The organism is Aeromicrobium sp., assembly GCF_047606445.1.
Classification (GTDB): domain Bacteria; phylum Actinomycetota; class Actinomycetes; order Propionibacteriales; family Nocardioidaceae; genus Aeromicrobium.
Genome location: NZ_JASGEK010000010.1, coordinates 1 through 55,263, shown reverse-complemented (window position 1 = coordinate 55,263; position 55,263 = coordinate 1). Strand labels below are relative to the sequence as shown.

The 55,263-nt window shown below is 69.8% G+C and carries 56 protein-coding genes, 1 tRNA gene and 2 pseudogenes; 40 read left to right on the top strand and 19 right to left on the bottom strand.

All coding sequences use genetic code 11. The annotated features are described in order from the left end of the window. Nucleotides 1–19 precede the first annotated feature (19 nt). A complete protein-coding gene (locus QM621_RS02395; RefSeq protein WP_414988752.1) occupies nucleotides 20–901 on the bottom strand; it encodes an alpha/beta fold hydrolase in 882 nt (293 codons plus the stop codon). Between the two features lie 42 nt (nucleotides 902–943). On the opposite strand from QM621_RS02395, the gene QM621_RS02390 reads away from it, so the two are divergent. From QM621_RS02390 to QM621_RS02350, 9 genes are all read left to right on the top strand, one after another. Then, nucleotides 944–1,699, top strand: coding sequence for an enoyl-CoA hydratase (locus tag QM621_RS02390; RefSeq protein WP_414988751.1), 756 nt, complete (start codon nucleotides 944–946; stop codon nucleotides 1,697–1,699). A 137-nt stretch (nucleotides 1,700–1,836) separates the two neighbouring features. Then, a complete protein-coding gene (locus QM621_RS02385; protein WP_414988750.1) occupies nucleotides 1,837–3,708 on the top strand; it encodes an acyl-CoA dehydrogenase in 1,872 nt (623 codons plus the stop codon). A gap of 200 nt (nucleotides 3,709–3,908) precedes the next feature. Beyond that, complete coding sequence (locus QM621_RS02380) at nucleotides 3,909–4,697, top strand: maleylpyruvate isomerase family mycothiol-dependent enzyme (protein WP_414988749.1); 789 nt, start codon at nucleotides 3,909–3,911, stop codon at nucleotides 4,695–4,697. A 9-nt stretch (nucleotides 4,698–4,706) separates the two neighbouring features. Beyond that, nucleotides 4,707–5,255, top strand: coding sequence for a hypothetical protein (locus tag QM621_RS02375; RefSeq protein WP_414988748.1), 549 nt, complete (start codon nucleotides 4,707–4,709; stop codon nucleotides 5,253–5,255). A 10-nt stretch (nucleotides 5,256–5,265) separates the two neighbouring features. Continuing rightward, nucleotides 5,266–6,207: an oxidoreductase gene (locus tag QM621_RS02370; protein WP_414988747.1), complete on the top strand. Its 942-nt coding sequence runs from the start codon at nucleotides 5,266–5,268 to the stop codon at nucleotides 6,205–6,207. After that, nucleotides 6,204–7,142, top strand: a complete 939-nt coding sequence (locus tag QM621_RS02365) for an EamA family transporter (protein WP_414988746.1) — start codon at nucleotides 6,204–6,206, stop codon at nucleotides 7,140–7,142. The genes QM621_RS02370 and QM621_RS02365 overlap by 4 nt, the downstream gene beginning before the upstream one ends. 4 nt (nucleotides 7,143–7,146) lie before the next feature. Then, entirely contained in the window at nucleotides 7,147–7,545 is a 399-nt protein-coding gene (locus QM621_RS02360) for a phage holin family protein (RefSeq protein WP_414988745.1), read from the top strand. Continuing rightward, nucleotides 7,542–8,024, top strand: coding sequence for a low molecular weight protein-tyrosine-phosphatase (locus tag QM621_RS02355; protein ID WP_414988744.1), 483 nt, complete (start codon nucleotides 7,542–7,544; stop codon nucleotides 8,022–8,024). The genes QM621_RS02360 and QM621_RS02355 overlap by 4 nt, the downstream gene beginning before the upstream one ends. Nucleotides 8,025–8,044: 20 nt before the next feature. Further along, nucleotides 8,045–8,896, top strand: a complete 852-nt coding sequence (locus QM621_RS02350) for a fructosamine kinase family protein (RefSeq protein ID WP_414988743.1) — start codon at nucleotides 8,045–8,047, stop codon at nucleotides 8,894–8,896. Nucleotides 8,897–8,899: 3 nt separating this feature from the next. Here QM621_RS02350 and QM621_RS02345 read toward each other — a convergent pair whose 3' ends face one another. From QM621_RS02345 to QM621_RS02335, 3 genes are all read right to left on the bottom strand, one after another. After that, a complete protein-coding gene (locus QM621_RS02345; RefSeq protein WP_414988742.1) occupies nucleotides 8,900–9,424 on the bottom strand; it encodes a type IV toxin-antitoxin system AbiEi family antitoxin domain-containing protein in 525 nt (174 codons plus the stop codon). 96 nt (nucleotides 9,425–9,520) lie between these two features. Further along, on the bottom strand, nucleotides 9,521–9,781 hold the full coding sequence (locus tag QM621_RS02340) for a hypothetical protein (RefSeq protein ID WP_414988741.1): 261 nt from the start codon (nucleotides 9,779–9,781) through the stop codon (nucleotides 9,521–9,523). Further along, nucleotides 9,778–10,323: a hypothetical protein gene (locus QM621_RS02335; protein ID WP_414988740.1), complete on the bottom strand. Its 546-nt coding sequence runs from the start codon at nucleotides 10,321–10,323 to the stop codon at nucleotides 9,778–9,780. Before QM621_RS02335 ends, QM621_RS02340 begins: the two co-directional genes overlap by 4 nt. Nucleotides 10,324–10,473: 150 nt before the next feature. Here QM621_RS02335 and QM621_RS02330 point away from each other — a divergent pair, with 150 nt between their 5' ends. From QM621_RS02330 to QM621_RS02320, 3 genes are read left to right on the top strand one after another with little or no spacing between them, the layout of a single operon-like run. Then, on the top strand, nucleotides 10,474–11,163 hold the full coding sequence (locus QM621_RS02330; protein WP_414988739.1) for a response regulator transcription factor: 690 nt from the start codon (nucleotides 10,474–10,476) through the stop codon (nucleotides 11,161–11,163). After that, a complete protein-coding gene (locus QM621_RS02325) occupies nucleotides 11,163–12,626 on the top strand; it encodes a sensor histidine kinase (protein WP_414988738.1) in 1,464 nt (487 codons plus the stop codon). The genes QM621_RS02330 and QM621_RS02325 overlap by 1 nt, the downstream gene beginning before the upstream one ends. Nucleotides 12,627–12,630: 4 nt before the next feature. Beyond that, entirely contained in the window at nucleotides 12,631–14,001 is a 1,371-nt protein-coding gene (locus tag QM621_RS02320; protein WP_414988737.1) for a S1C family serine protease, read from the top strand. Between the two features lie 137 nt (nucleotides 14,002–14,138). Here QM621_RS02320 and QM621_RS02315 read toward each other — a convergent pair whose 3' ends face one another. The 3 genes from QM621_RS02315 to QM621_RS02305 all read right to left on the bottom strand — a co-directional run bounded on the left by QM621_RS02315 (nucleotide 14,139) and on the right by QM621_RS02305 (nucleotide 19,740). Then, nucleotides 14,139–14,507 carry an integrase core domain-containing protein gene (locus tag QM621_RS02315; RefSeq protein ID WP_414988736.1) on the bottom strand — a complete coding sequence of 123 codons (369 nt, stop codon included), beginning with the start codon at nucleotides 14,505–14,507 and terminating at the stop codon, nucleotides 14,139–14,141. A gap of 20 nt (nucleotides 14,508–14,527) precedes the next feature. Further along, nucleotides 14,528–17,755, bottom strand: a complete 3,228-nt coding sequence (locus QM621_RS02310; RefSeq protein WP_414988735.1) for an SNF2-related protein — start codon at nucleotides 17,753–17,755, stop codon at nucleotides 14,528–14,530. 80 nt (nucleotides 17,756–17,835) lie between these two features. Beyond that, nucleotides 17,836–19,740: an ATP-binding cassette domain-containing protein gene (locus QM621_RS02305; RefSeq protein WP_414988734.1), complete on the bottom strand. Its 1,905-nt coding sequence runs from the start codon at nucleotides 19,738–19,740 to the stop codon at nucleotides 17,836–17,838. A gap of 122 nt (nucleotides 19,741–19,862) precedes the next feature. Between QM621_RS02305 and QM621_RS02300 the strand changes: the two genes are divergently transcribed. Then, on the top strand, nucleotides 19,863–20,369 hold the full coding sequence (locus QM621_RS02300; RefSeq protein WP_414988733.1) for a GNAT family N-acetyltransferase: 507 nt from the start codon (nucleotides 19,863–19,865) through the stop codon (nucleotides 20,367–20,369). Between the two features lie 12 nt (nucleotides 20,370–20,381). Here QM621_RS02300 and arfB read toward each other — a convergent pair whose 3' ends face one another. Beyond that, a complete protein-coding gene (gene arfB / locus QM621_RS02295; protein ID WP_414988732.1) occupies nucleotides 20,382–20,786 on the bottom strand; it encodes an alternative ribosome rescue aminoacyl-tRNA hydrolase ArfB in 405 nt (134 codons plus the stop codon). Between the two features lie 40 nt (nucleotides 20,787–20,826). Between arfB and QM621_RS02290 the strand changes: the two genes are divergently transcribed. Next, on the top strand, nucleotides 20,827–21,582 hold the full coding sequence (locus tag QM621_RS02290; protein ID WP_414988731.1) for a hypothetical protein: 756 nt from the start codon (nucleotides 20,827–20,829) through the stop codon (nucleotides 21,580–21,582). A gap of 103 nt (nucleotides 21,583–21,685) precedes the next feature. Next, nucleotides 21,686–21,931 (top strand): addiction module protein, encoded by a 246-nt coding sequence (locus QM621_RS02285; protein ID WP_414988730.1) that lies wholly within the window; start codon nucleotides 21,686–21,688, stop codon nucleotides 21,929–21,931. 216 nt (nucleotides 21,932–22,147) lie between these two features. Here QM621_RS02285 and QM621_RS02280 read toward each other — a convergent pair whose 3' ends face one another. Next, nucleotides 22,148–22,720 (bottom strand): hypothetical protein, encoded by a 573-nt coding sequence (locus QM621_RS02280; RefSeq protein WP_414988729.1) that lies wholly within the window; start codon nucleotides 22,718–22,720, stop codon nucleotides 22,148–22,150. Between the two features lie 41 nt (nucleotides 22,721–22,761). Between QM621_RS02280 and QM621_RS02275 the strand changes: the two genes are divergently transcribed. Then, the gene (locus QM621_RS02275) at nucleotides 22,762–23,280 is read left to right on the top strand and encodes an O-acetyl-ADP-ribose deacetylase (RefSeq protein WP_414988728.1); all 519 of its coding nucleotides are present in this window, start codon (nucleotides 22,762–22,764) and stop codon (nucleotides 23,278–23,280) included. Nucleotides 23,281–23,283: 3 nt separating this feature from the next. Here the strand turns inward: QM621_RS02275 and QM621_RS02270 are convergent, their stop codons facing one another. Beyond that, on the bottom strand, nucleotides 23,284–23,511 hold the full coding sequence (locus tag QM621_RS02270) for a hypothetical protein (RefSeq protein ID WP_414988727.1): 228 nt from the start codon (nucleotides 23,509–23,511) through the stop codon (nucleotides 23,284–23,286). Between the two features lie 203 nt (nucleotides 23,512–23,714). On the opposite strand from QM621_RS02270, the gene QM621_RS02265 reads away from it, so the two are divergent. Both QM621_RS02265 and QM621_RS02260 read left to right on the top strand, forming a co-directional pair. Beyond that, nucleotides 23,715–23,942: a hypothetical protein gene (locus tag QM621_RS02265; RefSeq protein WP_414988726.1), complete on the top strand. Its 228-nt coding sequence runs from the start codon at nucleotides 23,715–23,717 to the stop codon at nucleotides 23,940–23,942. Continuing rightward, nucleotides 23,939–24,361 (top strand): type II toxin-antitoxin system VapC family toxin, encoded by a 423-nt coding sequence (locus tag QM621_RS02260; RefSeq protein WP_414988725.1) that lies wholly within the window; start codon nucleotides 23,939–23,941, stop codon nucleotides 24,359–24,361. Before QM621_RS02265 ends, QM621_RS02260 begins: the two co-directional genes overlap by 4 nt. A gap of 50 nt (nucleotides 24,362–24,411) precedes the next feature. Here the strand turns inward: QM621_RS02260 and QM621_RS02255 are convergent, their stop codons facing one another. Together QM621_RS02255 and QM621_RS02250 are read right to left on the bottom strand one after the other, a co-directional pair. Next, a complete protein-coding gene (locus QM621_RS02255) occupies nucleotides 24,412–24,999 on the bottom strand; it encodes a hypothetical protein (RefSeq protein ID WP_414988724.1) in 588 nt (195 codons plus the stop codon). Continuing rightward, nucleotides 25,000–25,638, bottom strand: coding sequence for a lamin tail domain-containing protein (locus QM621_RS02250; protein WP_414988875.1), 639 nt, complete (start codon nucleotides 25,636–25,638; stop codon nucleotides 25,000–25,002). Here QM621_RS02250 and QM621_RS02245 point away from each other — a divergent pair. Further along, a complete protein-coding gene (locus QM621_RS02245; protein ID WP_414988880.1) occupies nucleotides 25,520–25,774 on the top strand; it encodes a hypothetical protein in 255 nt (84 codons plus the stop codon). The two genes, QM621_RS02250 and QM621_RS02245, sit on opposite strands and share 119 nt — an antisense overlap. A gap of 9 nt (nucleotides 25,775–25,783) precedes the next feature. On the opposite strand, the pseudogene QM621_RS02240 reads toward QM621_RS02245, so the two are convergent. Then, a pseudogene (locus tag QM621_RS02240) lies at nucleotides 25,784–25,972 on the bottom strand (lamin tail domain-containing protein); the annotation flags it as partial. A gap of 84 nt (nucleotides 25,973–26,056) precedes the next feature. After that, a complete protein-coding gene (locus QM621_RS02235) occupies nucleotides 26,057–26,512 on the bottom strand; it encodes a hypothetical protein (protein WP_414988723.1) in 456 nt (151 codons plus the stop codon). 89 nt (nucleotides 26,513–26,601) lie between these two features. Here QM621_RS02235 and QM621_RS02230 point away from each other — a divergent pair, with 89 nt between their 5' ends. The 3 genes from QM621_RS02230 (at nucleotide 26,602) to QM621_RS02220 (ending at nucleotide 30,564) form a co-directional block, all read left to right on the top strand. After that, nucleotides 26,602–28,206, top strand: coding sequence for a Re/Si-specific NAD(P)(+) transhydrogenase subunit alpha (locus QM621_RS02230; protein ID WP_414988722.1), 1,605 nt, complete (start codon nucleotides 26,602–26,604; stop codon nucleotides 28,204–28,206). Between the two features lie 4 nt (nucleotides 28,207–28,210). Beyond that, nucleotides 28,211–29,599, top strand: coding sequence for a Re/Si-specific NAD(P)(+) transhydrogenase subunit beta (gene pntB, locus QM621_RS02225; protein ID WP_414988721.1), 1,389 nt, complete (start codon nucleotides 28,211–28,213; stop codon nucleotides 29,597–29,599). 92 nt (nucleotides 29,600–29,691) lie between these two features. Next, nucleotides 29,692–30,564, top strand: coding sequence for a DUF817 domain-containing protein (locus QM621_RS02220; protein WP_414988720.1), 873 nt, complete (start codon nucleotides 29,692–29,694; stop codon nucleotides 30,562–30,564). On the opposite strand, the gene upp is transcribed toward QM621_RS02220, so the two are convergent. Both upp and QM621_RS02210 read right to left on the bottom strand, forming a co-directional pair. After that, on the bottom strand, nucleotides 30,546–31,187 hold the full coding sequence (upp, locus tag QM621_RS02215) for a uracil phosphoribosyltransferase (RefSeq protein ID WP_414988719.1): 642 nt from the start codon (nucleotides 31,185–31,187) through the stop codon (nucleotides 30,546–30,548). The genes QM621_RS02220 and upp overlap by 19 nt on opposite strands. A 68-nt stretch (nucleotides 31,188–31,255) precedes the next feature. Further along, on the bottom strand, nucleotides 31,256–31,651 hold the full coding sequence (locus QM621_RS02210) for a hypothetical protein (protein ID WP_414988718.1): 396 nt from the start codon (nucleotides 31,649–31,651) through the stop codon (nucleotides 31,256–31,258). Between the two features lie 142 nt (nucleotides 31,652–31,793). Here QM621_RS02210 and QM621_RS02205 point away from each other — a divergent pair, with 142 nt between their 5' ends. The 5 genes from QM621_RS02205 to QM621_RS02185 all read left to right on the top strand — a co-directional run bounded on the left by QM621_RS02205 (nucleotide 31,794) and on the right by QM621_RS02185 (nucleotide 34,808). Continuing rightward, the gene (locus tag QM621_RS02205; protein ID WP_414988874.1) at nucleotides 31,794–32,237 is read left to right on the top strand and encodes a nucleoside deaminase; all 444 of its coding nucleotides are present in this window, start codon (nucleotides 31,794–31,796) and stop codon (nucleotides 32,235–32,237) included. A 33-nt stretch (nucleotides 32,238–32,270) separates the two neighbouring features. Continuing rightward, entirely contained in the window at nucleotides 32,271–33,353 is a 1,083-nt protein-coding gene (locus tag QM621_RS02200; RefSeq protein WP_414988873.1) for an LLM class flavin-dependent oxidoreductase, read from the top strand. A 162-nt stretch (nucleotides 33,354–33,515) separates the two neighbouring features. Further along, a complete protein-coding gene (locus tag QM621_RS02195) occupies nucleotides 33,516–34,118 on the top strand; it encodes a CE1759 family FMN reductase (RefSeq protein WP_414988717.1) in 603 nt (200 codons plus the stop codon). Between the two features lie 49 nt (nucleotides 34,119–34,167). After that, nucleotides 34,168–34,437, top strand: a complete 270-nt coding sequence (locus QM621_RS02190) for a type II toxin-antitoxin system Phd/YefM family antitoxin (RefSeq protein WP_414988716.1) — start codon at nucleotides 34,168–34,170, stop codon at nucleotides 34,435–34,437. Then, nucleotides 34,437–34,808: a type II toxin-antitoxin system VapC family toxin gene (locus tag QM621_RS02185; RefSeq protein ID WP_414988715.1), complete on the top strand. Its 372-nt coding sequence runs from the start codon at nucleotides 34,437–34,439 to the stop codon at nucleotides 34,806–34,808. The genes QM621_RS02190 and QM621_RS02185 overlap by 1 nt, the downstream gene beginning before the upstream one ends. 9 nt (nucleotides 34,809–34,817) lie before the next feature. On the opposite strand, the gene QM621_RS02180 is transcribed toward QM621_RS02185, so the two are convergent. Beyond that, entirely contained in the window at nucleotides 34,818–35,261 is a 444-nt protein-coding gene (locus QM621_RS02180; RefSeq protein WP_414988714.1) for a pyrimidine dimer DNA glycosylase/endonuclease V, read from the bottom strand. Nucleotides 35,262–35,317: 56 nt separating this feature from the next. Between QM621_RS02180 and QM621_RS02175 the strand changes: the two genes are divergently transcribed. The 5 genes from QM621_RS02175 to QM621_RS02155 all read left to right on the top strand — a co-directional run bounded on the left by QM621_RS02175 (nucleotide 35,318) and on the right by QM621_RS02155 (nucleotide 40,934). After that, a complete protein-coding gene (locus tag QM621_RS02175; RefSeq protein WP_414988713.1) occupies nucleotides 35,318–35,659 on the top strand; it encodes a PadR family transcriptional regulator in 342 nt (113 codons plus the stop codon). Next, complete coding sequence (locus QM621_RS02170; RefSeq protein ID WP_414988712.1) at nucleotides 35,656–36,642, top strand: permease prefix domain 1-containing protein; 987 nt, start codon at nucleotides 35,656–35,658, stop codon at nucleotides 36,640–36,642. The genes QM621_RS02175 and QM621_RS02170 overlap by 4 nt, the downstream gene beginning before the upstream one ends. Before the next feature lie 10 nt (nucleotides 36,643–36,652). Further along, nucleotides 36,653–36,739, top strand: a tRNA-Ser gene (locus tag QM621_RS02165). A 533-nt stretch (nucleotides 36,740–37,272) separates the two neighbouring features. Then, complete coding sequence (locus QM621_RS02160; protein ID WP_414988711.1) at nucleotides 37,273–39,360, top strand: HelD family protein; 2,088 nt, start codon at nucleotides 37,273–37,275, stop codon at nucleotides 39,358–39,360. After that, a complete protein-coding gene (locus tag QM621_RS02155) occupies nucleotides 39,357–40,934 on the top strand; it encodes a metallophosphoesterase family protein (RefSeq protein ID WP_414988710.1) in 1,578 nt (525 codons plus the stop codon). Before QM621_RS02160 ends, QM621_RS02155 begins: the two co-directional genes overlap by 4 nt. A gap of 3 nt (nucleotides 40,935–40,937) precedes the next feature. Here QM621_RS02155 and QM621_RS02150 read toward each other — a convergent pair whose 3' ends face one another. Beyond that, on the bottom strand, nucleotides 40,938–41,600 hold the full coding sequence (locus QM621_RS02150; protein ID WP_414988709.1) for a YoaK family protein: 663 nt from the start codon (nucleotides 41,598–41,600) through the stop codon (nucleotides 40,938–40,940). Nucleotides 41,601–41,721: 121 nt separating this feature from the next. Between QM621_RS02150 and QM621_RS02145 the strand changes: the two genes are divergently transcribed. Further along, nucleotides 41,722–42,780 carry an acetamidase/formamidase family protein gene (locus QM621_RS02145; RefSeq protein ID WP_414988708.1) on the top strand — a complete coding sequence of 353 codons (1,059 nt, stop codon included), beginning with the start codon at nucleotides 41,722–41,724 and terminating at the stop codon, nucleotides 42,778–42,780. Next, nucleotides 42,777–43,916: an amidase family protein gene (locus tag QM621_RS02140; RefSeq protein ID WP_414988707.1), complete on the top strand. Its 1,140-nt coding sequence runs from the start codon at nucleotides 42,777–42,779 to the stop codon at nucleotides 43,914–43,916. The genes QM621_RS02145 and QM621_RS02140 overlap by 4 nt, the downstream gene beginning before the upstream one ends. A gap of 11 nt (nucleotides 43,917–43,927) precedes the next feature. On the opposite strand, the gene QM621_RS02135 is transcribed toward QM621_RS02140, so the two are convergent. Then, a complete protein-coding gene (locus tag QM621_RS02135) occupies nucleotides 43,928–44,761 on the bottom strand; it encodes an SDR family oxidoreductase (protein WP_414988706.1) in 834 nt (277 codons plus the stop codon). Between the two features lie 59 nt (nucleotides 44,762–44,820). Here QM621_RS02135 and QM621_RS02130 point away from each other — a divergent pair, with 59 nt between their 5' ends. The 6 genes and pseudogenes from QM621_RS02130 to QM621_RS02105 form a co-directional block, all read left to right on the top strand. Further along, nucleotides 44,821–45,528: a nitroreductase gene (locus tag QM621_RS02130; RefSeq protein ID WP_414988705.1), complete on the top strand. Its 708-nt coding sequence runs from the start codon at nucleotides 44,821–44,823 to the stop codon at nucleotides 45,526–45,528. Between the two features lie 80 nt (nucleotides 45,529–45,608). Further along, nucleotides 45,609–46,084, top strand: a pseudogene (locus QM621_RS02125) (IS5/IS1182 family transposase); the annotation flags it as partial. 295 nt (nucleotides 46,085–46,379) lie between these two features. Further along, entirely contained in the window at nucleotides 46,380–51,575 is a 5,196-nt protein-coding gene (locus tag QM621_RS02120; protein ID WP_414988704.1) for a carboxypeptidase regulatory-like domain-containing protein, read from the top strand. A gap of 232 nt (nucleotides 51,576–51,807) precedes the next feature. Beyond that, nucleotides 51,808–52,779, top strand: coding sequence for an ABC transporter substrate-binding protein (locus QM621_RS02115; RefSeq protein WP_414988703.1), 972 nt, complete (start codon nucleotides 51,808–51,810; stop codon nucleotides 52,777–52,779). 106 nt (nucleotides 52,780–52,885) lie between these two features. Further along, nucleotides 52,886–54,391, top strand: a complete 1,506-nt coding sequence (gene guaB / locus QM621_RS02110; protein WP_414988702.1) for an IMP dehydrogenase — start codon at nucleotides 52,886–52,888, stop codon at nucleotides 54,389–54,391. 653 nt (nucleotides 54,392–55,044) lie between these two features. Continuing rightward, nucleotides 55,045–55,263 (top strand): transposase family protein (locus QM621_RS02105; RefSeq protein ID WP_414988701.1); only part of this gene is annotated, 219 nt, incomplete at its 3' end.

Genomic DNA, 55,263 nt, shown 5'->3' with positions numbered 1-55,263 from the left:
GCGACATCGAAGGGACGGCTCAGGGGAGGGCTGCGACGAAGCGCTCGACGTGGGCGGCCAGGACCTCGGGCTGCTCCTCGGGGACCCAGTGGCCGGCGTCGTCGATCACGTGCATCGACATGCTCGGGCGGACGAGGCCCCGCGCGACGAGCTTCGGCGCGAGCACGAGGTCGCGGCGGCCCGGCAGGAACAGGATCGGGACGTGGTCGTAGGGCGCCTGATAGCGGCGCTTCTGCATGTCGACGAACTCGCGCGTCAGGAAGGTGGCGTACGTCGACCGTCCGGCGGCGGCGCGCTCCGGGTCGCGGAAACGCTCCAGGTACGGCTCGACCGCCTCGTCGGACCGCTCCTTGCCGTCGCGCGAGCCCGCCGCGAACAGCTTGCGCAACACGATCTGTCCGAGCCCGCGCTGCAGGAAGCCGCCCCACGGCCCGCCGACGAGCGGTTGGTAGAGGAAGCGCCAGAGGTCGGGGACCTTGATCGGCGCCCACGGCGCGATGATCGCCGTCGCCACGACCCCGCGCGTCAGCTCGGGATGACGACCCGCGACGAGCAGCGACAGCCACGCGCCCCAGTCGTGACCGACGAGCACCGGACGGTCGAGGCCGAGCTTCCCGATCACCGACGCCAGCTCGTCGGCGATGACCCGCTTGTCGTAGGCGTCGCCGCCGGGCTTCGGGACGTCGCTCCATCCGGCGCCCCTGCTGTCGAGCGCGACCACGTGGTGGTTCTCGGCCAGCAGCGGGATGATCTGATGCCAGCACCACCAGTGCTGCGGCCATCCGTGGATCAGCACCAGCGGCGGCCCCGGGTTCCCGACGCCCGCCTCCGCGACGTGGATGCGCACCCCGTCGACCTCGACGAACCGGTGCTCGACGCCCTCCAGCGCAGGAATGTCCATGGCCTGACGCTAACCGATCCGCGGCCTCCCTAGGCTGAGCGCATGGCTCTGGTGGAACTGGACAAGTCCGACGACGGCGTCCGCGTCGTCACGCTCAACGCGCCGGACCGGCTCAACGCGCTCGACCGTCCGCTGCTCGACGAGTTGCGGACGTCCGTGGCCGAGGTGAAGGCCGACCCCGACGCCCGCGCGCTCCTGGTGACCGGCGCGGGCCGGGCGTTCTGCTCCGGCGCCGACCTCGACAGCCTGTTCGGCGACCGCACCCGGCCCACCGGCGTGCTGCGTCAGGTCCTGCTCGACGTGTACGCGTCCTTCCTCGGCATCCGCGACCTGACGATCCCGACGATCGCCGCCGTGCACGGCCCCGCCGTCGGCGCGGGCCTGAACATCGCGCTCGCCTGCGACGTCATCGTCGCCGGGCCGAAGGCGTCCTTCGGCGCGACCTTCACCGCCATCGGCCTGCACCCCGGCGGCGGCTGCACGCACCTGCTCAGCCAGCGGATCGGCGCGGGCAACACCGCCGCCGCGCTCTACGCCGGCACGCCGGTCGACGCAGCGAACGCGCTGCGCATGGGCCTCGCGCAGGAGGTGGTCGACGATCCGCAGGAGCGTGCGCGCGAACTGGCCGCCCTCTACGCCTCGCGGAATCCGGCGCTGATGGCCGACGTGAAGGAGACGATCCGCGTCGCCTCGACCACCGACCTCGCCACGACGCTCGACGTGGAGTCGTGGGCGCAGGCGTCGTCGCTGGCCAGCGAGGAGTTCAGCGCCTTCGCGGCGAAGTTCAGCCGACGGTAGTCCCACCCTCCTCCGCTCGCGGAGGGCCGCGCGCACACGCAAGTTACTGACCGGTAGTACGATAGCCGCGGCCGGGATCGCCTCTGGACCCGGACCCGCTTTCCCCAGACCCCGACGATCAAAGGGATGGAACGGCTATGAGCCACTACAAGAGCAACCTGCGCGATGTCGAGTTCAACCTGTTCGAACTCCTCGGCCGCGACGAGGTCTACGGCCAGGGCATCTTCGCCGACTTCGACGTCGACGCCGCCAAGGACATCCTCGGCGAGGTCGACCGCATGGCGCGCGAGGAGATCGCCGCGTCCTTCGAGGCCTCCGACCGCGACCCGGCCGTCTACGACCCCGAGACCAAGAGCGTCACGCTGCCCGAGGAGTTCAAGAAGAGCTGGAAGGCCTGGCAGGACTCCGAGTTCTGGCGCCTCCAGGTGCCCGAGCCCATCGGCGGCACCCCCGGCCCCAGCTCGCTGATCTGGGCCACCGGCGAGTTCGTCCTCGGCGCCAACCCGCCCATCTGGATGTACGCCGCCACGCACTCCTTCGCCCGGGTCGTCTTCGAGAACGGCAACGAGCGGGACCAGAAGATCGCCCAGCACGTCGTCGACCGCAACTGGGGCGCGACCATGGTCCTGACCGAGCCCGACGCGGGCTCTGACGTCGGCGCCGGCCGCACCAAGGCCTTCCCGAACGAGGACGGCACCTGGAACATCGAGGGCGTCAAGCGCTTCATCACCTCGGCCGACCAGGACGTCACCGAGAACATCCTGCACCTCGTGCTCGCGCGTCCGCAGGGCGTCGAGGGCGTCGGCGGCCCGGGCACCAAGGGCCTGAGCCTGTTCCTCGTCCCGAAGTGGCACTTCGACCTGGAGACCGGCGAGTCGACCGGCGAGCGCAACGGCGCCTACGTCACGAACGTCGAGAAGAAGATGGGCATCAAGGTCTCGGCCACCTGCGAGGTCACCTTCGGCGACCCGCAGCTCGGCGGCCCGGCCCGCGGCTGGCTGCTCGGCGAGGTCCACGACGGCATCAACCAGATGTTCCGCGTCATCGAGAACGCCCGCATGATGGTCGGCGCGAAGGCCATCTCGACGCTGTCGACCGGCTACCTCAACGCGCTGGAGTTCGCCAAGGAGCGCGTCCAGGGCGCCGACCTGACGCAGGCCGCCGACAAGGCCGCGCCGCGCGTCACGATCACCCACCACCCGGACGTGCGCCGCGCGTTGCTGACCCTCAAGTCCTACGCCGAGGGCCTGCGCACGCTGACCTTCTACACCGCGTCCTGGCAGGACGCGGTCATGGTCAAGGAGGCGGCCGGCGAGGACGCCTCGCTGGAGGAGGCCGTCAACGACTTCCTGCTGCCGCTGGTCAAGGGCTACGGCTCCGAGCGCGCGTGGACGCTGCTGGGCACCGAGGCGCTGCAGACCTTCGGCGGCTCGGGCTTCCTGCAGGACTACCCGCTGGAGCAGTACGTCCGCGACGCCAAGATCGACACCCTCTACGAGGGCACCACGGCGATCCAGGGCCAGGACCTGTTCTTCCGCAAGATCGTCAAGGACAAGGGCCGGGCGATCGGCCACGTGTCCAACGAGATCAAGGCGTTCATCGAGAACGCCGAGGGCGGCGACGCCCTGGCCGCCGAGCGCGAGCTGCTGGCGCAGGGCCTGGCCGACGTCGAGGCGATCCTCGGCGCGGTGTTCACCGACCTCATGGCCTCGAACCCGGCCGACGAGAACGGCGACATCCAGAACATCTACAAGGTGGGCTTGAACACGACCCGTCTCGTCTACGTGCTCGGCGACATCGTCGTGGCCTGGCTGCTGCTGCGCGGCGCCGCGGTCGCGACCGCCAAGCTCGAGGCCGGCGCGGAGGGCGCGGACCAGGCGTTCTACGCGGGCAAGGTCGCCGCGGCGTCCTTCTTCGCGCGCAACGTCCTGCCGAAGCTCGCCGGCGAGCGCGCCATCGCCGAGAACATCGACGACTCGATCATGGCCCTCGACGAGGCCGCGTTCTGAGTTAGTCCCGCTCGAAGCCCCCGGTCTCACTGAGGCCGGGGGCTTCGTCGTTCCTCCACCCCCGGAGGCGGTGAGTTGTCCACCTTTGCCCGCCGATCGGTGTCTGATCCACGTTATGAGGCCGTTTGCGGTGGATCATTCACCAGGCCCCTGGGTTATGTGGATGAGTCACCGCCCCTGGGGAGTGGGACAGTGGGCACATGGACGTGCAGCAGACGTATGTGGCCGGGTGGAAGCAGGCGGTCGACGCGGTCGTGGAACTGGCCCGGGAGTTGACGCCCGAACAGCTCGCCGCGCCGACGGACTGCCCGGGGTGGAGCGCGCACGACGTCATCGCGCATCTGGCCCACCTGGAGGAAGTCACGAACGGGGAGCCGGAGGAGGGCGTCGCGGGGGCGGTGCTCGTCTCGGACTACACCGAGGCGGGAGTGGCCGCGCGCCGCGACGTGCCGACGACGGAGCTGATCGACTCCCTCGAGCGTGAGACCGCCAGGCGGCACGCCTTCCTCGTCGACGCCGACCTCGACCTGAGCCAGCCCGCGCCAGTCACGCCCGGCGGCGTCGCCTGGACGTGGGACACGCTGTTGCGCAACCGCGTCATCGACGCGTGGTGCCACGAGCAGGACGTCCGCCGCGCGGTCGGCCATCCGGGCGGACTCGACTCCGTCGGCGCGCACGTCGTCACCCACACCTTCGCGGCCGGGCTCGGTTTCGTGCTCGGCAAACGAGCGCAGGCGACGCCCGGGACGACCGTCCGTTGGAACGTCACCGGACCCGTCACGCTCGATGTCGCGCTGACGGTCGGCGACGACGGCCGCGCCCGTCCCGCCGACCCCGATGTCGAGCCGACCGCCACCCTCACGATGACCACCGAGGAGTTCACCGTCCTCGGCGCGGGCCGCCGCTCCCCCGAGCAGCTCGACGTCACGGTCGAGGGCGACGCCAACCTGGCGCGCCGCGTCCTGTCCGCCATGGCGCTGACGCCGTAGGCTGGACCGGTGCGTCTGACCAATCCGCTCTGGTACCTCGCGGCCGCCCTCATCGCCCTGGGCGGATCGATGGTCGGCACCGCGATCGCGGCCGGCTCCTGGGACGGCGTGCGCGAGGCGACCGTCGAGCCCGCGACCGAGCCCATCGACGCGAAGGGCCACGCGCTCGCGGTCTACACCGACCAGCCGCAGCCCGACCGCGAGATCGTCTGCACCGCGACGTCGGCCGAGCCGCCCGCCGAGGGCGAGGAGCCGCCGCAGGGCAAGGAGATCCGCGAGGCCGCCCTCGACCTGATCGTCGACCAGCAGGGCGTCGACTGGCATCTGCTCGCCGTCGAGCCGAAGGGCGAGGACAACGTGGTCGTGGCCTGCGCGCCGAAGGACGGCGGCGCCGACACCGCCCTCTACGGCTACGCGGTGGTCGACGGCTTCGACCGGGCCGACCGGGGCGCGCTCATCGGCACCATTTCCCTCGGCGTCGCCCTCGCCTTCGGCGGCCTCGTGTTCTGGCAGCGCCGCCAGGCCAAGCGGGCGTCCGCCGAGGACACCGACGACTAGGATCGCGCGCATGAGCCAGTGGACCACCGACGCGATCGGCGACCAGAGCGGACGACGCTTCCTCATCACCGGGGCGACCGGCGGCCTCGGGACGGAGACGGCCCGTGAACTCCTGCGCCACGGCGCGTCGCTCGTGCTGACCGCTCGGAACGCCGACAAGGCGAAGGCCACCGAGGCCACGCTCCGGAAGGAGGCGCCCGACGCCGACATCGAGGTCGTCGCCCTCGACCTCGCCGACCTCGCGCAGGTCGAACGCGCCGCCGACGAGGTGCGCGAGCGCTGGGACCGGATCGACGTGCTCGTCAACAACGCGGGCATCATGATCCCGCCGTTCCGGCGGACCGCCGACAGCTTCGAGCTCCAGATCGGCACCAACCACCTCGGCCACTTCGCCTGGACCGCCCGCCTGTGGCCGCTGCTCGCCGCGTCACAGGCCCGGGTCGTCACCATCGCCTCGCTCGCGCACACCGCCGCGCGCCGGGTCGACCTGCGCAGCCTCACACCCGAGGGAGCACCCCGTCGCTACCAGCGCTGGCCGGTCTACGCGGAGTCCAAGCTCGCCAACCTCCAGTTCGCCCAGGAATTGCACCGCCGGACCCAGGCAGCGGGCTCCGGCGTCGTGAGCGTGGCCGCGCATCCCGGCTTCGCCTCGACCGAGCTCACCAGGACCGGCTGGAGCCTCGGCGGGCTCGGACCGGTCGGCTTCGTCATGCACCAGGGGACCCGGGTGATCGCCCAGTCGGCGCGCGACGGCGCCCTCCCGCAGCTCCAGGCCGCCACCGACCCGGCGCTGACCGGCGGCGAATACCTCGGCCCACAGGGGTTCCGCGGCCTGCGCGGTCGCCCCGGGAAGGCGGGCATGACCCGCGCCGCCCGCGACCCCGAGCAGGCCGCCGCACTGTGGGAGGCCTCCGAGAAGGCCGTCGGCGTCGCCTTCGACGTGACCGCGTGACGACGGCCCGTCACCCCTGGGTCGGCTACACCCTCGTCGTCGGCGCGGCCGCGCTGTTCTCGCTCAACGCGGGCGTCTCGCGTATTCCGATGCGCTCGGGCACCGACGTGGAGTCCTTCACCTCGGTCCGCATCACCGGCGCGTTCGTCATGTTCGCGCTGATCGCGCTGCTGACCGAACGGACCGCCTTCCGCCTCCCCCGGGGACGCCACCTCGCCCTCGTGCTGGGGCTGGGACTGTTCGGCGTGGCCGGGCTGCAAGGCTTCTACAACCTCGCCATCGACCGGCTGCCGTTGAGCGTCGCGCTGCTCGTGGAGTACCTGGGCCCCGTCTGGGTCGTGCTGTGGGTGCGCTTCGGCCGCCGGACGCCCGTGCACGCGAGCATGTGGCCGGCGCTCGGCCTCGCCCTGATCGGGCTGGCGCTCGTCGGACGCGTGTGGGACGGTCTCACGGTCGACGGGATCGGCCTGCTCGGCGCGCTGGCCGCCGGACTCTGCTTCGCCGTCTACTTCCTGCTCGGCGAGCACGACGCCGCACCGATGACGCCGCTGTCGGTGATCCTCTGGGCCTTCGTGGTGGCCGCGGTGACCACGAACCTCCTCTGGCCCGTCTGGCAGGCCGACCAGCTCGGCGTCGACGCCTCGATGCTGGGCCGCCTCGACCATCTGACCGTGCCCGCCTGGGCCGCGACAGCCTTCGTCGTCGCGCTCGGCACGACCGTCCCGTTCTCCCTGCTGCTGCTCGCGCTGCGCCACCTCCCGGCGACCGTGGTGAGCGTCGTGGCGATGTTGGAACCGGCAGGCGCGGTGCTGGTCGGCTGGCTGTGGTTCGCCGAGGCGCTCGACCTCGTGCAAGTCTCCGGGGTGCTGCTGGTGCTGGTCGGCGTGGTCCTCGCGCAAACCTCCCGCACTCCCGCACCGGCTGTGACAAGCTGAGACCATGGAACGTCTCCTCACCACGTGGATCGTCAGCTCCCTCGCCCTCATCGTCGCAGCAGTGCTGCTCGGCTCCCACATGGACATCGGCGAGGCCAGCGAGACCATGACCAACCGAGTCCTCGCCGTTTTCATCGTCGGCGCGATCTTCACCGTGATCAGCCTGTTCGTCGCGCCAGTGGTCAAGCTGCTGTCGCTGCCGTTCATCATCGTGACGCTCGGCCTGGCGCTGCTGGTCATCAACGCGTTGATGCTGCTGCTGGTGGAGAAGATCACCGAGACCGTCGGCGTGCACTTCATCCTCGACGGCTTCTGGTGGGCCGTGCTCGCCTCGATCGTCATCTCGATCTCGCAGTCGGTCGTGCGGGCCTTCCTCCCGGAGGCGCGGGAGCCGCAGCCGTGACCCAGCGGATCACCTTCGTCTGCCTCGGCAACATCTGCCGTTCGCCGATGGCGCACGTGGTCATGGAGGCCAAGCTGGCCGAGGCGGGCCGGGGCGATGTCGTCGTGACGTCGTCGGGCACCGGCGGCTGGCACACCGGCGAGCCGATGGACCACCGCGCGGCCGCCACGCTCTCGGCGGCCGGCTACGACCCGAGTGGTCATGTGGCGCGGCGGTTCTCAGTCGACGAGTACGCCGAGAACGACCTCATCCTCGTGATGGACGAGCAGAGCCAGGCCGACGTGCTGGAGCAGTCCCCGACGGTCGCCGAACAGGCCAAGGTGCGCCTGTTCCGTGAGTTCGACCCGGAGGCGACCGAGGGCGACCGCGAGGTTCCCGACCCCTGGTTCGGCCAGAACGACGGATTCGCCACCGTGCTGGCGATGGTCGAGCGGACCTGCGACGTGCTGGTGGACCAGCTCGCAGGCAGCGCCCGGTAACGTCGCCTGTCATGGCACGGATGACCGGGACCGCTCAGCGCGGTGAGCAACTCCTCGGCGTCGCGGTGATCTCGACGACTCCGGTGGCCGGGGGCGACGTCTGCACGTCGACGCGCATGCGGCTGTCCGACGGACGTTCGGCGGTCATCAAAACCCGGCCGAAGGCCCCTGAGGGGTTCTTCCAGGCGGAGGCCCGCGGACTCGCCTGGCTGCGTGAGGCGGGTGGCACGTCAGTGCCGCAGATATTGGCGGTGGCGGAGGACTGTCTCATCGTGGAGTGGATCGAGCCGGCGCGGCCGACCGTCGAGGCGGCCGAGGCGTTCGGCCGGGCGCTGGCCGCGACCCACGCGGCGGGCGCGGAGAGTTTCGGCGGGCCGAGCGACGGTTTCATCGGTCTGGCCCCACTGCCGAACCGACCGCTGCCGACGTGGCCGGAGTTCTACGCGTCGCGCCGCGTCATGCCGTACGTCCGGGTGGCGGTGCAGCGTGGCGTGCTGTCGCCCGCCGACGCCCACGACGTCGAACGGGCGGTCAAGCGCCTGCCCTCGCTGGCCGGCGACGCCGAGCCGCCCGCACGAATCCACGGCGATCTGTGGTCGGGCAATGTCGTGTGGGGTCAGGAGGACACCGCCTGGCTGATCGACCCCGCCGCGCACGGCGGCCATCGCGAGACCGACCTGGCGATGCTGGCGCTCTTCGGCATCCCTCATCTGCAGCGTGTCCTCGACGCCTACCACGAGGCCGCGCCCCTGGCCGACGGCTGGGAGGAGCGCGTCGCCCTGCACCAACTCCACCCGCTGCTCGTCCACGCCGTGCTCTTCGGCGGCGGCTACGGCCTCCGCGCCGCCAAGGCCGCCCGGAGCCTGCTGTAGGCGCTAGAACTCGCGGCGCTCGTCGAGGGTCGTCAGGAGCTCGGCGTGCTCGACGTCGGTCAGGTGGCCGAGGATCTGGCCACGGCTGATCGCCTGCCTCAGCCGGTAGGTGGAGGTGTCGGCGTCCAGGCATTGCAGGATCGCGGTCCGCAGCCGGACGACGGGGATCTCCTTGTGGCGGGTCCGCTGGCCGTCGGGCAGCCACTCGCGGTGCAGGACGTAGTCGTCGCCGCCGGAGCGTCGGACCCGGCGGCCCGGGTCGATGGTGAGGTGGATGTGATGCGGGCTGGTGCTGGTGACGCCGTACACGTCGAGCGCCGCCTCATGGCTGATCGCGGCCTCCGGCAGCCGCGCCCAGAGCGCCGCGCGCATGTAGCGGTCGTACTCGCTGGACGGGAACTTCGGGAAGCGGTAGACGCCGTGGGCGTGTCGTTCCAGCGTCCCACGATGGACGAGCATCTGCACCGCCTGCTTGCTGATGTTCAGACCCGCCGCCTGCCCGGCCGTGACGAATCCGTGCTGCGTCATCGCGACATTCCACAAAACGTCCCGCGCTAAGCGTCTCCCCATGTCAAAACACTAACGACTTCGCAGGGTCGTGCGCCTGCGACACTCGGGGCGGTCTCACACGTCGAGGACCTCGTCGAGGGTGTCGGCCGTGGCGGCGGCGCGCAGCCAGGCGTCGAGCTGGGCGAGGTCGGCGGTCGCGGCGATCCGCTGACGGGCCGCGTCAGGCACGTCGACACCCCGCACGGACAGGATCATCAACAGATCCTCGGCCTTGCCCTGGACGAGCCCCTCCTCGACGCCCTTGCGGATGCCCTTCTCATGAGCGATCCGGTTGTCCTCGCTCAACCAACGATGCTCCGCCAGCGCACTACTCATGTACCTGCTCCATTCGTCACTGGTCGTCCCGGACATGACGGCCTTGACAAGATCATGGTAGGCCGCGGCGTCGTCCTCGCCCAGCCTCGCGCGCAACTCCCCCATCGCCGCCGTTCCGCCTCCTGCGGATCGACCTCCAGCGGCAGGTCGTCCGGCGTCACGACGAACGGCCGCAGCACCAGGCTGATCCCGTCCGTCGCGGCCATCTCCCGATACCGCTGTCCAACCCGCGGATCCGGGCAGTAGACCACCAAGGCCGCCGGAGCCTTCGTCTCGTTCTCGATGTGCGACAGGTACAGCCGCCACGTCTCCCGCTTGCCCGGGTCGAAGGCCCGCTGCACCTCGAACACCACCGCCAGCTCCGGTTCGCCGCCCGCGGCCGCGCACACGAACGCCGCGTCCGCGTGGAACGTCCGCGGCCGGACCACCCGCGCCGCCTCCGAGAACGGCGTCGCCGACACGCCCTCGGACAGACTCACCCCGAACCGGGACGACAACAGATCCGTCACCAGTTCCGGGGCGAGCCGGACCAACTCGATCACGGCTCCATGCACTGCGGACGGCATACGTCCGACTCAAACGCAGAACGCCGAAACTGTCACCCGGCTCATCCACAGGCTCCTGGAACAACCCTGATCTGATGCCACCGCTATCTCAGGACCGTCTCAGTCCCAGGGGGCACACTGTGGCGCATGCGCATTCTCGTGGTCGACGACGACCGAGCCGTGCGGGACTCCATCCGGCGGTCGCTGGAATTCAACGGATACAGCGTCGAGGTCGCCACCGACGGCGCCGACGCCCTGGCCCGTGTCCCTCAAGTGCAACCCGACGCGATCGTCATGGACGTGATGATGCCCAAGCTCGACGGCTTGGAGACCACCCGCGCGCTGCGCGGCGCCGGCAACGACGTGCCGATCCTCGTGCTCACCGCCCGCGACGCCGTCGGCGACCGGGTCGACGGGCTCGATGCCGGCGCCGACGACTACCTCACCAAGCCCTTCGCCCTGGAGGAGCTGCTGGCCCGTCTGCGCGCGCTGCTGCGCCGCGTCAGCAAGACCAATGAGCCCGAAGACGAGGAGCCGCTGGTCTTCGCCGACCTCTCGCTCGACCCCGTCACCCGCGAGGTGCGTCGCGGGTCCCGCTCGATCTCGCTGACCCGCACCGAGTTCACGCTGCTGGAGTTGTTCCTGCGCCGCCCCAAGCGCGTCCTGGAGCGGGCCTTCATCCTGCAGGAGGTGTGGGGCTTCGACTTCCCCACCACCGCCAACTCCCTCGAGGTCTACGTCGGTTACGTCCGGCGCAAGCTCGAAGCCGACGGCGAGGACCGGCTGCTCCACACGGTGCGCGGCGTCGGCTACGTGCTGCGCGAGACCCCGCCGTAATGCGGACGCTCGAGACAGTGCGGGGCTTCGTGCTCCGCACCCGTGACGCGATCCATCTGCGCGTCCACCGCTGGGCGCTGCGCGTCACCCTCGCCGCCCGCGTGGCCACCCTGACCACCCTCGCCGTCGCGCTCGTGCTGGGGTGCGTCGGCGTCGCCGTCTATCTCATCGTGCGCGCCACCCTCGTCGCCAACCTCGACGAGTCCATCCGCGCCCGTGCCGAACAGGCCGTCGCCGCCGGCTACACCCCTGGCACCCTCGACCAGCAGGAGGCCGAGCTGCTCGACGTGGCCGGCATCGAGATCGTCCGCGTCAACGGCGCCCAGCTCTACGCCAACACCGCCGGCAACACCAAGGTCCGACTCACCGACGACGAGCGCGCGGTGTCGCTGGGCCGCGAGCCCAGCTCCAGTCGCACCACCATCGTCGACAAGACCGCCTACCGCGTCGTCGCCGTGCCCGCCGGCTCCAAGTCGGCACTCGTCATCGTGCAACGCATGGACAACGTGCAGAGCAGCCTCGACCGGCTCGGTGTCATCCTCGCCACCACGACCCTCGCGGGCATGGCGATCGCGGGCGCGGCCGGATGGGTGGTGGCGACCAACGGGCTGCGCCCGGTGCGCCGTCTCACCCATGCGGCCGAGGACGTCGCCCGCACGCAGCAGCTCACGCCGATCAAGGTCAGCGGCCGCGACGAGCTGGCCCGCCTCACCATCGCCTTCAACCAGATGCTCGTGGCGCTGGATGCCTCGCAGACTCAACAGCGGCAGCTCGTCGCCGACGCGGGGCACGAGTTGCGCACCCCGCTGACCAGCTTGCGGACCAATATCGAACTGCTCAGCCAGGCGCGGGCCAGCGGACGCCCGCTCACCGACGAACAGTCCGCTGAAGTGCTCGGCGACATCCAGGCGCAGGTCGCGGAGTTGACCACGCTCATCGGCGACCTCGTGGAGTTGGCCCGTGACGAGCCGATGCACCACGACCCGGAGTCGATCGACCTGTCGGAGATCATCGAGCACTCGCTCGACCGGGTGCGTCTGCGCGACCCGTCGCTCACCTTCGACGTCGACCTGTCGCCCTGGCAGGTCGTCGGCGAACCACGGTTGTTGGAGCGCGCGGTGACCAATCTGCTCGACAACGCCGTCAAGTGGAGCCCCGAGGGCGGCACCGTCCACGTGAGCCTGCACGATGGCGTGGTCACCGTGCGCGACCATGGGCCTGGCATCGCCGCGGACGACCTGCCGCGTGTCTTCGACCGCTTCTACCGGTCGCAGGAGGCGCGCACTCTGCCGGGCTCCGGGCTCGGCCTGTCGATCGTGCAGCGCGCTGCCGAACGGCACGGGGGTAACGTCACGGTGGAGTCCGAGCCGGGCCACGGAGCCACCTTCCGGATGGCGATGCCCGCCTCATCGACTCCGCCTAGTTCCAGCACAGAGTTCTCACAGCGAAGCGGAAGATCCTGAACGCATGACTGAACCGTCCGACACGCCCCCCGACGAGTCCTCGTCCGCCGACGTCCCGCCGCCCCCGGGGCCGTTCAGTTACGGCTCTCGCGACGATGCGTCCGAGGAGCACACCGAGCCGACTGCGGTCCTGACGACCTCGCCCGTTGTGCCGCCGCCGGATCTGACCACGGCGCCGCCGACTCCCACCCCGGCGCCACCGGTCGACGCGGCTCCCCCGCACGGCCACGGCGGCGCCCACGCGACACCGCCGGGCCACACCGCCAAGCCGAAGCGTCGCACGGGCCGCAAGGTCGCCGCCGCCGCGCTGGTCATCGCGCTCGCCGGCGGGGCCGGCTACGGCGGCTCCTGGCTCCAGGGGCAAGGCGGTGACGACGAGCCGACGAAGGAGAGCGACACCACCTCCGCGCTCGACGAGCCGCAGTCGACCGAGAAGGCTCCCGTCGGCGAGGTCGAGACGGTCGCCGCCGAGCTGATGCCGTCGGTGGTGCAGATCAACGTCCGCAACGGCGAGGAGGGCGGCTCCGGCTCCGGTGTGATCCTCAGCGAGGACGGCGAGATCCTCACCAACAACCACGTCATCGAGGCCGCCGCCGAGGAGGGCTCCATCACGGTGGCCTTCAGCGACGGCACGAACACCTCCGCCGAGATCCTCGGCCGCGACCCGGTCAGCGACCTCGCGGTCATCAAGGCCGCCGACGTCTCCGGACTCAAGCCCGCCACCTTCGGCACCTCGGCCGATCTCACGGTCGGGCAGACCGTGGTGGCGATCGGCTCGCCGTTCGGCTTGGAGAGCACGGTGACGCAGGGCATCGTCAGCGCGCTCAACCGGCCCGTCGAGTCGGCCGACGCCGACGGCGACAACGCGACCGTGTTCCCGGCCGTGCAGACCGACGCGGCGATCAACCCCGGCAACTCCGGCGGCCCCCTGGTCGACCTGGCCGGCAATGTCATCGGCATCAACTCCGCGATCCGCACCGGCTCCGACGCCTCCGGGTCGATCGGCCTCGGCTTCGCCATCCCCATCGACCTGGCGCGACGCGTCGCCCAGCAACTGCGCGACGGCGACACGGTCGAGCACGCCCGCATCGGCGTGACGGTGGCCCCGGCGACCGAGGAGGACGAGCTGACCGGGATCGGCGCGGAGGTCACCGAGGTGACGCCCGACAGCCCCGGCGACAAGGCGGGCCTGAAGAAGGGCGACATCATCACCTCGCTCGGCGGTGTGCCCATCGGCAGCTCCAGCGCGCTCGTCGCCGCCGTCCGCGGCCACCAGCCTGACGACGAGGTCGAGGTGACCTACCTCCGCGACGGCGAATCCGAGACCGCCACCGTCACCCTCGAGTCCGACAACGGCGAGCTGTCCCAGGAGTGAGTCCGTGGGAGGCGGTCGCCCGACCGCCTCCCACGCTTCGCTCGGCTCATCGCCCGCATGGGTCGATGTCATGTTCACGGACCCAGACAGCCGATGGGAACGGGCTGTGTCAAGTTTCGTGACAGTCTGTTTGTGGGTCAGGCCGCAGTTGCGGGCTGAGGGTTCTGGTGGGCGACGTGGACTGCTGCGGGGGTGCGGTGGCCCAGGGTTGGGTGGCGGCGCCTGCGGTTGTGGAAGACCTCGACGTAGTCCACGACCGCGAACCTCGCTCGGGCTCCGGTGGTGAACGTGTTGCGGTAGTACATCTCGTTCCTCAGCATCGAGCACCACGACTCGGCGACCGCGTCGTCGTGACACGATCCGGTCCGCCCGACCGACAACACGACCCCGGGCCGTGCGGAGACCTGGGCGTATTCGGCGGAGGCGTACCGCGATCCGCGGTCGGAGCGGAAGACCGCTTGCGGAGTCCCGTTCGAGGCGAGGGTGTCGATGTGGCCGTGGGTCATCGGGCCTCTGATCTGGCCGGTCAGCCCAGCAATCCGTGGATGTCGTCGGCGGACAGGGCGCCGGAGAAGGCGCCGCCGTCCTCCATGACGCTGGCGAACAGGGCTTGTTTCCTGTTCTGCAGCTCCACGACCTTCTCCTCGATCGTTCCTTGGGAGACGTAGCGGTAGACGAGCACGGGGTTCTGCTGGCCGATGCGGTGGGCGCGGTCGACGGCTTGCGCCTCGGCGGCCGGGTTCCACCAGGGGTCGAGCACGAAACAGACGTCGGCCTCGGTGAGGTTCAGGCCGACGCCGCCGGCTTTCAGGCTGATCAGGAACACCGGCGCGTCGCCGTCCTTGAAACGGGCGATGGCCTGGTCGCGTTTGCGGGTGCGGCCGTCGAGATAGGCGTAGTCGATGCCGGCGGCGTCGAGGCGGTCGCGGGCGCGTCCGAGGAACCGGGTGAACTGGCTGAACACCAAGGCGCGGCGGCCCTCGCCGACCACCTCCTGGAGATGGTCGAGGAGCTGGTCGAGCTTCGCCGAGCCGATGCCGTCGTGCGCCTCGTCGACGAGGCCGGGGTCGAGGCTCAACTGTCGTAGCAGTGTCAGTGACTTCAGGATCTCGAAGCGGTTCTTCTGGAGGTCGTCGGTCAGGCCCAGCACGCGCTGCCGGGTGCGCTGCAACTGCGTCTGATAGACCTTGGCGTGTTTCGCGCTCAACTCGACGTCAACGATCTGCACGGTCTTCGGCGGGAGCTCGGTGAGCACGTCGGCCTTCGTGCGGCGTCGCATCAGGGGGGCCATGCGTCGGCGCAGGGTCGTCAGCAGTTCCGGCGCCTGACCGCTCTCGATGGGGAGCCGGTAGACCTCGGAGAACGTGTCGGGGTCGGGGTACAGGCCCGGCGCGGTGATCGACAGCAGCGACCACAGGTCCATGAGCGAGTTCTCCAGCGGCGTGCCGGTGATCGCCAGCTTCGTCGACGCGGGCAGACGACGGACGCAGGTGTACGTCTTGCCACGCCGGTTCTTCACGTACTGCGCCTCGTCGACGACCAGGACCTCCCAGCCGAGCGCCTCGTACGCCTCGTATTCCAGGCGGAACAAGGCGTACGAGGTGACCACGAGGGAGGCGTCGCCGACCTCGTCGGCGAGGTCGGTCTTGCGGCGGGCCTTCGTCTCGCGAATCGTGCGGACGCCGAGCGTCGGGGTGAAACGGCGGGCCTCACGCGCCCAGTTCTCGACGACGCTGGTGGGAGCGACGACCAGGAACCGGGCGTCTGGCTGGGTTTCGTGGACGCGGGCGAACAGCGCCAGCGTCTGGACGGTCTTGCCCAGGCCCATGTCGTCGGCCAGGATGCCGCCGAGCCGGTGCTCGTGCAGGAACGCCAGCCAGTCGAGGCCGTCGCGTTGGTAGTCGCGCAAGGTCGCGTCGAGCGAGGCCGGCGGTTCGATCCGCTCAGGCGCCCGGAGCCGCCGCATCGCGTCGACGCTTGCCGCCCACCGCTCGGACTGTTGCTCGACGACGCCGAGGCCAGCCAACTCCTCCCACCAGTCCGATTGGAACCGGTTCACGCGCACGGTCGCCGAGCCGGGATCGGCCAGGCCGCGCGCCTCCTCCACGAGTTCGCGCAGCCGGGCGAACTCGGGTCGGTCCAGATGGATCCAGGTGCCGCTGGGCAACAGCAGCACCTCCTGGTCGAGCGACAACGCCGTGAACAGTTCGGCGAACTCGACCTTCTCGCCGTCGATGCTGACCTCGACGTTCAGGTCGAACCAGTCGTTGTCGGCGGCGGAGTCCTCGACCGACAGGGAGACGAGCGGATCGTCGGTTGCCTCCCGCAGGTCGGCGGCCTCGCCGGTGATCTCGACCTCGACCTCGCCGCGGTCCTCCAGCCAGGGGACGACCTCGGTCAGCAGCCTCACCACGGCGGGACCGCTGAGCGTCGAGGAGCGAGGCGCCCCGAGCCGGTCGACCAGCTGCGGCATGAGGTCGACGGGGAGACGGACGCTGGCGAGAAGGGAACGCTCGGCCGCCTGATCGCGACCGTGTCCGGCCTCGAAGCGCAGCGGATGAACGCGCTCGCGGTCGCCGCGTCGGTAGACGAACGACCAGTCGACGCTCGCTTCGGTCGTGCTCGATCGGATGACCGTCAGACGAAGCCGAGGGGGCTCAGCGTGGGTGACCGCCACCGAGCCGTCGTCAGAACCCACGGACGCGATCCGGGCCAACTGCGGGACGTAGCCGTCGAGGAACTCGTCGGCGTCCTCGGCGGGAACGCTGAGCGGCGCGCTGGCGAGCAGGGGCGCGAGGGCCGGGTCGAGGGGGCGGTCGAGCCGCATCAGTCGCAAGGGTCGGCCTGGTTCGGCGAGGAACACCCCGTGGGCGGGAGAGCCGATCACCCCCGACGGGAGGTCGGTCAGCGTCAACGGCTCGCCGTCGAGCGTGAGCGCGGTGGTGGCGGTGACCGCGTCGTCGTCGCCGCTGGCCAGGTCGATGGCCACCGCGACCGGAGCCTCGACGAGTTCGACGCCCTGGCTGGGAGTTGCGGCGGTCAGCGCGACCCCGGCGTCGAGGGCGTTCTGGAGGTGGACCCACAGTTCAGGGCCGAAGCTGTTGAGACGCACCGCCGCGCTCGCCGCGTGCCGGAAGTCCTCGCCGGAGGCGTGCGCGAGGGCCACCACCGCAGCGCGGTGGACCGGATCGATCTCGTCGACGGTGCGCGAGTAGCCCGAGGCGAGGTCGCGCCACGCGGCGCCGGTCTTGATCCAGCGGCCCTGCTTGCCCCGGCGCAGCGGACGCAGGGCGAGGTAGTCGGGTTGCTGATAGTGGTGTGCGCCGGTTTGCACGGCGAACTCCAGCGCGAGGGGCGACCGTTCGGCCTCGATCTGTTCGGCGCGCCGGGCCAGGTGGGCGAGTCGCAGGCGCCAGTCGGCGCCGCTGGTCTGCTTCGCCTCGCGCTGCACGGTGAAGAGCAGCGCGGCGGCGTGCTTGCAGTCCATCCGCACGGGACAGCTGCAGACCCCGCTGAGCCGGACGGACTGCCGGTCGGGCCGCACGTGCAGCTCGGTGATGTAGGTTTTGTGCCCGCTGCCTTTGACCACCGCCCGGACCGCTGCGGCGCCCGCCGACAACACCACCACGCGACCCTGCCGCGCGTAGGTGCGTCCGCGCAGGATGGTGTCGGGCCAGAACGTCGTCGTCACGTCCTCGTCGTCGACCTGCGCGATGAGGCCCGCGAGGGTGGGGTTCAACTCCTGAGGCGGCACACGCGCACCCTACGTCGTGGCGGTGACGGAATCTGCTCCACGCGTGGCGCGGCCCATAAGATGAGGAGCCCAGCCCCGTGTCAGCGTTCGGTGCGGCGCAGTGCCCACAGGCCCAGCCAGCAGGCCAGTGCGCCGAACAGGCCCAGGAGGGCGAGGTCGAGGCTCCACGTCGTCGCGGTGGGCGAGTAGAACCGGTCCGGTGTCGCGAGGCCGGCGTCGAGGTCGACGCTCGCGGCCGCTGCCGCGTGCGCCCACCGGGCCGGGGACAGCCACGCCACCTGCTCCAACGGGGCCCGCCCGTCGACGCGCACCAGCGTGCTCGACAGCACCACCTGCGACATCACCAGCGCGACCAAGGCCGGCGCGGTCTGCTCGGTGCTGCGCACCAAGGCCGACACCGCCAGCCCGAAGACGGCCGTCACCGCCGCCAGCAGCCCGATCGGCAGCGCCACCTCCAGCCACCCGCGACTGAACACCCCGGTGTGGGCGTCGAGTCCGAGGAGCGCCAACCAGGTCAGGAGCACGCCTTGGGCGAAACACGCTGTCGCGAACACCACGACTTTGCTGGCCAGATACGCCCCCGTCGACAGCCCGACGGCTCGTTCGCGCCGGAACACCGATCGTTCCTGGACGAGTTCGCGCACTGTCATCGCCGTGCCCGTCAAGGTCGCCGCGATCACCAGAATCGCGAGTCGTTGCCCCGCCTCCCGTGGGTCGGTCAACCCGGCGTCGCCTGGGACCACACGGGTGAGCGCCGCCAGCGTCAGCGGCATGAGCAGCAGCATGCCCAGATGGAGTCGGTCGGCGAACAACACCGCCAGATTGCGCTGCACGAGCGTGGGGAACTGCCCCCACGCCGAGCGGGTGCGTCCGGCGACCCGGCGACGGCGTGCGACGGGTGCCTTCGCGGCGGCCAGGCTCGGCAACGCCTCCGGTTCGCTCTCCAAGAGGTCGAACAACTCCGGATGGTCGGCGCAGTCGAAGTGGTCCAACAGGCCCTCGGGCGGCCCGGCGTGCACCACGCGGCCCCCACGTGCCATCACGATCACGGTGTCGCACAGGTCGAGTCCGAGCATCGAGTGCGTCGCGACGACCACGATGCCCGGCTGCCCGGTGGCGTCCCCGACGGCCTGTTCGCGGAGCTGTCGCATCACGAGTCGCTCACGTCCCGGGTCGAGGCCCGAGGTCGGCTCGTCGAGGAACAACAGCGGCGGGGCCGTCAGTAGCTCTGTCGCGATGGACACCCGCTTGCGCTGCCCGCCGGACAGGCTCGCGATCCGCCGGCGTGCCTGGCCGTCCAGACCGACCTGGGCCAGCACTTCGGCCACCCGACGCGCGCGGCGCGTCCCGGTCGGCAGCCGCAGCCGGGCCGAGAACGTCAACGACCGCCGCACGTCCAGCTGCGGATGCTGGATCTCCTCCTGAGGCACGTAACCGATCAGCGACCGCAGCTCCTCGCGGTCCTCGCCGACGTCGTGACCACGCCACCAGACGGCTCCCGCGTGCATGGGCGTCAAGCCCGACAGCGCCCGCAGCAACGTCGACTTGCCGGCCCCCGACGGCCCGATCACCGCGGTCAGGGTGCCGGGAGCCAGGGCGACGTCGACGTCCGACAACAACGCCGCGCCGTCGGGGCTGCGCACCGACAGGCCGCGGGCGACGAGCGCGGGTTCGGACGTCGGGGCGGGACGACGGTCGTCGCGGGGCGGGTCCACGGGCGGCGCGTCGATGGTGAACGAGGGTCCGGCAGGACCGCCGACGTGCGCGGTGACGGACGTCCCGTGGGGGACGAGCAGACGTCGCACCTGCTCGCCGGCGACGTGCAGCCCGCCGTCCAGGCCCTCGTCGCGTGCCAGCCACCCGGTCGCGACGCGTTGGAAACTCAGCCGACCCAGCGCGGCCTGCGGGCCGTCCAGCTCGTAGGCCCGCCCGGCCGCCCGCACCCGCAGGCGCGGCGGTCCGGGGTCATGGGGAGCGGCGGGCACGACACGACGCTAGTTCCTCAGGTCTGCGACGGCGCCGTAGACACGCGGTCGTCCCTCGCTCCGTTGGGGTTCTGGGCGATAGTGGATGGAGCTTGATCTCGGCCATCGTGAAAGGAAGCATCGTGCCGAACCGTCCTGCCGGGCTCGTCTCCCTCGTCGCCGTCGATGAGGCGATCTTGGAGCAACTCGTGCATGTCGCCATCACCGACGCGGCGCCCGACGAGGTCACGCCGCCGCTCGGCGACGGCTGGACCCAGGACCGCGTCGCGTGGTTGCGGGCCTACCACCGGGATCGCCGATCCGGGCTCGCCGAGAGCGACGAGGAGACCGCCGCGATCGAGATGGAGGGACGAGTCGTCGGGGCGACGCGACTCCATCGGTTGACGAGCCCTACCGACGATATGGAGTGCGGCATCTGGCTCGCCCGCTCCGCGCGAGGCAGCGGCGTCGGCGCTGCCGCCTTCCGGCTCCTCCGCGCCCGCGCTGTCGCGGTGGGCGCGAAGCGACTGGTCGTCCGCACCACCGCCGGGAACTTCCCAGCGCTCGCGATCCTGCGGTACGAGGGTGCTCTCGTTCGCATGGGAGACGACGGCGCCGTGTACGCCGAACTTCTGTTGGACGCACCGTAGCTTTCCGCTCGCTCACTCCGGTGGGCGGCGGAGGGCCTTGGTGGTCGAGCGGCGCTTCTTGGCGTCGAGGCGACGGCGGGCGGAGGCGCGCGACGGCGTGGTCGGGCGGCGGTGTTTGGGCGGGACGACCGCCTTCGCCACGAGTTCTTCCAGGCGCACGCGGGCGGCCTCGCGGTTGCGGTGCTGCGAGCGGTACTGCGACGACACCACCGTCACGACGCCGTCGACCAGACGCGACTTCAACTGCTGCGCCGCGCGGTCGCGCTGAGCCTCCGACAGCGCGGTCGTCTCGGCCAGTGACCACATCAACTCCACTCGGGTGTCGCTGGTGTTGACGTGCTGACCACCCGGACCCGAGCTGCGGCTGAAACGCCATCGCAGCTCCGACTCCGGGATCGACACCCGTCCGCGACTCATTCGGTCGATACTAGGCGACTCGATCGGTTTGAATAAAGGAATGGACTCAGCCGACGCGTGGTGGAACGCCGGACGCCGGAGTGTCAGCCCGGCCGTGGGCGCGATGATCTTCATGGCGCTCATCGTCGTGACGGCGTTCGTCGACTGGCCTCTCGACGAACCGCGACACAGGGCGTATGCGGCCTTCTTCTATGGGATCTGCGCGTCGTTCCTGTGGAACGCGACGGCGACGGCGGTGGTCCGGATCGAGCCGCGGCCGATCGTCGCGGAGGCCTCGCCGCCCGCCGCGCTCGTCGTGCCGTTCTTGTCGTCCTTCCCGTTCTTCGTGGCCGCGGTCTGCGGATGGCTGTGGGCGGCGGTGGCGCTGTGGGCGAGGATCGCGGAAGGCGATGTGAGCTGGCCACAGATGGTGTTCGTGGCGCTTCTCGCGCTCGGGCTCGTCCTGGTGGGATGGCTGGCGTGGCGCCGACCGGGCTGGCGTCAGCGGTGGCGGATCTCGGCCGACGGCCTCGACCACGGGCCGCGCCATCGTTCCCAGTTCATCGCCTGGACCGACATGGTCGGCGTGGTGGGCGAGGAGCGGCGGCACCACGCCCGCTGGCCGATGCCGGACACGCGGGTGCTGTGGATTGTGATGACCACCTCGGACGGGAAGGTCGTCCAGTTCGACACCTCGCCGATGAAGGCCGACCCAGCGCGCGTGCTCGACCTCCCGACCCGCCTCCACGCCGACCCGGCTCTGCGCGCCCGCATCGCGTGGGTTCAGACGGTGGAGGAGCTGTTGGGCGCCCAGTGAATTGAACAGGGCTAGGGGTGGGTCCGGAGTGAGAGGTGAGGCAGATGGGATGTGCTTTGCCTCGGAGCGTTGAAATGTCGTCGCCGCGGCGTAGGGTGTCGACATGACGTTGAGCGCATCAGAGTTCTACGAGGCAGGGATGTCGCTGCCACCGACGGTGCGTAAAGACGTGGCTCTCCGGCTGCTGCGGACTGTCGATTCCGAGGACTTGCAGGTCGACGGAACTGAGGCGTGGCTTCGGGGTGAAGCCGCCGCCGCGTACGACGCGCTGAAGGCCGATCCGTCGCGAGGTGTGCCCGCTGACGAGGTCCGTGCTCACTTCGAGGAGAAGTGGGCCGCTCGTTCATGACACGCCGGGTGGTCTAAACGCCAGAAGCGCAGCGACAACTCGACGATCTTGACGACTGGATCAGGCGACATTCGGCCGGGTATGAGAACGACCACGCATCGGGGCCGGACGGTGATCGCCTACGAGGTGGACGATGAGGCGATCAATGTGATCGGCGTCTTTCACGGTGGCCAGGACTGGGAGACGGCCTTGCGTGAGGAGGACGAGGACTGAGACTCAGGCGTCGTCGCCTGCGGCGAAGGTGCCGGTGATGGCCTGGCTGACCTCGTCGTAGGCGTCGACGGGGAGGCCGAGGGCGCGGCGGACGCGGGCGCGGCCGTGGAGGAGCGGCACCTCTGAGAATTCGAGCTCTTCGGGGTCGAGGTCGCGCAGCGGCATGGTGAACCAGCGGTGCGCCTTGCGGAACTCCCCCGCCTCTTCCAAGGCGCCGCCGATATCGGCGTAGTCCGCCAGGTCGAGTTCGTCGGCGCGGGCCGAGGCCAGAAGTTCCTTCAGCAAAGCGTCGGCCTGATCGGTGTGGCCGATCCTCAACTCGACGTCGAGCAGCCCCACCCGTGGATCGAGCTCGCAGTCGCCGCCGTCGGCGATCAGCTCGACGTAGACCGAGCGGGCCTCGTCGTACCGCTTCGACATCGTCAGATGGTCGGCGAGGTATTCGAGGAAGACACTGCGCCCGACCTCGCCCGGCTCCAAGGCGTCTGCGTGCTGACGATAGGCGTCGAGCCGCTCCTGGCCGTCGAGCGTCGCGTCGATCTCCTCGGCCTGGTCGCAGGCGAGTTCGTAGTCCATGGGACCAGTGTGGGTCATAACGCTGCTGCCACACTGACAGCATGCGGATCACAGCCGAGCACGGTGACATCACAACAGTCGAGGCGGACGCGATCGTCAACGCGGCGAACTCGGTGCTCCTCGGCGGGGGAGGCGTCGACGGGGCGGTCCACCGGGCCGCAGGACCTCGGTTGTTGGAGGCGTGCCGAGGGTTGCGGAGGAGCACCCACCGCGCCGGACTCATGGCGGGCGACGCGGTCGCCACGCCCGGCTTCGACCTGCCCGCCGACTGGGTGATCCACACAGTCGGTCCGAATCTTCACCGAGGTCAGGACGACCCGGCCCTCCTCGCCTCGTGCTTCCGCAGGTCACTGGACGTCGCCGCCGACCTCGGCTGCCGGTCGGTCGCCTTCCCCGCGATCAGCGCGGGCTCCTACGGGTGGCCTACGGCCGAGGTGGCGCGGATCGCCGCGCGGACCTGCCGCGAGCACGACGCCGACCCCGTCGAGCGCATCCGGTTCGTCTTGTTCAGCGAGCCGTTGAGGCAGACGTTCCAGGACGCGATCGACGAGGGCCGGTGAGATTCACTCCCCGTCGTCGGCGGAGTCGTCGCGGCCGGTGAGGATCTCCTTGGCCTTCTCGACCGAGCCGGTGGCGATGTCGGTCGCGCCCTTGATGATGCCGCCGACGCCGCCGGAGACGTCGCCCTTGAGCACGTCGGCCGCGCCCTCGACGATCTCGCCGGACTTGCCGATGGCGTTCTGCGCGATGTCCTTGACCGAATCGACGGCGTCCTTCGGGTTGATAGCCATGTCAGTGCCCTTTCCTGAGCGGTAGCCCCTCCCGCGACGAACACTAGAGCATATGTGGCATGAGTCACAGTCTCGGCGCCGGAGCCTGGGCTGATGCCGTGACCGTGAGGAGTTTCGCCGCCGTGTCGACCGGCTGAGCTTCGCGCTCGCCCGCCCTCGTCACAGCGCGTGCTTTACGCGCGCAGGTCGCCTAGGCTCGATCCATGAGCACCGAACGAAGCGAGTTGCACGAGCTCATCGACGCCCTTCCGGACGACCAAGTCGCGTCGGTCCTGGCCGACGTCCGCCTGCGCCTGGTCCGCCCGTCGAAGCGCGAGCGTTCCTGGCCCCCGGAGTTCTTCGGGATCGGGGAATCTCAGGACGGACGCACTGACAACGCGCGTCGAGTCGATGAGATCCTCGCCGAGGGGTTCGGCGCTTCAAGATCATGATCCTGTGCGATTCGGGTCCGATTTTCGCCGCTGCCGATCGCAAGAGCGCCGATCACCGCCGATGTGTCGATCTGTTCACAGGGTTGCGTTTGGCGCGTAGGACCTTGTTGTTGCCGCCGACGGTGGTGGCGGAAGTGGGCTACTTGCTGGAGAGCAGGATCGGCGTTTTCGCGGAGGTCGCTTTCTTGCGGGCGGTGTCAGCTCGGGATTTCCAGTTGGTTGATCTGGTGAGCGAGGACTTCGACCGCATCGCGGACCTGGTGGAGCAGTACGCGGATCTGCCGCTCGGAACGACCGACGCGTCGGTGATCGCGTTGGCCGAGCGGTTGGATATCACCGGAGTGGCGACGCTGGATCGGCGTCACTTCTCCGTTGTCCGACCCCGCCATGTCGACGCGTTGAAGCTGGTGCCGGAGTAGAACGGCGGGCCGCTTCCCCAGGAGGAGGCGGCCCACCGTCGTCGGTGTGGTCAGGTGTCGCGGCGGCCCCAGGCGGTGACGGCTGCGCCGAGGGCGCTGCCGCCGAGTGCCAGGGCGACGACCCACCAGCGGGTCGAGGCGCCGGCGCCGGGCAGTGTTCCGCTCTCGGCGGTGGCCGACGACGAGGCGTTCGCGGTCTGAACGATGCCGTCGAGGTCGGTCGGACTCGTGGCCAGGCGGTACGTGCCGCGCAGCGCGACGTCGTCGGCCGCCGCGTCGTCGGCCCACACGATCTGCTCGACGCCGACCACGACGATCCCGCCGAAGTGCGGGCCGATGGCGGCCGGGTCGTAGGGCGTGCCGTCTGCCTGGGCGAAGCCCGCCGTCACCGCGTCGGCGTCGCTGATCCACTCGACCGCCTCCAGGCCGCCGTTGGCGCCGACCGGACCGACGATGTCGGCGAGATTCCACTCGGTCAGAGCCGTGCCGCCCACGACCGGGTCGAGCAGAAGCACCGACGGACGGCTCACGCCGCTGTTGTCGTTGTCGCGCTCGCTGGCGACCAACAGGCGGCCGTCGCCCATCACCGAGACGCCCTCGGCGTCGACCGCGCCCGTGCCGTCGGGGAAGCGCACCACTCAGGACTCGGCGACCGTGAAGCCGTCGACCACATCGCCGGTCAGGCGGCTGATCTCGCCGCTGCCGTTGTTGGCCGCGTACAGCGCGCCGTCCGATCCGAAATCGAGACCGGAGGCGTCCTCGCCGCCGACGCCCGCCGCGGCGGCGTCGACGATCGGGTCGCCCAGCCACGGCCAGGCCTGCGTCTCGACGGACACCGGCGGCTCGCAGGCGTTGATCTGCTCAGGGGTCGACTCGCTCGTGTGCGCGAAGTCGCCGGTCATGTCCGGGCAGCGGCCCCAGGTGACGGGCGCGTGGCCGCTCCACGAGGTCTCGGAGACCAGCGTCCCGGAGGCGTCGAACAGGCGGGCGGAGTCGTCGCCGCCGAGGCCGAAGCCGTCAGGGGTCGTGTCGGTGTAGATCGACAGGTAGCCGCCGGACTCGACGACCGAGCCGGACGGGAAGACGACCGGGGTGTGCGTGTCGTCGCTGTCGAGGACGTACCAGCCGGAGACGTCGACGTCGTTCGCCGGATCGGTGTTGGCCACCTCGATCCAGTCGCCGACCGGGTCGCTGTTCGACTCGACCTCGTTGACGACGACGGTCGGGGCGGGGGGAGGCGTCGTCGGGGCGTTGGCAGCGCCGCGTGACGGCGTGATGACTTCGAAGGCGCCCGTCCCGTCGGGGACCCGGCCGTGCGAGGAGATGCGGCTCGCCTGGGAGTGGCTGTCGATCAGCGTCGTCCCGTCGGCAGCAAGATCCGCGCGCTGTCGGCGGGATGGCGAGGGTCCGTGAGTCGTTGTCGTCCTTGACGATCCAGCCGGACACGTCGACAGGGGCCGAACCGGTGTTGGTCAACTCGATCCAGTCCGGCGACCCGGTCGACATGACTTCGTTGATCTTGATGTCGGTGTCCGCGGCCTGGGCGGGCGCGGCGGCCAACAGTCCGACCGACAGCAGCGCCGAGGCGACGAGTATGCGGGCAGTGCGCACGAGAACTCCTGAGAGGGATGGGCAGTGCTCGCAGCCCAGCCCCTTCAGACGGACGCCCGGTGAACGCGGGCGCACGCGCCGGTGTCAGGAGGTCGAAGGGTCGCGCTCGGTCCGGCGGAACAACCCCCACAGGCCGAGGGCGAGCGCGGGGGCGAGGAGGGCGAACTTCGCCAGCGCCCAGGCGCGGCCTGCGGCGAAGGAGGCGTCGGCGCCGTCGTCAAGGCCGGTGAGCAGGTGACGGTTCTCCATCGCATCGCAGCCCGCCGCCGCGACCGCGAGCACGACCAGCAGCGCCGCCGCCCAGCGTCGGGGCAGCCGGGTGGCCAGCAGGCACAGCGTCACGAGATAGCCGGGGATGAAGGCCAGCCAGTCCGACCACAGCGCGGCGCGGAAGTCGCCCGTGCGCTCGCCGACCACCTCGGCGGCGGTCGCGGCGTCGCCCGCCAGCTCGAAGGCGACGATCGGCAGCGTCGGATGGCCGACGAGGGCGTAGACGAGGCCGCCGACGAGCAGCGGTAGGCAACAGAGCCAACGGGACATGGGTCGATCATCCTCTTTTCAGGCATGGCGCACCAGGGCATGACGAAGCCCGTACACGAGAAACATGACGAGCCGGTAGCGTTCGTCCAATGAACGACGAGATCGACGTGCAGACCGCCGCGCCTGCGGCCGTCATCGGCGTCGCCCGTGAGACGTCCGCAGGCGAGACCCGAGTCGCCGCCACGCCGTCCACGGTCGCACAGCTCCTCACACTCGGCTACGCGGTCCGAGTGGAGTCCGGCGCCGGCGACGCCTCCAGCTTCTCCGACGAGGCCTATGCCGAGGCCGGAGCCGAGATAGCCGACCGGGCCACGACGCTCGGCAGCGACATCGTGCTCAAGGTCAACGCGCCGAGCACCGAGGAGATCGCGCTGCTGGCCGACGGCGCCACGCTCATCAGCCTCATCTCCCCGGCGCTCAACCCCGAGCTGCTCGGCGAGCTGTCGCAGCGCGAGCTGACCGTGCTCGCCATGGACGCCGTCCCGCGCATCTCCCGCGCGCAGTCCATGGACGTGCTCAGCTCCATGGCCAACATCGCCGGCTACCGCGCCGTCGTCGAGGCCGCCCACGAGTTCGGCCGCTTCTTCACCGGCCAGGTCACCGCCGCCGGCAAGGTGCCGCCGGCCAAGGTGCTCGTCGCGGGCGCCGGCGTGGCCGGTCTGGCCGCCATCGGCGCGGCGTCCAGCCTCGGCGCCATCGTGCGCGCCACCGACCCGCGCCCCGAGGTCGCCGACCAGGTGCAGTCCATCGGCGGCGAGTACCTGAAGGTCGACGTCGAGGTGGAGCAGTCCACCGACGGCTACGCCAAGGCCACCAGCGAGGACTACGACCGCCGCGCCGCGGAGATCTACTCCGAGCAGGCCGCCGAGGTCGACATCGTCATCACCACCGCGCTCATCCCGGGCCGGGCCGCGCCGCGCCTGCTCACCGAGGCCGACGTCGCCTCGATGAAGCCCGGCAGCGTCATCGTCGACATGGCCGCGGCCCACGGCGGCAACGTCGCGGGCTCGGTCGCCGGCGAGCGGGTCGTCACCGACAACGGCGTCGTCATCCTCGGCTACACCGATCTCGCGGGCCGCCTGCCCACCCAGGCCTCGCAGCTGTACGGCCAGAACCTCGTCAACCTGCTCAAGCTGCTCACGCCCGAGAAGGACGGCCGGCTGACGCTCGACTTCGAGGACGTCGTCCAGCGCGGCGTGACCGTCGTGCGCGACGGCGCGACCACCTGGCCGCCGCCGAAGGTGAAGGTGTCGGCCGCTCCCGCCGCCGCGCCGGAGACGAAGGCGCCGGTCGTCGCCGAGGAGAAGCCCCCGGCCCCCGCGTGGCGCAAGTTCGCGTGGATCGGCGCGGGCATCCTCGCGCTGTTCGCCGTCAACGCCTACGCGCCGGGCCAACTGCCGGGGCACTTCTTCGTGCTCGTGCTGTCGATCGTCATCGGCTACTACGTCATCGGCAACGTCGCCCACGCGCTGCACACGCCGCTGATGAGCGTCACCAACGCGATCTCCGGCATCATCGTGGCCGGCGCGGTGATCCAGATCGGCGTCGACCCGAAGGTCGACGACGCCGTCGTGATCCAAGCGCTCTCGTTCGTGGCGATCCTGCTCGCGAGCATCAACATCTTCGGCGGTTTCGCCGTCACACGTCGCATGCTCGGCATGTTCTCCAAAGACAGCACAGGCTCGAAGGGCTGATGACATGACTGCTGAATCTGCTGTCTACGCGGCGTACATCGTCGCCGCGCTCCTGTTCATCCTCAGCCTCGCCGGGCTGAGCAAGCACGAGTCCGCCAAGGCAGGCATCGCCTACGGCATCTCCGGCATGGCCATCGCGCTGGCGGCGATCACCTTCCAGGTGGTCGAGAAGGCCGAGGCGCGGGCGATCGTCCTGCTGGCGCTGGCGGTCGTCATCGGCGCGGCCATCGGCTTCTGGCGGGCCAAGGTCGTCGAGATGACCGGCATGCCCGAGCTGATCGCGCTGCTGCACTCCTTCGTCGGCCTCGCGGCGGTGCTGGTCGGCTGGAACGGCTACCTCGAACACGGCCACTTCGCGACGCAGTCGCTGGAGGACATCCACAACGCCGAGGTGTTCGTCGGCGTGTTCATCGGCGCGGTGACCTTCACCGGCTCCATCGTGGCCAACCTCAAGCTGAGCGCCAAGATGAAGTCCGCGCCGCTCATGCTGCCGGGCAAGAACTACATCAACGTCGGCGCGCTGGTCGCCTTCGTCGCGCTGACGGCCTGGTTCGTCGTCGACCCGCAGCTGTGGCTGCTGGCCGCGGTGACGGTCCTGGCGCTGGCGCTCGGCTGGCACCTCGTCGCCTCCATCGGCGGCGGCGACATGCCGGTGGTCGTGTCGATGCTCAACAGCTACTCCGGCTGGGCTGCGGCTGCGGCGGGCTTCCTGCTGGACAACGACCTGCTCATCGTCACCGGCGCGCTGGTCGGCTCCTCGGGTGCCTACCTGAGCTACATCATGTGCCAGGCGATGAACCGCTCGTTCCTCTCGGTGATCGCGGGCGGCTTCGGCGCGGAGGCCCCGACGTCGGACGACAAGGACTACGGCGAGCACCGCGAGGTCAACGCCGAGGGGGTCGCGGAGCTGTTGAAGAACGCGTCCAGCGTCGTCATCACGCCCGGCTACGGCATGGCGGTGGCGCAGGCGCAGTACCCGGTCGCCGACCTCACCAAGAAGCTGCGCGACCGCGGCGTCGAGGTGCGCTTCGGCATCCATCCGGTGGCCGGCCGGCTGCCGGGGCACATGAACGTGCTGCTGGCCGAGGCGAAGGTCCCGTACGACATCGTGCTGGAGATGGACGAGATCAACGACGACTTCCCCGACACGTCGGTCGTCCTCGTGATCGGCGCCAACGACACCGTCAACCCGGCCGCGTCGGAGGATCCGGGCAGCCCCATCGCGGGCATGCCGGTGCTGCACGTCTGGGAGGCCGAGAACGTCATCGTGTTCAAGCGCTCGATGGCCGCCGGCTACGCGGGCGTCCAGAACCCGCTGTTCTTCCGCGAGAACACGCAGATGCTCTTCGGTGACGCCAAGGACCGCGTGGAGGACATCCTCCGCGCCCTCTGAGGGTCGCCCGAAGGCCAGATTTGCTCCCTTATCCACCGAATCCCGGCAGGGATTCGGTGGATAAGGGAGCAAATCTCGTGAGAGAGGGAGTCATGGGGCGGTACACGTCATTAGAGCGGCGGCTCGACGGGTGGGCGCGCGGGCTGCTGGACCGCGCGCCGTCGACGGGCTGGCGGTCGTGGCTCGTCGAGTTCCTGGTCTTCGGCGTCAAGCAGGCGTGGGCGTGCGTCTTCGGCGGGGTGATGCTGGCGCTCATCGTCGTCACGGCGTGGGTCTACCCCGACGACGCCGCGCTGCACCGCAACGACGCGCTGGTGGTCGGCGCGGTGGTCATCCAGATCCTCATGGTCGCCTTCCGGCTGGAGAGCGGCCGGGAGCTCTGGGTCATCGTCCTGTTCCACGTCGTCGGCACCGTGATGGAGCTGTTCAAGACGTCAGCCGGCTCGTGGGGCTACGAGGCCGGCGGGGCGCTGCACCTCGGCGCGGTCCCGCTGTACAGCGGCTTCATGTACGCGGCGGTCGGGTCGTACATGGTGCGCATGCACCGGCTCTTCGACCTGCGGTTCGACCGCTACCCGCCGGTGTGGGCGACCTGCCTGGTGGCGGTGGGCGTCTACGTGAACTTCTACACGCACCACTACATCGTCGACCTGCGCTATGTGCTGTTCGGCGTCATCGCGCTGCTGTGGCTCCGCACGGTCATGCACTTCCGGGTGCACCGCTTCGTGCTGCGCATGCCGCTGCTGCTGGCGTTCTTCCTGGTGGCGTTCTTCATCTGGATCGCCGAGAACATCGCGACGGCCGGAGGCGCCTGGGTCTACCCCGACCAGGTCGACGGCTGGTCGATGGTGTCGCCGATGAAACTCGGGGCGTGGTTCCTGTTGATGATCGTCTCGGTGGTGCTGGTGAATCTCGTCTACCCGCCCGAGGAGCCGGAGGAACCGGCTCAGTCGGCGGTGCCGTAGAGGCGGTCGCCGGCGTCGCCGAGGCCGGGGACGATGTAGCCGTTCTCGTTGAGCCGCTCGTCGCAGCCGGCCACGACGAGGGAGACGGGGACGCCGAGCTTCTCGGCCTCACCGGTGACGTGCTCGATGCCCTCGGGGGCGGCGAGCAGGCAGACCGCCGTGATCCGCTCGGCCCCCCGCCCGGCGAGGTAGTGCATGGCCGCCGCGAGCGAGCCGCCGGTCGCCAGCATCGGGTCGAGGGCGAAGCAGTGACGCCCCGACAGATCCTCGGGCAAGCGCTCGGCGTAGGTGTCGGCCTCCAGTGTCTCCTCGTTGCGGACCATGCCGAGGAAGCCGACCTCGGCGGTCGGCAGCAGCCGCTGCATGCCCTCCAGCATGCCGAGCCCGGCGCGCAGGATCGGCACGACGAGTGGTCGCGGTCCGGCGAGCCGCACGCCGGTCGTGTCGGTCACGGGGGTGCGGACCGGCACGGACTCCACCACGACGTCGCGCGTCGCCTCGTAGGCCAGCAGTGTCACCAGCTCGTCGGCGAGGCGGCGGAAGGTGGGGGAGTCGGTGCGCTCGTCGCGCAGCACGGTCAGCTTGTGGGCGATGAGCGGATGATCGGCGATGTGCACCTGCATGGCCTGAGCGTAGTGCCCACGTGAGTCAGGGGCGCCGCGAGCGACGCCCCTGACTCAACGGTGAAGGATCACGGCTTCTTCAGCTGGTAGCCCTTGTCGATGGTGAAGGAGTAGGACGTGCCGTTCCAGCTTCCGCCGTACTTCTTCTGGTGCTCGCCGGAGTTCCCGCTGATGTGGCAGATGACGCGCCAGTTGAAGAAGGTGTCGCCGCTCTGCTTCTTGTTGATCGTGCCCGTCGAGATGGCCGCGGTCTTGGTCTGGTTCTTCGGGAAGGTGACCTTCTGGTTGCCGCGCTCGGGCGTCCAGATGGAGAGCTGCTTGATGGTGTCGCCGGGGGCGGAACACTTGGCGGTGACCTTCAGCGAGAGCGGCCCCGCGCTGATCCGGGCCTGGGCGGGCGTGGCGAGCGAGAGCAGCAGCAGCGCGAGGAGGGCGACGACGCCGCCGTGGATGAGACGCTTCATGGTTGTGTCCTGTTCTGGCTTCGCAGCCGGTTCGGGGGGTGGAAGAGCAACGCTAAGTCCGTGGACAGGCGGTGCATAGGGGTAGAGACACCCGTGGTTCCGGTCCGCATGGCACGCTCGACCCATGACCGAGGACGAGGCGATGACGCTGGCGCTGGCCGAGGCGCGGGCGGCGCTGGCGACGGGCGACGTGCCGGTCGGCGCGGTCGTGCTCGACCCGGACGGCGCGGCGATCGGCCGGGGTCGCAACACCCGTGAGCGCGACGCCGACCCGACAGGCCACGCCGAGGTGGTCGCGCTGCGCGAGGCCGCCGCCGCGCGGGGCGAGTGGCGGCTGGAGGGCTGCACGCTGGTGGTGACGTTGGAGCCGTGCACGATGTGCGCCGGGGCGCTCGTCGGCGCGCGGATCGGGCGGCTCGTGTTCGGCGCGTGGGACGAGAAGGCGGGCGCGGTCGGCTCGCTGTGGGACGTGGTGCGCGACCGCCGGCTCAACCACCGTCCCGAGGTCGTCGCAGGGGTGCGGGCCGAGGAGTCGTCGCGGCTGCTGCGGGAGTTCTTCGCCTCCCAGAGAACTGTTGAAGATTAAACTTGTTTCTGTCAGACTAAAGCTATGGCCTCTATGCAGTTCGGCATCTTCACCGTCGGCGACGTCACCCGCGACCCCGTCAACGACCGCGTGCCCACCGAGCACGAGCGGATCAAGAACACCGTCGAGATCGCCCGCAAGGCCGAGGACATCGGCCTCGACGTCTTCGCGACCGGCGAGCACCACAACCCGCCGTTCGTCCCGTCGAGCCCGACCACCACGCTCGCCCATATCGGCGCGCTGACCGAGCGGCTGATCCTGTCGACCTCGACCACGCTCATCACCACCAACGACCCGGTGAAGATCGCCGAGGACTACGCGACCTTGCAGCATCTCACGGGCGGCCGCATGGACCTCATGCTCGGCCGCGGCAACACCCCGCCGGTCTACCCGTGGTTCGGCTACGACGGCTCGAAGGCGGTCGAGCTGACCATCGAGCACTACCAACTGCTGCGCCGTCTCTGGGACGAGGACGTGGTGAGCTGGGAGGGGAAGTTCCGCACGCCGCTGCAGGGCTTCACCGCGACCCCGCGCCCGCTCGACGGCGTCGCGCCCTTCGTCTGGCACGGCTCGATCCGCACGCCCGAGGTCGCCGAGCTCGCCGCCTACTACGGCGACGGCTACTTCGCCAACAACATCTTCTGGCCGAAAGAGCACTACATCCGGCTCATCGACTTCTACCGCCAGCGCTACGCCCACTACGGCCACGGCGAGCCGCACCAGGCGATCGTCGGGCTGGGCGGCCAGTTCTTCATGAGGAAGAACAGCCAGGACGCCGTCAACGAGTTCCGCCCCTACTTCGACGTCGCCCCGGTCTACGGCCACGGCCCCTCGCTGGAGGACTTCATGGCGCAGACGCCGCTGACGGTCGGCAGCCCGCAGCAGTTCCTGGAGAAGACGCTCGCCTTCGCCGACTACTTCGGGGACTACCAGCGCCAGCTGTTCCTCGTCGACCACGCGGGCTTGCCGCAGAAGATCGTGCTGGAGCAGCTCGACCTGCTCGGCGAGGTCCTGCCGACGCTGCGCGCCGAGTTCGACGCCCGTCGTCCGGCCGACGTGCCCGACGCTCCGACGCACGCCGCGCGTGTGGCGGCGAAGGAGGCGGTGTCGGCATGACGCGAGCGCAGCGAGCGGCCATTCAGGATCAGGTCATGCCGGCGCCGCCTACGGTTGTTTTCTTTGAGGCGGTGTCGGCATGACGCGAGCGCAGCGAGCGGCCATTCAGGATCAGGTCATGCCGGCGCCGCCTACGGTTGTTTTCTTTGAGGCGGTGTCGGCATGACGCGGGTGGTGATCGTGTCGTCGGGCATGAGCGAGGCGTCCAGCAGCACCCTGCTCGCCGGACAGTTCGCCGACGCGCTCGGACGGCTCGGCGAGGGCGTCTCGGTGGAGACGGTCGAACTCAGGCCGCTCGCGCACGACGTCGTCGACGCCTCGATCACCGGCTTCGCCTCGCCGCGCCTGCAGCACGTCCACGACCTGCTCGCCGCCGCCGGCGTGGTCGTGGTGACGCCGATCTACAAGGCGTCCTATCCGGGCCTGTTCAAGGCGTTCGTCGACGCGCTCGACCAAGACGTGCTGATCGGTAAGACGGTCCTGCTCGCCGCGACCGGCGGCACCGCACGCCACTCGCTCGCCATCGACTTCGCCCTGCGTCCGCTGTTCGCCTACCTGCAGGCGGTGGTCGTGCCGACCGGCGTCTTCGCCTCCCCGCACGACTGGGGCAGCGCCGGCTCGTCGGCTTTGGCCGGTCGCGTGGACCGCGCCGTCGGCGAGCTGCTGAGCCTGCTGTCGGGCTCCGGCTCCGGCCGCACCCCCGACGACGAGATCGACCTCTTCAGCGACACCATGCTGTCCGTCTCCGACCCAGGGCGCGAGTAAGTGTCATGGATTTCTGGTCATTCTTGACCAGAAGTCGTAGCCTGGGCGTATGAGTGAAGCGGTGGTCTACAGCGTCTATGAGGCGAAGACGCAGTTGTCGCGCCTTCTGGTGGAAGCCGAGCAAGGGCGACCTGTCACTATCGCTCGCCATGGGAAGCCCGTCGCTCGGCTGGTCCCCTATATCGAAGAACGCCCTCGCCGAGTGCCAGGGATCTGGAAGGGGAAGGTCGAGATCGGCGACGATTTCGACGAACTCGATGAGCAGGAGTGGGCGGACTGGTCCGAGGGTGACGTCTTCCCATCGGGGGCTCCCGCGTGATGCGAGTCCTTCTCGACACGCATGTGCTGCTGTGGTGGCTCTCTGACGATCAGGCCTTGAGCCGTCAGCACCGTGACGTGATCGAGAGCCTTGACCATGAGGTCGTCGTCTCGGCAGTGTCGGTGGCCGAAGTGGCGATCAAAGCCTCCTTGGGCAAGCTCAAGGCTCCGCGAGATGTGGTCGGTGCGATTCGTGAGAGCGGCCTCGATCTGATCGACTTCACGCCGGAGCACGCGGAGTTGTTGCGCGATCTTCCGTTCCATCACCGTGATCCGTTCGACCGGATGCTGGTCGCGCAAGCGATGTTCGAGCGGTGCGCGTTCGCGACGGCCGACGAGAAGATACTCCACTATGACGTGACTGTCGTCTGAGCCGGATTCTCACACCTGCGCCCGCTCCCACGGCTCGACCGGACCTTCGATGACGCGGAAGCTGGGGTGGGGGTCGGGGCGGGGGACGTCGGACCAGCGCGCGAGGACGTCGGTGCTGCGAGCTGTCAGCTTGCCGCGCAGCCAGCGCCACTCCAGGTCGAGCTGGCCGGTCGTGACCGGGGTGGATGTCACCGGATCGGCGTCGGCGGGGCGGTCGACGCGGGCGCGGTCGTAGCGATAGTCGCGCGCGTCCGCCTCGTCGGCGATGCGATGGAGATAGGCCGCGACCGCGCCGAGCGGGTCGTCGTGCGCGCGGAGGCGGTCGAGCTGCGGGTGGTTCTGATAGCCGCGCGTGCGTCCGGCGAGCACAGCTTGGGCCAGCAGCGTCTCGCGCCAGCACGCCGTGAGGCCCTGGCGGTCGAGATAGCGGGGGTGCAGGCTCCAGATCCGCATGCGCCCATCATCCCTCACTCTTGCATTGCTGTGTGACACACAGTAATGTTCGTCGCATGACAACCGACGACGTACTGCGGGGGCACTTGCAGGAGCTCCGCCGAGGCACCGCCGTCATGGCGAGCCTCGCGGCGCTGCGCGAGCCCGGCCACGGGTACGCCCTGCTGCAGACGCTCGGCGACGCGGGCATCTCCGTCGACGCCAACACCCTCTACCCGCTCCTGCGACGTCTGGAGGACCAAGGCCTGCTCACCTCCGAGTGGGACACCAGCGCCTCCCGGCCGCGCAAGATCTACCGCACCAGCGACGTCGGCGAGAGCGTGCTCGCCGCGATGCGCGACGACCTCTCCGCACTCGAAGCCTCGCTGACCCGACTCGCCGAAGGGACTCCTTCATGACCGCCACCCGCGATCTGACCGACCGCTATGTCCACGCCGTCACCCGGAACGTCCCCACGGCGCGCCGCGACGACCTCGCCCGGGAGTTGACCGGCTCCATCGAGGACATGATCGCCGCGCGGACCGACGCGGGCGAGGAGCCCGGCGACGCCGAGCGCGCCGTGCTCACCGAGCTCGGACATCCGGGCGCGCTCGCCGCCCAATACGCCGACGCCCCGCTGCACCTCATCGGCCCGAGGTATTTCCTGACCTACCGCTGGGTGCTCACTGTCGCGCTCACCTGGGCGCCGGGCGTCGTCGGCGTCATCACCGCGGTCAGCGTGCTGGCCGACTCCGACAACGGTTGGTCGGCGCTCGGCCAGGGGATCGGCACGGCCTTCGAGGTCGCGGTGCACGTCTTCTGTTGGACGACTCTCGCCTTCGCGATCCTCGAACGCACGACCGCCGGGGAGTCGCTGCCCGAGTGGTCGGTCGACTCGCTGCCGGAAGTGCCAACGCGCCACGGCCAGCAGGTCGGCTTGGCCGACGCGGTTTCCGGGGTCGTGGTCACGCTGGTCGTCGCGGGCTACCTCGTGCTGCAGCGCTTCCACTCCTGGGTTCCGGGCGACGGCGGTGACAACGTTCCCGTGTTCGACCCCGGCCTATGGTCGTTCTGGCTGCCGTTCCTGATCGTGGTGCTGCTGTCCTCGGCGGCGCTGGAGGTGTGGAAGTACGTGGCGGGGCTCTACACCTGGCCCATCGTGGGCGGCGTGGCCGTGACGTCGGTGGCTTTCGCCGTCCCCACAGTCTGGCTGGCCGCGACCGACCGGCTGCTGAGCCGCGCGTTCGTCGAGGTGTTGGACTTCAGCGCCAGCGCGCTCGACACCGTCAACACGGTCGTCGTCGTCGCGGTGCTGGCCGTCGAGATCGGCACGGTGATCGACGCGGTCGTGAAGGCCCGTCGGGCGTCGGCCCCCGATCAGCCGGAGGGCGGGGTCCGGTAAGGTTCTCTGCGGTGGCGTGTCCGAGCGGCCGAAGGTGCATCACTCGAAATGATGTGTGGGGTCAAACCCACCGTGGGTTCAAATCCCACCGCCACCGCAGTAGAGGGACCCCCGTTTCACCCCGGAATACCAGGGAGAAGCGGGGGTCTTTCGCCGTCCAGCGGTCGCTTTCGGACACGGAATGGACACGTGCGCGGGAGAAGATCGTGGCCGGGATAGGGGAGGAAGCCAGGTCCCGAACACCGGCCCGCCGGGAGTCGCATCCAGATCAGTGCTTCCTTAGGGCTGACCAAGGACGAGGCCATCGCGGCGATCCTGGCGCTCTGAACGGGGGTTAGTCGAGAAGGAGAGAGTTCTTTGTTCTCGCGGTGAGGGCTGCAGAGCGTCGGATTCGACTGGCCTCGGGGCCGACTGCCGCATCCCTTTCCCGTCGTTTGACTGGAAGGATGGATGATCGACGGGGCCGGCATAGACTTATGTGTTCCTCACGAGAACAGCTGAGAACACCGACTGCGTGAGCTATTCGGTCCCCGCACTCGATCAAGGGACTGAACCGATGCTCACGCAACTCCCTTCGAGGCTCCTCGTTCCTCGTCGCGCCTCAGGGGCGACGTCAATGAAAGGAGTCCGGTGGACGACGAGCAGCGGGAGATCGCCTCCGAGCAGTCCTATGTCGACACGGTCTACCAGCGACTCGACGCCTCGGCCGAGGTCGCGCGGGGGCTGGTCAAAGAGGGCATGGCGCGCAGCCAGGTCGGGCACGAGGGAGCCCTGGTCGAACGCGACGCGATGGTCTTCCAGGCCACCAGACGGCTGTCCGCGCTCAACGCCGCCCACGACGGGCTCGTCTTCGGACGCCTCGACCTGACCGGCGGCGAGGCCCGGTACATCGGCCGCATCGGCGTGCGCGACGAGGACCGCGAGATCCTGCTCGTCGACTGGCGCGCCCCCGCCGCCGCCGTCTTCTACCAAGCCACCGCCGCCGATCCGGCAGGCGTCGTGCGACGTCGGGTGCTGCGCTGCTCCGGCAGCACCGTCGTCGGCGTCGAGGACGACCTGCTCGACGCCGAGAACGCCCCCGACGACCTGACCGTCGTCGGCGACGGCGCCTTGTTGGCCAGCATGTCGCGCGCCCGCGACGCCCACATGCACTCCGTCGTCGCCACCATCCAGGCCGAGCAGGACGAGGCGATCCGCGCGCCCAGCCGCGGCGCGACCATCATCGGCGGCGGTCCCGGCACCGGCAAGACTGTCGTCGCCCTGCACCGCGCCGCCTACCTGCTCTACACCGACCGCCGCCGTTTCGAGTCCGGCGGCGTTCTCGTCATCGGACCGTCCGGTGTGTTCATGAACTACATCGAGCGGGTCCTGCCCAGCCTCGGCGAGACCAGCGTGACGCTCCGCTCGCTCGGCCAGGTCGTCGACGGGGTGACCGCGACCCGTCACGACGAACCGGTCGCCGCGGCCGCGAAGGGATCGGCCCGCATGGTCCGGGTGCTGCGCCGCCTCGCCGTGGAGCCCGACCCGTCCGCGCCGACGGAGTTCCGCTACTTCTACCGCGACGATGTGCTGCGCCTCGATGCTCAGCGGCTCGCCGGACTGCGCCGCCACCTGCTGCACCACGCCACGTACAACCAGGCCGTCCCTCGGGTCGCGGCGCAGCTCGCCGAGGCGCTGTGGCGGCAGGTGTCCGGCGCGCGCGCCAAAGAGGACGGCCGCAAGGGCTTCTTCGAGCACATCGAGGACGACCCCCGCTTCGTCGAGTTCGTCCACGCGTGGTGGCCCGAACGCGACGCCGTCGCCCTGTGGCGCGACCTGCCCGCCCGGATCGCCGACGCCGCCCAGGGCGCCTTCCGCCGCGCCGAGCTCGACGCCTTGCGCGGCTCCTGGGAGAACGGCGAGCCGAGCATCGAGGACGTCCCGCTCATCGACGAGCTGCGCTATCTGCTCGGCGAGGTCCCCGCGCCCGAGCACGAGGACGACGCCCCGAAGCAGCTGATGAGCTTCGAGCGGCGCGAGCGCGACGAGCGGCGGGCCACCCGGTCGATCGAGGACGACGGTTACGCGCACGTGCTCGTCGACGAGGCGCAAGACCTCTCTCCGATGCAGTGGCGCATGGTCGGCCGTCGGGGTCGACATGCCAGCTGGACCATCGTCGGCGACCCGGCGCAGTCGTCCTGGCCGGTGCCGGAGGAGGCCGAGCAGGCGCGCGTGGAGGCGTTGGGCGGCAAGCCCGAGCACCGATTCCGGCTGTCCACCAATTACCGCAACGCCGCCGAGGTCTACGAGCTGGCCGCCCAGGTGGCCCGTGCCACGATCCCCGGCGCCGACCTCGCCGACGGGGTGCGGCGCACCGGCGCGGCGCCCGTCCACCGGACCGTCGGCACGAACGAGCTACTCGCCGCGGTCTGCGCCGAGGCCGCACGACTGCTGTCCGAACTGGAGGGCTCGGTCGCCGTCGTCGCCCCGTGGAGCGTGCGCGCCGACGTCGAGCGGGAACTCGACGACCTGCTCGCCGATCACGACCGGTTGCGCGTGCTCGACCCGCTCGACACGAAGGGCTTGGAGTTCGACGGGGTCGTCGTCGCCGAGCCGGACGCGCTCGTCGCCGAGTCCGAGGCGGGCTGGCGTACCTTGTACGTCGTGCTCACCCGCGCGACCCAGCTGCTCGTCACCGTGGGCAGCACCTCGGACTGGATGACGGAGATCGGCCTGTGAAGAAGCTGCTCAAGGGCCTGCTGTGGCTCGTGCTCATGGTCGCCCTGGTGGCGCCGGTCGGCGTCGCGGTCGCGAAGACCACCTTCGAGACCTCCGAGCGGTCGATCTCCATCGGCGCCCACCAGGCCACCCTGCGCCCCGACTACAGCGGCGAGATCGTCTTCGACGCCGGTCCGCTGCTGCCGATGGTCAAGATGCCGGTCGACGACCCGCGGTTCGGCATCGGCGCCACGATCTATCTGGGCGACGCCGACGTGACCACCCTCGACGAGCTCGTCGCCCGCGACGCGGTGATCGCCTCGCAGCCCGACGGCGAGGTCGCGGCGGTGCGCGCCGCGCTGCGTGACATGTGGATCGACTCGGCCCTGCGCGGGGTCGGCGTCGCGATGGCGCTGCTGGTGCTCTCCTTCGTCGTGTGGTCGGCGGTGGGCGCCGACCGGCGTGCCGAGTTGGCCGCGCAGTGGAGGCGCCCGAACCGCCGACGTCTCGTCGGCGGCGCGGTCGCGGTCGGTCTGGTGGCCGCGAGCGTCGTGGTCGTCGTCCGGTCCGATCCCTCCTCGGCCACGAACGACGTCAGCTGGGTCAAGCTGACCGAGGCCTTCCCCGAGCTGGTCGTCGACCAGCCGTTCGTCGAGAAGCTCGAACTGTCCGACGGCGCGGCGCTGCGCGGCGGCGAGACGATCATCAGCGGCGCCCTCACCACGTATCAAGCCTCCTCGGAGTTCTTCGACGAGCTGGCCGAGACCGCGAAGGACGTGCGGGTGCGCAAGCCCGACGACAACCAGACGGTCGCGCTCGTCGTCACCGACCGGCACGACAACGTCGCGATGGACCCGACGGCCCGGCAGATCGCCGAGAACGCGGAGGCCAGCCTGCTGCTCGACCTCGGCGACGACACGTCGAACGGAGCGGCGTGGGAGGAGTTCAGCATCAACTCCCTCGCCCGCGAGTTCGAGGACTTCGACGTCGTCGCGGTGGCCGGCAACCACGACCAGGGCACGCACATCGCCGACTACATGCGCGACAGCGGGTTCACGCTGCTCGACGGAGAGCCGGTCGACGTCGACCGTATCCGGTTCATCGGGTCGAGCGATCCGCGGTCGTCGGGCCTGACGAAGGGGTACACCGGCGACGAGGACGACAACATCGCCGCGATCAGCCAACAGGACGAGGAGCTGACCGAGGCCGCCTGCGACGATGGCGACGTCGCGGTGGCGCTCGTGCACAGCGGCGCGTCGGCCAAGCAGCTGGCGCAGTCAGGGTGCGTCGACCTGATCCTCTCCGGTCACCTGCACCGTCAGGTCGGGCCGAATGTGGTGGTCAGCGAGGACGGCGACCCGACGGTCACGCTCGCCACCGGCACCACGGGCGGCGCGATCTACGCCTTCGCGCTCGGCACCGGCCTGCGCCGCGAGGCCCAGATGACGTTGGTGACCTTCGAGCGCGGCAAGCCCGTCGGCGTGCAGCTGGTCGACATCGACACCGGCGGCGCCATCACTCCGCAGGACTACGTCGAGCTGGACGACCTCATCGCCGACTCCCCCGACATGCCCGACGAGGAGGATGAGGAGTAAGCCTCAGCGGGTCGATCGGCCGCCGACGATGGTCACGGCGGTGGTGAGGGCGGCGGCGAGCAGGACGCCGGCGGCGAGGTGCAGGTGGACCAGCGCGGCTCCCGTCCCCGCGCCGACGGTGATGAGCGCGACGGCGACCGCGCGACGACCTGTCAGACCGGGCTTGCCCGCGCCGAGCACCGAGTCGGCGGCGAGCCCGGTGAGCGTCGACGTCACCACGACCGTCGTCACGTCCTTGACCGCCACGACCCGCGCCGTCGCCGCTTGCAGCCCCATCGCCAGGCCGAGGGCCGCGGTCACCCCGACCGCGACCGCGTGCGACGGACGCTCGTCGACCACCAGCACGCCGCCGGTCAGCGCGAGCGCGCCGGCCACGCAGCCGAACAGCGTCGTGGTCCGGGTCGTCCAGCCGCGGCTCGGCGCGTTCTTGAGCACCCGTCCGCCGACGGCCGCGCCGCTGAGGAAGCCGAGCAGCGCCACGACCGGGCCGAGCACGGGCAGGTCGTCCGCGCCGACGACCGCCATGCCGAGCAGCACGACGTTGCCGGTCATATTGCCGGTGAACACGCGGTCGAGGCCGAGATAGCCGACCGCGTCGATGACGCCCGTCGAGAAGGTCAGGGCGAGCATGAGGGCGAGATGGCGTCGGTCGGCAGCACTGGTCACCGGGTCAGTGTGCGGCCTCGCCGTCGCCGTGTCGCGCCGACAGGCCTCCTATCGGACTCCGTTCACACAGACGTCACACGAGCGATACGGCCTGCCGTCCCGTTGCTCCTACGGTGCTGTTGTGCTGCTGCAACCCGGGGCCGGGCCGATTCGCGCCGCCACCTACCTCCCGTCGTCCACCGACCATGTGCGGTGGGGGCGCCTGCCCTGCGCCGCCGACGCGCCGGTGCTGACCGTCGACCCCGGCGCCGAGGTCACCATCGACACGATCAGCCACGAGGGCATCTTGGAGGACCAGGGCCGCGACCCGGAGCGCTTCTTCGCCGGCCACGGGGCGCCGGGGGTGCTGGAGGACGCGGTCGCGCTCGCCGTCACCGACACCGAGCGGACGCCGGGCGTCGACGGTCCGCACGTGGTCACCGGGCCTGTCGCGGTCAGCGGCGCCCAGCCGGGCGACCTGCTCGCCATGACGCTCGTCGAGGCGGTCCCGCGCGTGCCGTACGGCGTCGTGTCGAACCGGCACGGCCGGGGTGCGCTGCCGCAGGAGTACCCGACCGAGGGCGAGGCGTTCAGCGTCTACGCGAGCGTCGACGCCTCCGGCGAGCGCGGCGTCATGGCCTTCGGCCCCGACGACGACCGTCAGGTGACCTTCCCGCTCGCCCCGTTCCTCGGGATCATGGGCGTCGCCACGGCCGGTCCGGAGCGGCTGCACAGCGTGCCGCCCGGCGTGCACGGCGGCAATATCGACATATCGCTCCTGACGGCCGGCGCGACGCTGTACGTGCCGGTGCAGGTGGCTGGCGCCCTGGCCTATGTCGGCGACCCGCACTTCGCGCAGGGCGACGGCGAGGTCGCGCTGACCGCGATGGAGGCGTCGCTGCGGGCCACCGTCCGTTTCGACGTCATCGCCGCCGAGGAGGGCGCGGCGCGCTTCGGCGACCTCGTCGCGCCGGTCGCGGAGACGTCGGAGTTCCTCATCCCCACCGGCCTCGACGAGGACCTCGACGAGGCGATGCGGAACTGCGTGCGCGCCGCCATCGGCCTGATCGTCGCCCGCTACGGCATGGACCCCCGGCACGCTTACGCCTATCTGAGCGCGGCCACCGACTTCAACATCTCCCAGGTGGTCGACGTGGTGAAGGGCGTGCACGCGCGGGTGCGCAAGGCGGACTTCGCATGAGCCACGACGCCCGGATCTGGCGGGTCGTCGGCGACCCGCTCGTCGCGCCGACAGGCGAGGGGCCGCTCGACGGGCTCGACGTCGCGGTCAAGGACCTGTTCGCGGTCGCGGGGCAGAAGGTCGGGGCGGGCAATCCGACCTGGCTCGGGCAGGCGCGGACGGAGGCGATCCACGCCGCCCCCGTCCGAGCGCTGCTCGACGCCGGGGCGGCCGTGCGGGGGATCGCCCGGACCGACGAGTTCGCCTACAGCCTCGCTGGGACGAACGCCCACGACGGACGGCCGCCCAACGCCGCCGCGCCCGGACGGCTCGGCGGCGGGTCGAGCTCGGGCTCGGCCGCCGCGGTGGCCGCCGGCCAGGCCGACATCGGCCTCGGCACCGACACGGGCGGGTCGATCCGCATTCCGGCGTCCTATCAGGGTCTCTACGGCATCCGGCCGACGCATGGCGCGGTGTCGACCGACGGCCTGCTGCCGCTCGCTCCGACCTTCGACACGGTCGGCTGGCTGACCCGCGACGCGGCGACCCTGCGCGCGGTCAGCGAGACGCTGTTGCCGCCCGCGCCGACGCGGGCGTTCGACGAGATGGTGCTGTCGGAGTCGCTGCTGGCCGGCGCCGACGGCGACGTGCGCGAGACGGTCCGCGCCGCCGCGAACGCCTGGGGCGCGACCCCTGAGTCGGCGCCGCTCCCCGACCTCGACGTCTGGCGCGAGGCCTTCGTCGTGCGACAGTCGGTCGAGGCGTGGGAGTCCCACGGCGACTGGCTCGCCACCCGTCTGTCCACGCTCGGCGGCGACGTCCGGTCCCGCTTCGAGGCCGCCTCGCGGCGCACGGCGGCCGAGGCCGAGGCGTCGCGGCAGGCGGTGGACGTGGCCCGGGCGGCGATCCGCGCCTTCGTCGGCGACCGGGTCATCGTCATGCCCGCCGCCCCCACGGTCGCGCCCCGGGTCGGCGACGACCTCGCCCCGATCCGCGACGCCAACCTGCGGCTCACCTGCCTAGCCGGACTCGGCGGCCTGCCCGTCGTCTGCCTTCCTCAGCGCACCGCCGACGGACTGCCCTGCGCGGTCGCGCTCGTCGCCGCGCCGGGCCGCGACCGCGACCTGCTCGACCTCGCGGCGCGGCTCGACGGCTGAGCCGAAGGCCCTCAGACGCGCGGCTCGACCCAGAGGTCGCCTGCGAGGTCTTCCTCGCGGGCACCCTCGACGAGGTACTGCGAGAAGTCGGTGACGCCGGTGTCGGCGAGCAGGTACTCGTCGATGACGAAGTTCCCGGTGAACTCGGCGGAGGGTCGGGTCAGGATCTCGTAGGCGGCGTCGGCCATGATCTCCGGCGTGCGCGACGAGCCGGCCATCTGGTCGCCGACGATGTTGCGGACGGCGGCGGTGTCGATGGCGGTGCGCGGCCACAGCGAGTTCGCCGCGATCCCGTCCGCGCGCAGCTCGCCGGACAGGCCCAGCGTCACCAGACTCATCCCGAACTTCGCGATCGTGTACGCGGTGTGCTGGGTGTGCCACTTCGGGTCGAGCTCCAGTGGCGGGCTGAGCGTCAGGATGTGCGGGTTGGCCGACGTCCGCAGCCAGGGGAGGGCGGTCTTGCTCAGCAGGAACGACCCACGGCAGTTGATGTCGTTCATCAGGTCGTACTTCTTCATCGGCAGGTCCTCGGTGCGGGACAGGTCGATGGCGCTGGCGTTGTTGACCACGACGTCGATCCCGCCGAAGGCCTCGGCGGTCTTCGCGACGGCCTCGGCCACGAAGTCGTCGTCGCGGACGTCGCCGACGAGCGGCAGCGCCTTCCCGCCCGCGGCCTCGACGGCCTCGGCGGCGGTGAAGATGGTGCCGGGGAGTTTCGGATGGGGCTTGGCGGTCTTGGCCAGCAGCGCCACGTTGGCGCCGTCTTTCGCGGCGCGGACCGCGATGGCCTCGCCGATGCCCCGGCTCCCGCCGGACATGATGATGGTGACGCCTGCCAGCGACATAGTGGTCCTCCTCGAATGTGACGCTGACGACATCATGGCAGCGATAGGGTCGACGCACTATGGCGAGAGAGCACGAGACCGGCGAACTCTTCGTGCCGGTGGCACAAACGTTGCGCGAGCGGTGGAGCTGTCGGGGCTTTCTGCCCGACCCGGCGCCACGGGCGCTGATCGAGGAGGTGCTGGCCGCCGCCCAGCGCACGCCGTCGTGGTGCAACACCCAGCCGTGGCGGGTCGCGGTGATCTCCGGGGCGGCGCTCGACGAGCTGCGTCAGGCGGTGGCCGCCGACTCTCGGTTCGGCTCCGACATCCCCTTCCCGTCCGGCTACGACGGGGTGTACGCCGAGCGCCGCCGAGAGGTCGGCTATCAGCTGTACGACGCGGTCGGCGTCGCGCGCGGCGACCGGGAGGCGGCGGCGGTCCAGAGCTTGAGGAATCTCGACTTCTTCGGAGCGCCCCACCTCGCGGTGATCTCCGCTCCGGCCGGCCTCGGGCCGTATGGATATGTCGACTGCGGGCTCTACGTCCAGTCGCTCCTGCTCGCCGCGCACGCCGCCGGTCTGGGAACCTGCGCGCAGGCGGCGGTCGCGCTGAAATCGGAGCTGCTGCGTGAGCGGCTGGGATGGGGTGAGGACCGTCATGTCGTGTGCGGCGTCTCCTTCGGCTGGCCCGACCCGTCGCACCCGGCCAACTCGTTCCGCTCCCGGCGGGCCGACGTCGCCGAGTCGGTCGCCTTCTTCGAGGAGCCCCCGAGTTCTCCTGGAGGATAAGCAGCTAATTTTCTCCTGAACCATGGCAGTGACCTGGTTAAGAGGCTCTGCCAATAGGTGGTCTGGCTGGGGGCGTGCGTCGCCGCGGCGCGTGGGTCGCCGCCGGGGTTTTCGAGCATCCGGAGCAGATCCGCCTGGACGCCTACGACAAGATCGTGGGCCTCGACCTCGAGGACGCGACCGTCGACGGGTGCGTCGTCAAAGCGCCCTGCGGCGGTGAGGCAACCGGGAAATCCCCGGCAGACCGGGCCGAACAAGGCGCCAAGCGGTCCCTGATGACCGACGCCACGGGCATCCCGCGGGTTGTGTCGTCGCGTCGGCGAACCGGCACGACCCACCCTTCATGCGGCCCACGCCGGAGAGGCTCGGCAGGTCGAGACACGCTTCGGCATCGGCCTGCCAGACCACATCGCCGCGCATCTGGACGCCGGCCACGACACCAAGACGACCCGCGACCTCCTGGCCGAGTTCGGCTGCGAGGGCGTGCTCGGCAAGAAGGGATTCCCCCTCCAAGCCGACGCCCGCCGGGTCGTGGAACGCGCCAACTCCTTCCGTCGACGAGTCCGTTCGAGGACGTCAGCAGTGGTCACACGTTCCACAAGGACATGGTGTGGCTGTCGCGCACGGGTATCACGACAGGTTGTGCGGATGGGACGTTCCGTTCGGGTCGTCCGGTGTCGTGTGAGCAGATGGCCGCGTTCCTGTACCGGTTCGAGGCGATCGAGCACTGACCGTCGTCGCCTCGGCGGGATGGCCAGATGGAAGGGGAGAAGTACCCATGACCCACCTCATGTCCAGAGAGTTAGACGAGCTGAGTCGGGGGGACTGCTGTCCGAACTTGTGAGGTCGCCATGTCGTTCCATCGCTCGCCGCGCCGTATCGCCCGACTCGTGGCCATCGTGCTCGTCGTCCTCGTGGCCGCGATCCTGCCGTCGGTCACCTACGCCGTGGGCGGAGGTGTCAGCGGTGTGGTCCGAGGCGAGGGCAACGCCCCGGTCGCCGATATCCACGTGCAGGCGTACGAACTCGTCGACCACCCGGAGGAGGGCTGGTCCGACTGGGAATATGCCGAGTCGACCGAGAGCGCGGCGGACGGCTCCTACGAGCTGTCGCTGGATCCTGGCACGTACCGCCTGGCGTTCAGCGACCACAGTCCTGGTGACGGCGGCCCGCGGGGACACACGCCGTATGTGGGCGACGACGATCCGTGGGAGGGCGATCTCCTCGAGGTCGAGGTGGGCTCCACGGTGGTGACCGGCCAGGATCGACAGCTCGTCCGCTCGGCGGCGGTGACTGGCGTGGTCACCGATCCCTCAGGCGACCCGCTCGAAGGCGCCGAGGTGTACGCCTGGGGTGGTGGATGGGCCACCACCGAGGCCGACGGTAGTTATGTGATCGGTGGCATCGACCCGGAGGCGAACTATTGGGAAGGTGGCGGCCAAGGCGCCTTCTGGATCCGGTTCGACGCCCCGTGGGACTCCGGCTACGCCCACGAGTACTGGAACGATCAAGCGAGCATCGCGACGGCGGATCGGGTGTCGGCGCAGCCGGGCCAGACGGTCACCGGGATGAACGCGCAGCTCGACCTCGGGGGGTCGATCTCGGGCACGGTCACCGATCCCGACGGCCAGGAGATCGACGACGTCGACATCAGGTTGTGGAGCTTCACTGACACGCAGGGATGGCAGGACGTCGACGATTACTACGGGTACACGCAGGACGGCGGTTACTCGATCACGGGTCTGAAGCCCGGCCAGTACCGAGTCGGCTTCAGCCATCCGGACTACGCCGACCAGTTCTGGAACGACGCGAAGAGCGTGGACGTGGCGCAGACGGTGACGGTCGTCGGCGGCCAAGACGTCACCGGCATCGACGCGGTGATGAACTACGGTCCGTCGATCTCCGGCCGTGTCACGCGTGATGACGGTGGCGACGCCGTCGCGGGCACGAATGTGACGCTGTACCGCTCGCACTCCAACGGTTCCATCTACCAACAGGCGTTCGCGACGACCGATGAGAACGGTGAGTATCGCTTCGACGATTTGGAGTCGGGGTCGTACGCGGTCTCGTTCGCTCAGTACGACGGGGCGAGCGGTCTGGCTCCAGAGATCTACGACGATCGCTACGCGCCGCAGCAGGGCGCCGAGGCCGTCGATCCGACTCTGGTGCAGATCACCGACAGCCCGGTCACCGGCATCGACGCGAGCTTGTCGGCCGCCGCCACGATCTCGGGCACACTGACCGATGAGGCCACGGGTGACCCGCTCGTCAACGGGTACGCGACCGTGGAGCGGCAGAACGCCTCCGGCCAGTGGATCGAGTGGGACAGCGTCGGGGTCGACGACAACGGTTCTTACGAGATGTCGGTCGCTCCGGGCACGTACCGGGTGTCCTTCAGCTCGTGGGGCATGTTCGGCGGCAACTCGCATGTGCCGGAGTACTACGACGATGTGCCGTACGCGACGCCGCAGGCGGCCACCCCGGTCGTCGTGGGCGTGGGCGACCAGCAGACCGGTGTCGACGCCGAGCTGGTCAAGAAGGGGTCGATCTCCGGCGTCGTCAGCCAAGACGGCGGCGGACTGGTCGGCGGCGCGGGGATCACGGTCTACCGTCAGACGGACGACGGCGGCTGGGAGCGTGTGGCGTATCCCGGCGGCTGGTGGGCGGACCACACGGTGGAGAGCGACTACGTCACCGGCGCGTACGAGGTGGCTGACTTGGATCCGGGTGTCTACCGCGTGCGGGTCGAGTCGGGTCAGCACGTCACTGAGTACTACGAGGATATGACGGTCTTCAACGACGCGACCGACATCACGCTGACCGAGGGCCAGCAGCGCCCGGGCGTCGACGTCTCGCTGGACACAGGGCTGACCGTGTCCGGCCAGGTGGACGGCCTGACGAGTGGCACGTACGCCTCCGCGACCGCCTATCGCCTGCGTGCCGGCGTCTGGACGGAGGTAAGGAACGCGCAGGTGGACTCCGGCGGCTCGTACTCGCTGCCCGGACTGACGCCAGGTACCTACCGGGTGGGCGTCTACTACTACGGCAGCGGGAGAACCGGCCATCTCTACTACGAGGACGCGACGCGGATCGAAGACGCCACCGACGTGGTGCTCACGGACACCTCGGCCACAGGGATCGACGTCACGCTTCCCGAGCCGCCGGTCGGCGACCTGACGGTCAGCGGAACGGTCACGGCCGATGACGGTCCGCTGGACACGCAGAACTGGTCGTCGGTCGAGCTGTTCCCGGTCGATGGGAATGGAGATTACTACTCTGTCTCCATCGAGAACGGTGAGTACACCATCGAGAACGTCCTCCCTGGCTCGTACCAGCTGCGGGTCAACGCTGGCGGCTATGCCACCGAGTTCTGGAACGACAAGTATGTGCAGCAGGACGCCGACACGATCGTCGTCACCGACGACGCGCAGTTCGACGTCGAGTTGACGCGCGGGTTCGCGGCCTCGGGCACGGTCCGGGGCAATGCCGGCCAGTCGGTGGGCGGCGCTTATCTCACGGCGTACCGCGTCACGTCGTCCGGCCGTCACTTCATGGACTCGACCTGGTCTGACACGGACGGCGAGTATGAGTTCAGCGGACTGCCGGCGGGCCAGTACGTCTTCAGCGCAGCGGCCGATTCCTTCGCGACGGAGTACTGGGACAACCAGTCGACCTTGGCCTCGGCGAACCCGGTGACGGTGGGCGCGACGACGCCGTCGGTCGACTTCGGGCTCACCCCGCAGTCCGAGGTGCCGACGGTTGAGGGCGCGGTCTCCTTCCCTGCGGGGACGCCTGCCGGAGCCTGGGCGTCGGTGACGTTGGTCGACGCCGGCACCGGTGAGCGCGTGCAAGAGACACAGGTCGTCGCCGACCATCCGAACTACTCGTTCGCCGTCGCCCCGGGCTCCTATCAGGTGGTGTTCGCCGGCGGCTCCACGGAGGAGTACAACGACGCCCGCTTCGCCCGCTCCTACTACCACAATGCGCCGGACGGTCAGGGGGCTTCGGCGACGACCGTCACCGTGGATACGGAGTCGGTGACTCTGGCCACCCAGCAGTTGACGTTGGGCGGGGTTGTCAGTGGACGGGTCACGTACGAGGGCGGTGAACCGGTGGAATGGTGCCGGGTGACGGCGCAGGACGAGGCTGGTCAGCGTGTGTCGCGCACGGACCGCACGGACACGTCGGGCGCCTTCCAGATCACCGGGCTGAGCGCGGGGCAGTACCGCTTGACCATGGAAGACTGTGGCACCGCGTGGTACTACAACGCTGACGCTCCGACCGAGCTGAGTCCGACTGCGGACGGGTCGACGGTGGTCACGGTGACGGCGGGTGGCACGGTGGCGTTGACGCCGACGTGGGTGATCCCTGACGACGTGGAGACGGTGGCCAACACGGAGGCTCCGACGGTGTCGGGGACGGCTGAGGTCGGGTCGACGTTGACGGCTGATCCGGGCGTGTGGAATCCGTCGGACGTCACGCTGTCGTATCAGTGGTTGGCCGACGGCGAGCCTGTCGAGGGCGCGACCGCCGCCACCTTCGCGGTGACGCTGGACCAGGTCGGCGCGAAGCTCTCGGTCACGGTGAGCGGGACGTCGGCGGGACGTCTGCCGGGGCAGGCGACGAGTGCTGAGACGTCGGTCGTGCCGCAGCCGGTGGTGGCGAACACGGCGCCGCCGACGATCTCCGGCTCGCCGGTGATCGGGCAGACGTTGACGGCCAGCCCAGGCACGTGGACGCCTGCGGGTTCGACGTCCGCGTATCAGTGGTTCGCCGACGGCGACCCGATCGCTGGCGCGACGGACGCGACGTTCGTTCTGACGGCTGGTCAGGAGGGCAAGAAGATTGCGGTGCGGGTCACGGGATCCTCGCCGGGGTACGCCTCGGCGGAGGCCATGAGCGCTGAGACTGCGGAGGTCGAGCGGCCGAGCGTCCTGAACACGGCAGTTCCGACGGTGTCGGGCACGGCGATGGTCGGTCAGACGTTGACGGTCTCGCCGGGCACGTGGTCGCCGTCGAACGCGTCGCTCGCCTACCAGTGGTTGGCCGACGGAGCGCCGATCACGGGCGCGACGGGTCAGACGTTGGCGCTCGCCGCCGCGCAGAAGGGCAAGAAGATCTCGGTGAAGGTGACCGGCACGGCGTCGGGCCACCATTCGGCTGAGGCGACGAGCGTGGAGACGGGTGCGGTCGCCGAGCAGACTGTCGTGAACACGGCGGCGCCGACGATCTCGGGCACGGCCAAGGTTGGTCAGACGTTGACGGCGTCGCCGGGCGCCTGGTCGCCGGGCTCGGGTGTGGCGTTCGCGTACCAATGGTTGGCCGAGGGTCAGCCGATCCAGGGCGCGACGGGTCAGACGTTGGTGCTCACCGCAGCGGAGCAGGGCAAGAAGATCTCGGTGCGGGTGACGGGCACGCGAAGCGGTTACGTGCAGGGTGTGGCGACGAGCGGCCAGACGGTCGCGGTCGCCGCAGCCACGCCGTCGACGCCGTCGTGCTCGTTCACGGATGTGTCGTCGTCACATGTGTTCCGTTCGGAGATCTGTTGGTTGGCGGCGGCTGGTGTCACGACCGGCTACGCGGGGAACACGTTCCGTCCGTCGCAGCCGGTGTTGCGCGAGCAGATGGCGGCGTTCTTGTACCGGTTCAGGAATGACGGGGCGAATCCGCCGTCGAGTGCGGCGACGGCGACGTTCTCGGATGTGTCCGTGTCGCATGTGTTCTCCCGTCATATCAAGTGGCTGACCGATGAGGGCATCACGACGGGGTATGCGGGGAACGCGTTCCGTCCGGGTCAGCCGGTGTTGCGTGAGCAGATGGCCGCCTTCCTCTACCGCCTCGCCGGGTCGCCGGCGGTGACGAACCTGCCGACGACGAGTCCGTTCAAGGACGTCAGCACTGGTCACACGTTCTACGAGGAGATGGTGTGGCTGTCCCGCACGGGCATCACCACGGGCTACCCCGACGGCACTTTCCGTCCGGGTCAGCCGGTGCTGCGTGAGCAGATGGCGGCGTTCCTTCAGCGTTTCCACGTGAAGGGCTACTGACCGCGTGTGCCTTTGAAAACTTTCTCGATCCATGCGTAACCCCGGGGAACAGGCGTCGTTGATACGTGTGGATCTGGCAATTCTCCCTCCCAGTTGGATCCCCGTGCCCACTCCTCGTGGCACAACAGAACCCGGTCAGACACTCCCTCCCGACCGGGTTCTGTGCTGTCCGGGCACCTGCCTGCGGTGTACCGCCGAATAAGGCGTACCTAACTAAAGGTAGCCTTAACGCATGAGACGTTCCATGCTCGCCGGGATCGCCGGCGCTCTATTGCTCACCACCACCGCGTGCGGAGCCTCCTCCGACGACGCCAAGGCCGACTGCCCGAAGCCGCCCGCCGACGTGCCGGAGGGTCAACCGGCGCGCATCGTCGCGCAGAGCACGATGGCCGCCGCACTGACCCAACTCGGCCTCGGCGACCGTATCGTCGGCACCTTCGGCCCGCTGGAGAACGCCGAGGGCGAGCCCGACAGCCAGGTCGCCGGGCTCGACATCGAGTGCGTCACCGACGTCACCGGCGCCGGCGACTACGGCGACATCGACAAGGAGAAGGTCGCCACGCTGGAGCCGGACCTCATCATCACTTCGGAGTACCTCGACGGCGACTACTGGTACATGTCGGCCGAGGCGCACGAGAGCCTCGAATCTGAGTGGGAGATCCGCACCGTCAGCTACGTCGACAAGACCCTGACCGAGCAGCTCGACGCCGTCGAGGACCTGGCCGCCGACCTCGGCGCCGACCTGGAGAATCCCGACACGCAGGCCGCGCACGAGGCCTTCGCCGACGCCTCGGCCCGCGCCGAGACGCTGGGCGCGGAGCTGACCGCGTCGGGCAAGACGATCCTGGCCGCCTCGGGCATGGCGGACAACTACTACGTCTCCAACCCGGAGGTCAGCGCCGACCTCAAGTACTGGCGCTCGCTCGGCCTGCCGATCCTCGTGCCGGACAACCCCGACCCGCAGGGCTACTTCGAGACGCTCAGCTGGGAGCAGGCCGACAAGTACGACGGCGACCTCGTGCTCTGGGACGACCGCATCGGCGAGTCCGGCATCGAGCAGATGAAGCAGCAGCCCGTCTTCGCCACGATCACCGCCGCGAAGAACGACGCGTTCACGCCGTGGACGTCGGTCTATCCGCCCACCTACGCCAGTGCGGCCGAGCTGTTGGACCGTCTGGTGACCGAGGCGGAGGCTCTTCTCTGAACTGAGTCTCACCTCCCTCGCAGGGGCGACACGACGACGGTCGTGTCGCCCCTGTGCCGTCTGAGCAGGCACGACGCGCTCCGGGCGCCCTGAGTACGATGAGGCAATGAGCGGCGGCCTCCCTGACAAGTTCACGACTCTCGGACTCACCTACGACGACGTCCTGCTTCTGCCGGGGGAGACCGACGTCATCCCGAGCGAGGTCGACACGACCGCGCGGCTCACCCGCGAGCTGACCCTGCGCGTCCCGCTGCTGTCGAGCGCGATGGACACCGTCACCGAGTCGCGCATGGCCATCGCGATGGCGCGCGAGGGCGGCATCGGCATCCTGCACCGCAATCTGTCGGTCGAGGACCAGGCGTACCAGGTCGACCTCGTCAAGCGGACGCAGACGGGCATGATCCCGAACCCGATCACCATCGGCCCGGAGGCGACCCTGGAGGACCTCGACGCCAAGTGCGGCGAGTACCGCGTCTCGGGCCTGCCGGTCGTCGACGAGCAGAACCACCTGCTCGGCATCATCACCAACCGCGACCTGCGCTTCACCCCGCTGGCCGAGTGGGGCCACACGCTCGTCGGCGACGTCATGACGCCGATGCCGCTCATCACCGGCCCGGTCGGCATCAGCCGGGAGGAGGCGCAGTCGCTGCTGCGCCAGCACAAGCGCGAGCGGCTGCCGATCGTCGACGCCGACGGCACGCTCGCCGGGCTCATCACCGTCAAGGACTTCGTCAAGGCCGAGCAGTACCCGCTGGCCAGCAACGACTCCTCCGGCCGTCTCATGGTCGGCGCGGCGGTCGGCTTCTTCGGCGACTCCTGGGACCGCGCCAACGCGCTGCGCGAGGCGGGCGTCGACGTGCTCGTGGTCGACACCGCGCACGGCCACGCCCGACTGCTGCTCGACATGATCCGCCGGATCAAGGCCGACCGGGCCTTCGACGGCGTGCAGATCATCGGCGGCAACGTCGCCACGCGCGAGGGCTCGCAGGCCTTGGTCGAGGCGGGCGTCGACGCGGTCAAGGTGGGTGTCGGCCCCGGATCGATCTGCACCACGCGCGTCGTCGCGGGCGTCGGCGTGCCCCAGCTGACCGCCGTCTACGAGGCGTCGCTCGCGGTCGCCCCGTCGGGCGTGCCGGTGATCGCCGACGGCGGCCTGCAGTACTCCGGCGACATCGCCAAGGCGCTCGTCGCCGGCGCCGACACGGTCATGGTCGGCTCGCTGCTGGCCGGCTGCGAGGAGAGCCCCGGCGACCTGATCTTCGTGGGCGGCAAGCAGTTCAAGAGCTATCGCGGTATGGGATCGGTCGGCGCGATGGCCTCGCGCGGCAAGAAGTCGTACTCGAAGGACCGCTACTTCCAGGCCGACGTCACCAGCGACGACAAGATCGTGCCCGAGGGCATCGAGGGCCAGGTCGCGTACCGCGGACCGCTCGGCGCGGTCGCGCACCAGCTGGTCGGCGGCCTGCACCAGTCGATGTTCTACGTCGGCGCCCGGAACATCGCCGAGCTTCAGAGCAAGGGCCGCTTCGTCCGCATCACCCCGGCGGGCCTCAAGGAGTCGCACCCCCACGACATCCAGATGACCGTCGAGGCCCCCAACTACTCCGGCTGATAAGTATCCTTACTGTTGGTGAAGTCAGAGTGGTCTCTGTCCCGTTCGGTGAATCCGGAATCGGGCTAAGGTCGGTACATGCTGATTGTTCGAATTCCACCCCGGGTAGCCGCTCCTCAGTCGTTCACGATTCCGGTTACGATCGGAAATAACATGCCGCTCGCGGCTACGATCCCTCCCGCAGACCTCTACGTCACCGGAATGGATCTCATTCGGGCTGCGGTGCTTTCGGGTCGACCCGCACATTTTCTGCAACATCCGAACAGTGTGAGTAATGCTAATTTCGTGCAATGGAGGATCGCCTCGTGTCTGAGGGTCCTCGAACAGAAGGGGCAGAATCTGTGCCGCCCTGCGATATTTAAAGATGAGGTTGACCCCACGGAGAAGGGGCGTCTGAATTTCGCTCTCGGGGGCACCCTGGCGATGGATTGTCTCGCCAACAAGCTAGGAATTTGGCGGTTGGCACACTTCTCTCTAGCTGAGAAGTCGTCGAACTACCATCTCATACGAGCCAAGCCGGGGAGGGTTGAACCAGATTGAGGCTTATTCAGGGAACTGAAACAAAACCTCACGGCGTTTCACAATAAAAGACGGTCCACTTCTTGAGAGAATTGGGTTACCAGACTCAAACTCACGAGAAACGAACCGTCGACATGAATCATACCACCGGACTGTACCGCGACGAGATCGAAGAGCTCTGCGCGATGATCCACCGTCAGACCGACCCCACGGAATGGAAATGGCCGCCGATCCTCGGGCTATTCGAATCAGTGCGAGTGGCGCTCGTATATTTACGCCGCAACCGGGTCCAGTGCGACCTCGCCGAGACGTTCGACGTGTCACAGTCCACGATCAGCCGAGCGATCACCACG

What these genes read in the sequence shown, in the direction of transcription:
- QM621_RS02395 (WP_414988752.1), bottom strand. Translation starts at nt 901, where the DNA reads ATGGACATTCCTGCGCTGGAGGGCGTCGAGCACCGGTTCGTCGAGGTC.
- QM621_RS02390 (WP_414988751.1), top strand. Translation starts at nt 944, where the DNA reads ATGGCTCTGGTGGAACTGGACAAGTCCGACGACGGCGTCCGCGTCGTC.
- QM621_RS02385 (WP_414988750.1), top strand. Translation starts at nt 1,837, where the DNA reads ATGAGCCACTACAAGAGCAACCTGCGCGATGTCGAGTTCAACCTGTTC.
- QM621_RS02380 (WP_414988749.1), top strand. Translation starts at nt 3,909, where the DNA reads ATGGACGTGCAGCAGACGTATGTGGCCGGGTGGAAGCAGGCGGTCGAC.
- QM621_RS02370 (WP_414988747.1), top strand. Translation starts at nt 5,266, where the DNA reads ATGAGCCAGTGGACCACCGACGCGATCGGCGACCAGAGCGGACGACGC.
- QM621_RS02360 (WP_414988745.1), top strand. Translation starts at nt 7,147, where the DNA reads ATGGAACGTCTCCTCACCACGTGGATCGTCAGCTCCCTCGCCCTCATC.
- QM621_RS02350 (WP_414988743.1), top strand. Translation starts at nt 8,045, where the DNA reads ATGACCGGGACCGCTCAGCGCGGTGAGCAACTCCTCGGCGTCGCGGTG.
- QM621_RS02345 (WP_414988742.1), bottom strand. Translation starts at nt 9,424, where the DNA reads ATGACGCAGCACGGATTCGTCACGGCCGGGCAGGCGGCGGGTCTGAAC.
- QM621_RS02340 (WP_414988741.1), bottom strand. Translation starts at nt 9,781, where the DNA reads ATGAGTAGTGCGCTGGCGGAGCATCGTTGGTTGAGCGAGGACAACCGG.
- QM621_RS02330 (WP_414988739.1), top strand. Translation starts at nt 10,474, where the DNA reads ATGCGCATTCTCGTGGTCGACGACGACCGAGCCGTGCGGGACTCCATC.
- QM621_RS02325 (WP_414988738.1), top strand. Translation starts at nt 11,163, where the DNA reads ATGCGGACGCTCGAGACAGTGCGGGGCTTCGTGCTCCGCACCCGTGAC.
- QM621_RS02320 (WP_414988737.1), top strand. Translation starts at nt 12,631, where the DNA reads ATGACTGAACCGTCCGACACGCCCCCCGACGAGTCCTCGTCCGCCGAC.
- QM621_RS02315 (WP_414988736.1), bottom strand. Translation starts at nt 14,507, where the DNA reads ATGACCCACGGCCACATCGACACCCTCGCCTCGAACGGGACTCCGCAA.
- arfB (WP_414988732.1), bottom strand. Translation starts at nt 20,786, where the DNA reads ATGAGTCGCGGACGGGTGTCGATCCCGGAGTCGGAGCTGCGATGGCGT.
- QM621_RS02290 (WP_414988731.1), top strand. Translation starts at nt 20,827, where the DNA reads ATGGACTCAGCCGACGCGTGGTGGAACGCCGGACGCCGGAGTGTCAGC.
- QM621_RS02285 (WP_414988730.1), top strand. Translation starts at nt 21,686, where the DNA reads ATGACGTTGAGCGCATCAGAGTTCTACGAGGCAGGGATGTCGCTGCCA.
- QM621_RS02280 (WP_414988729.1), bottom strand. Translation starts at nt 22,720, where the DNA reads ATGGACTACGAACTCGCCTGCGACCAGGCCGAGGAGATCGACGCGACG.
- QM621_RS02275 (WP_414988728.1), top strand. Translation starts at nt 22,762, where the DNA reads ATGCGGATCACAGCCGAGCACGGTGACATCACAACAGTCGAGGCGGAC.
- QM621_RS02270 (WP_414988727.1), bottom strand. Translation starts at nt 23,511, where the DNA reads ATGGCTATCAACCCGAAGGACGCCGTCGATTCGGTCAAGGACATCGCG.
- QM621_RS02265 (WP_414988726.1), top strand. Translation starts at nt 23,715, where the DNA reads ATGAGCACCGAACGAAGCGAGTTGCACGAGCTCATCGACGCCCTTCCG.
- QM621_RS02260 (WP_414988725.1), top strand. Translation starts at nt 23,939, where the DNA reads ATGATCCTGTGCGATTCGGGTCCGATTTTCGCCGCTGCCGATCGCAAG.
- QM621_RS02235 (WP_414988723.1), bottom strand. Translation starts at nt 26,512, where the DNA reads ATGTCCCGTTGGCTCTGTTGCCTACCGCTGCTCGTCGGCGGCCTCGTC.
- QM621_RS02230 (WP_414988722.1), top strand. Translation starts at nt 26,602, where the DNA reads ATGAACGACGAGATCGACGTGCAGACCGCCGCGCCTGCGGCCGTCATC.
- pntB (WP_414988721.1), top strand. Translation starts at nt 28,211, where the DNA reads ATGACTGCTGAATCTGCTGTCTACGCGGCGTACATCGTCGCCGCGCTC.
- QM621_RS02220 (WP_414988720.1), top strand. Translation starts at nt 29,692, where the DNA reads ATGGGGCGGTACACGTCATTAGAGCGGCGGCTCGACGGGTGGGCGCGC.
- upp (WP_414988719.1), bottom strand. Translation starts at nt 31,187, where the DNA reads ATGCAGGTGCACATCGCCGATCATCCGCTCATCGCCCACAAGCTGACC.
- QM621_RS02210 (WP_414988718.1), bottom strand. Translation starts at nt 31,651, where the DNA reads ATGAAGCGTCTCATCCACGGCGGCGTCGTCGCCCTCCTCGCGCTGCTG.
- QM621_RS02205 (WP_414988874.1), top strand. Translation starts at nt 31,794, where the DNA reads ATGACGCTGGCGCTGGCCGAGGCGCGGGCGGCGCTGGCGACGGGCGAC.
- QM621_RS02200 (WP_414988873.1), top strand. Translation starts at nt 32,271, where the DNA reads ATGCAGTTCGGCATCTTCACCGTCGGCGACGTCACCCGCGACCCCGTC.
- QM621_RS02195 (WP_414988717.1), top strand. Translation starts at nt 33,516, where the DNA reads ATGACGCGGGTGGTGATCGTGTCGTCGGGCATGAGCGAGGCGTCCAGC.
- QM621_RS02190 (WP_414988716.1), top strand. Translation starts at nt 34,168, where the DNA reads ATGAGTGAAGCGGTGGTCTACAGCGTCTATGAGGCGAAGACGCAGTTG.
- QM621_RS02185 (WP_414988715.1), top strand. Translation starts at nt 34,437, where the DNA reads ATGCGAGTCCTTCTCGACACGCATGTGCTGCTGTGGTGGCTCTCTGAC.
- QM621_RS02180 (WP_414988714.1), bottom strand. Translation starts at nt 35,261, where the DNA reads ATGCGGATCTGGAGCCTGCACCCCCGCTATCTCGACCGCCAGGGCCTC.
- QM621_RS02175 (WP_414988713.1), top strand. Translation starts at nt 35,318, where the DNA reads ATGACAACCGACGACGTACTGCGGGGGCACTTGCAGGAGCTCCGCCGA.
- QM621_RS02170 (WP_414988712.1), top strand. Translation starts at nt 35,656, where the DNA reads ATGACCGCCACCCGCGATCTGACCGACCGCTATGTCCACGCCGTCACC.
- QM621_RS02140 (WP_414988707.1), top strand. Translation starts at nt 42,777, where the DNA reads ATGAGCCACGACGCCCGGATCTGGCGGGTCGTCGGCGACCCGCTCGTC.
- QM621_RS02135 (WP_414988706.1), bottom strand. Translation starts at nt 44,761, where the DNA reads ATGTCGCTGGCAGGCGTCACCATCATCATGTCCGGCGGGAGCCGGGGC.
- QM621_RS02130 (WP_414988705.1), top strand. Translation starts at nt 44,821, where the DNA reads ATGGCGAGAGAGCACGAGACCGGCGAACTCTTCGTGCCGGTGGCACAA.
- QM621_RS02120 (WP_414988704.1), top strand. Translation starts at nt 46,380, where the DNA reads ATGTCGTTCCATCGCTCGCCGCGCCGTATCGCCCGACTCGTGGCCATC.
- QM621_RS02115 (WP_414988703.1), top strand. Translation starts at nt 51,808, where the DNA reads ATGAGACGTTCCATGCTCGCCGGGATCGCCGGCGCTCTATTGCTCACC.
- guaB (WP_414988702.1), top strand. Translation starts at nt 52,886, where the DNA reads ATGAGCGGCGGCCTCCCTGACAAGTTCACGACTCTCGGACTCACCTAC.